55 protein-coding genes and 2 pseudogenes (2 of these 57 cut by a window edge) are annotated in these 56772 nt (G+C 74.4%); 27 read left to right on the forward strand and 30 right to left on the reverse strand.

Features of this window, described 5'->3' with window-relative positions:
* On the forward strand, positions 1–127 hold the 3' end of the coding sequence (locus IE225_RS09485; RefSeq protein ID WP_190056948.1) for an ABC transporter ATP-binding protein. Its footprint begins 920 nt before the window's first position; only the last 127 of its 1047 coding nucleotides appear in the window; its start codon lies off the left edge, out of view; it ends in the stop codon at positions 125–127.
* Between the two features lie 5 nt (positions 128–132).
* Complete coding sequence (locus IE225_RS09490) at positions 133–852, forward strand: ABC transporter permease (RefSeq protein WP_229879395.1); 720 nt, start codon at positions 133–135, stop codon at positions 850–852.
* A gap of 68 nt (positions 853–920) precedes the next feature.
* On the opposite strand, the gene IE225_RS09495 is transcribed toward IE225_RS09490, so the two are convergent.
* Positions 921–2279: a nucleotide disphospho-sugar-binding domain-containing protein gene (locus tag IE225_RS09495; RefSeq protein ID WP_190056950.1), complete on the reverse strand. Its 1359-nt coding sequence runs from the start codon at positions 2277–2279 to the stop codon at positions 921–923.
* A 276-nt stretch (positions 2280–2555) separates the two neighbouring features.
* On the opposite strand from IE225_RS09495, the gene IE225_RS09500 reads away from it, so the two are divergent.
* Both IE225_RS09500 and IE225_RS09505 read left to right on the forward strand, forming a co-directional pair.
* On the forward strand, positions 2556–3608 hold the full coding sequence (locus IE225_RS09500; RefSeq protein ID WP_229879357.1) for a class I SAM-dependent methyltransferase: 1053 nt from the start codon (positions 2556–2558) through the stop codon (positions 3606–3608).
* A 153-nt stretch (positions 3609–3761) separates the two neighbouring features.
* Positions 3762–4385, forward strand: a complete 624-nt coding sequence (locus tag IE225_RS09505) for a rhomboid family intramembrane serine protease (RefSeq protein ID WP_190056951.1) — start codon at positions 3762–3764, stop codon at positions 4383–4385.
* Between the two features lie 138 nt (positions 4386–4523).
* Here the strand turns inward: IE225_RS09505 and IE225_RS09510 are convergent, their stop codons facing one another.
* The 13 genes from IE225_RS09510 to IE225_RS09570 all read right to left on the reverse strand — a co-directional run bounded on the left by IE225_RS09510 (position 4524) and on the right by IE225_RS09570 (position 19366).
* A complete protein-coding gene (locus tag IE225_RS09510; RefSeq protein WP_190056952.1) occupies positions 4524–5699 on the reverse strand; it encodes a MupA/Atu3671 family FMN-dependent luciferase-like monooxygenase in 1176 nt (391 codons plus the stop codon).
* Entirely contained in the window at positions 5696–7003 is a 1308-nt protein-coding gene (locus IE225_RS09515) for a nucleotide disphospho-sugar-binding domain-containing protein (protein ID WP_190056953.1), read from the reverse strand. Before IE225_RS09515 ends, IE225_RS09510 begins: the two co-directional genes overlap by 4 nt.
* Positions 7004–7014: 11 nt before the next feature.
* Positions 7015–7770 (reverse strand): NAD-dependent epimerase/dehydratase family protein, encoded by a 756-nt coding sequence (locus IE225_RS09520; RefSeq protein ID WP_190056954.1) that lies wholly within the window; start codon positions 7768–7770, stop codon positions 7015–7017.
* A 13-nt stretch (positions 7771–7783) separates the two neighbouring features.
* Positions 7784–8947, reverse strand: coding sequence for a nucleotide disphospho-sugar-binding domain-containing protein (locus IE225_RS09525; RefSeq protein ID WP_190056955.1), 1164 nt, complete (start codon positions 8945–8947; stop codon positions 7784–7786).
* Positions 8948–8987: 40 nt separating this feature from the next.
* Positions 8988–9983, reverse strand: a complete 996-nt coding sequence (rfbB, locus tag IE225_RS09530) for a dTDP-glucose 4,6-dehydratase (protein WP_190056956.1) — start codon at positions 9981–9983, stop codon at positions 8988–8990.
* Positions 9984–10245: 262 nt separating this feature from the next.
* Complete coding sequence (locus IE225_RS09535; RefSeq protein WP_190056957.1) at positions 10246–11469, reverse strand: acyltransferase domain-containing protein; 1224 nt, start codon at positions 11467–11469, stop codon at positions 10246–10248.
* Positions 11470–11693: 224 nt separating this feature from the next.
* Positions 11694–11972: an acyl carrier protein gene (locus IE225_RS09540; RefSeq protein WP_190056958.1), complete on the reverse strand. Its 279-nt coding sequence runs from the start codon at positions 11970–11972 to the stop codon at positions 11694–11696.
* 111 nt (positions 11973–12083) lie between these two features.
* A complete protein-coding gene (locus tag IE225_RS09545) occupies positions 12084–13301 on the reverse strand; it encodes a ketosynthase chain-length factor (protein WP_190056959.1) in 1218 nt (405 codons plus the stop codon).
* Positions 13298–14584: a beta-ketoacyl-[acyl-carrier-protein] synthase family protein gene (locus tag IE225_RS09550; protein WP_229879396.1), complete on the reverse strand. Its 1287-nt coding sequence runs from the start codon at positions 14582–14584 to the stop codon at positions 13298–13300. Before IE225_RS09550 ends, IE225_RS09545 begins: the two co-directional genes overlap by 4 nt.
* Before the next feature lie 41 nt (positions 14585–14625).
* On the reverse strand, positions 14626–15963 hold the full coding sequence (locus IE225_RS09555) for a Gfo/Idh/MocA family protein (RefSeq protein WP_308432467.1): 1338 nt from the start codon (positions 15961–15963) through the stop codon (positions 14626–14628).
* A complete protein-coding gene (locus IE225_RS09560; RefSeq protein ID WP_190056960.1) occupies positions 15960–17027 on the reverse strand; it encodes a glucose-1-phosphate thymidylyltransferase in 1068 nt (355 codons plus the stop codon). The genes IE225_RS09555 and IE225_RS09560 overlap by 4 nt, the downstream gene beginning before the upstream one ends.
* 408 nt (positions 17028–17435) lie before the next feature.
* Complete coding sequence (locus IE225_RS09565; RefSeq protein WP_190056961.1) at positions 17436–18284, reverse strand: AfsR/SARP family transcriptional regulator; 849 nt, start codon at positions 18282–18284, stop codon at positions 17436–17438.
* A 71-nt stretch (positions 18285–18355) separates the two neighbouring features.
* On the reverse strand, positions 18356–19366 hold the full coding sequence (locus tag IE225_RS09570) for an AfsR/SARP family transcriptional regulator (RefSeq protein ID WP_308432468.1): 1011 nt from the start codon (positions 19364–19366) through the stop codon (positions 18356–18358).
* Positions 19367–19849: 483 nt separating this feature from the next.
* On the opposite strand from IE225_RS09570, the gene IE225_RS09575 reads away from it, so the two are divergent.
* From IE225_RS09575 to IE225_RS09590, 4 genes are all read left to right on the forward strand, one after another.
* Positions 19850–20161 carry a hypothetical protein gene (locus IE225_RS09575; protein WP_190056963.1) on the forward strand — a complete coding sequence of 104 codons (312 nt, stop codon included), beginning with the start codon at positions 19850–19852 and terminating at the stop codon, positions 20159–20161.
* A complete protein-coding gene (locus IE225_RS09580; RefSeq protein ID WP_190056964.1) occupies positions 20158–22440 on the forward strand; it encodes a TOMM precursor leader peptide-binding protein in 2283 nt (760 codons plus the stop codon). Before IE225_RS09575 ends, IE225_RS09580 begins: the two co-directional genes overlap by 4 nt.
* 154 nt (positions 22441–22594) lie before the next feature.
* Positions 22595–24274 (forward strand): SagB/ThcOx family dehydrogenase, encoded by a 1680-nt coding sequence (locus IE225_RS09585; RefSeq protein WP_190056965.1) that lies wholly within the window; start codon positions 22595–22597, stop codon positions 24272–24274.
* Between the two features lie 324 nt (positions 24275–24598).
* Positions 24599–25645: a sensor histidine kinase gene (locus tag IE225_RS09590; protein WP_190056966.1), complete on the forward strand. Its 1047-nt coding sequence runs from the start codon at positions 24599–24601 to the stop codon at positions 25643–25645.
* 360 nt (positions 25646–26005) lie between these two features.
* Here IE225_RS09590 and IE225_RS09595 read toward each other — a convergent pair whose 3' ends face one another.
* The 10 genes from IE225_RS09595 to crcB (IE225_RS09640) all read right to left on the reverse strand — a co-directional run bounded on the left by IE225_RS09595 (position 26006) and on the right by crcB (IE225_RS09640) (position 35628).
* On the reverse strand, positions 26006–26614 hold the full coding sequence (locus IE225_RS09595; protein WP_190056967.1) for a response regulator transcription factor: 609 nt from the start codon (positions 26612–26614) through the stop codon (positions 26006–26008).
* Positions 26615–26718: 104 nt separating this feature from the next.
* Positions 26719–27606, reverse strand: a complete 888-nt coding sequence (locus tag IE225_RS09600) for a 4'-phosphopantetheinyl transferase family protein (RefSeq protein ID WP_229879358.1) — start codon at positions 27604–27606, stop codon at positions 26719–26721.
* Positions 27603–28031 carry an acyl carrier protein gene (locus IE225_RS09605; RefSeq protein ID WP_190056968.1) on the reverse strand — a complete coding sequence of 143 codons (429 nt, stop codon included), beginning with the start codon at positions 28029–28031 and terminating at the stop codon, positions 27603–27605. The genes IE225_RS09600 and IE225_RS09605 overlap by 4 nt, the downstream gene beginning before the upstream one ends.
* Positions 28032–28122: 91 nt before the next feature.
* On the reverse strand, positions 28123–29991 hold the full coding sequence (locus tag IE225_RS09610) for an acyl-CoA dehydrogenase family protein (RefSeq protein WP_190056969.1): 1869 nt from the start codon (positions 29989–29991) through the stop codon (positions 28123–28125).
* Positions 29985–32264, reverse strand: coding sequence for a hypothetical protein (locus IE225_RS09615; RefSeq protein ID WP_190056970.1), 2280 nt, complete (start codon positions 32262–32264; stop codon positions 29985–29987). Before IE225_RS09615 ends, IE225_RS09610 begins: the two co-directional genes overlap by 7 nt.
* Positions 32265–32420: 156 nt before the next feature.
* Positions 32421–32711 carry a DUF6059 family protein gene (locus IE225_RS09620; protein WP_190056971.1) on the reverse strand — a complete coding sequence of 97 codons (291 nt, stop codon included), beginning with the start codon at positions 32709–32711 and terminating at the stop codon, positions 32421–32423.
* A gap of 345 nt (positions 32712–33056) precedes the next feature.
* Entirely contained in the window at positions 33057–34226 is a 1170-nt protein-coding gene (locus IE225_RS09625; RefSeq protein ID WP_190056972.1) for a cysteine desulfurase family protein, read from the reverse strand.
* Positions 34227–34412: 186 nt separating this feature from the next.
* The gene (crcB, locus tag IE225_RS09630) at positions 34413–34787 is read right to left on the reverse strand and encodes a fluoride efflux transporter CrcB (RefSeq protein WP_190056973.1); all 375 of its coding nucleotides are present in this window, start codon (positions 34785–34787) and stop codon (positions 34413–34415) included.
* On the reverse strand, positions 34784–35146 hold the full coding sequence (locus IE225_RS09635) for a DUF190 domain-containing protein (RefSeq protein WP_190056974.1): 363 nt from the start codon (positions 35144–35146) through the stop codon (positions 34784–34786). Before IE225_RS09635 ends, crcB (IE225_RS09630) begins: the two co-directional genes overlap by 4 nt.
* Positions 35143–35628: a fluoride efflux transporter CrcB gene (gene crcB, locus IE225_RS09640; protein ID WP_190056975.1), complete on the reverse strand. Its 486-nt coding sequence runs from the start codon at positions 35626–35628 to the stop codon at positions 35143–35145. The genes IE225_RS09635 and crcB (IE225_RS09640) overlap by 4 nt, the downstream gene beginning before the upstream one ends.
* A 367-nt stretch (positions 35629–35995) precedes the next feature.
* On the opposite strand from crcB (IE225_RS09640), the gene IE225_RS09645 reads away from it, so the two are divergent.
* From IE225_RS09645 to IE225_RS09655, 3 genes are all read left to right on the forward strand, one after another.
* Positions 35996–36148, forward strand: a complete 153-nt coding sequence (locus IE225_RS09645) for a hypothetical protein (RefSeq protein ID WP_190056976.1) — start codon at positions 35996–35998, stop codon at positions 36146–36148.
* A 457-nt stretch (positions 36149–36605) separates the two neighbouring features.
* On the forward strand, positions 36606–37067 hold the full coding sequence (locus IE225_RS09650) for an SPW repeat protein (RefSeq protein ID WP_190057114.1): 462 nt from the start codon (positions 36606–36608) through the stop codon (positions 37065–37067).
* Between the two features lie 138 nt (positions 37068–37205).
* A complete protein-coding gene (locus IE225_RS09655; RefSeq protein ID WP_190056977.1) occupies positions 37206–37598 on the forward strand; it encodes a GvpU-like protein in 393 nt (130 codons plus the stop codon).
* A gap of 145 nt (positions 37599–37743) precedes the next feature.
* Here IE225_RS09655 and IE225_RS09660 read toward each other — a convergent pair whose 3' ends face one another.
* Positions 37744–40167: a SpoIIE family protein phosphatase gene (locus IE225_RS09660; protein WP_308432470.1), complete on the reverse strand. Its 2424-nt coding sequence runs from the start codon at positions 40165–40167 to the stop codon at positions 37744–37746.
* A 283-nt stretch (positions 40168–40450) separates the two neighbouring features.
* On the opposite strand from IE225_RS09660, the gene IE225_RS09665 reads away from it, so the two are divergent.
* The 4 genes and pseudogenes from IE225_RS09665 (at position 40451) to IE225_RS09675 (ending at position 42350) form a co-directional block, all read left to right on the forward strand.
* Positions 40451–41155 (forward strand): type 1 glutamine amidotransferase domain-containing protein, encoded by a 705-nt coding sequence (locus IE225_RS09665; protein WP_190056978.1) that lies wholly within the window; start codon positions 40451–40453, stop codon positions 41153–41155.
* Positions 41156–41521: 366 nt separating this feature from the next.
* Positions 41522–41647, forward strand: a pseudogene (locus IE225_RS32995) (helix-turn-helix domain-containing protein); the annotation flags it as partial.
* Positions 41648–41859: 212 nt separating this feature from the next.
* A complete protein-coding gene (locus tag IE225_RS33000; RefSeq protein WP_229879360.1) occupies positions 41860–42045 on the forward strand; it encodes a LysR substrate-binding domain-containing protein in 186 nt (61 codons plus the stop codon).
* The gene (locus IE225_RS09675) at positions 42042–42350 is read left to right on the forward strand and encodes a hypothetical protein (protein ID WP_190057135.1); all 309 of its coding nucleotides are present in this window, start codon (positions 42042–42044) and stop codon (positions 42348–42350) included. The genes IE225_RS33000 and IE225_RS09675 overlap by 4 nt, the downstream gene beginning before the upstream one ends.
* 94 nt (positions 42351–42444) lie before the next feature.
* Here the strand turns inward: IE225_RS09675 and IE225_RS09680 are convergent, their stop codons facing one another.
* The 3 genes from IE225_RS09680 to IE225_RS09690 all read right to left on the reverse strand — a co-directional run bounded on the left by IE225_RS09680 (position 42445) and on the right by IE225_RS09690 (position 45212).
* Positions 42445–43743 (reverse strand): helix-turn-helix domain-containing protein, encoded by a 1299-nt coding sequence (locus IE225_RS09680; RefSeq protein ID WP_190056979.1) that lies wholly within the window; start codon positions 43741–43743, stop codon positions 42445–42447.
* A 246-nt stretch (positions 43744–43989) separates the two neighbouring features.
* Entirely contained in the window at positions 43990–44232 is a 243-nt protein-coding gene (locus IE225_RS09685) for a DUF397 domain-containing protein (RefSeq protein ID WP_190056980.1), read from the reverse strand.
* Positions 44229–45212 (reverse strand): helix-turn-helix domain-containing protein, encoded by a 984-nt coding sequence (locus tag IE225_RS09690; RefSeq protein WP_308432471.1) that lies wholly within the window; start codon positions 45210–45212, stop codon positions 44229–44231. Before IE225_RS09690 ends, IE225_RS09685 begins: the two co-directional genes overlap by 4 nt.
* A 180-nt stretch (positions 45213–45392) precedes the next feature.
* On the opposite strand from IE225_RS09690, the gene IE225_RS09695 reads away from it, so the two are divergent.
* The 12 genes and pseudogenes from IE225_RS09695 to IE225_RS33010 form a co-directional block, all read left to right on the forward strand.
* The gene (locus tag IE225_RS09695) at positions 45393–46319 is read left to right on the forward strand and encodes an ATP-binding protein (RefSeq protein ID WP_190056981.1); all 927 of its coding nucleotides are present in this window, start codon (positions 45393–45395) and stop codon (positions 46317–46319) included.
* On the forward strand, positions 46316–46855 hold the full coding sequence (locus tag IE225_RS09700; protein WP_229879362.1) for a hypothetical protein: 540 nt from the start codon (positions 46316–46318) through the stop codon (positions 46853–46855). Before IE225_RS09695 ends, IE225_RS09700 begins: the two co-directional genes overlap by 4 nt.
* 336 nt (positions 46856–47191) lie before the next feature.
* Positions 47192–47581, forward strand: coding sequence for a hypothetical protein (locus IE225_RS09705; protein WP_190056982.1), 390 nt, complete (start codon positions 47192–47194; stop codon positions 47579–47581).
* A gap of 176 nt (positions 47582–47757) precedes the next feature.
* Entirely contained in the window at positions 47758–49008 is a 1251-nt protein-coding gene (locus tag IE225_RS09710; RefSeq protein WP_190056983.1) for an aminotransferase class III-fold pyridoxal phosphate-dependent enzyme, read from the forward strand.
* A 179-nt stretch (positions 49009–49187) separates the two neighbouring features.
* Positions 49188–50426, forward strand: coding sequence for an SIR2 family protein (locus IE225_RS09715; protein WP_190056984.1), 1239 nt, complete (start codon positions 49188–49190; stop codon positions 50424–50426).
* A 92-nt stretch (positions 50427–50518) separates the two neighbouring features.
* Positions 50519–51841, forward strand: coding sequence for a UDP-glucose dehydrogenase family protein (locus tag IE225_RS09720; RefSeq protein ID WP_190056985.1), 1323 nt, complete (start codon positions 50519–50521; stop codon positions 51839–51841).
* A gap of 57 nt (positions 51842–51898) precedes the next feature.
* Positions 51899–52360 (forward strand): GNAT family N-acetyltransferase, encoded by a 462-nt coding sequence (locus IE225_RS09725; protein WP_190056986.1) that lies wholly within the window; start codon positions 51899–51901, stop codon positions 52358–52360.
* A gap of 240 nt (positions 52361–52600) precedes the next feature.
* A complete protein-coding gene (locus IE225_RS09730; protein WP_190056987.1) occupies positions 52601–53446 on the forward strand; it encodes an SDR family oxidoreductase in 846 nt (281 codons plus the stop codon).
* Between the two features lie 4 nt (positions 53447–53450).
* Positions 53451–53630, forward strand: a complete 180-nt coding sequence (locus IE225_RS09735) for a hypothetical protein (RefSeq protein ID WP_190057136.1) — start codon at positions 53451–53453, stop codon at positions 53628–53630.
* Positions 53631–53741: 111 nt separating this feature from the next.
* The gene (locus IE225_RS09740; protein ID WP_190056988.1) at positions 53742–54518 is read left to right on the forward strand and encodes an aminotransferase class IV family protein; all 777 of its coding nucleotides are present in this window, start codon (positions 53742–53744) and stop codon (positions 54516–54518) included.
* An 11-nt stretch (positions 54519–54529) separates the two neighbouring features.
* On the forward strand, positions 54530–54880 hold the full coding sequence (locus IE225_RS33005) for a helix-turn-helix domain-containing protein (protein ID WP_229879364.1): 351 nt from the start codon (positions 54530–54532) through the stop codon (positions 54878–54880).
* Positions 54881–54907: 27 nt separating this feature from the next.
* Positions 54908–55444 (forward strand): annotated as a pseudogene (locus tag IE225_RS33010) (formylglycine-generating enzyme family protein); the annotation flags it as partial.
* A gap of 5 nt (positions 55445–55449) precedes the next feature.
* Here the strand turns inward: IE225_RS33010 and IE225_RS09750 are convergent.
* Both IE225_RS09750 and IE225_RS09755 read right to left on the reverse strand, forming a co-directional pair.
* Positions 55450–55602 (reverse strand): hypothetical protein, encoded by a 153-nt coding sequence (locus tag IE225_RS09750; protein WP_190056989.1) that lies wholly within the window; start codon positions 55600–55602, stop codon positions 55450–55452.
* Positions 55603–55970: 368 nt separating this feature from the next.
* Positions 55971–56772 carry the final stretch of an FAD-dependent oxidoreductase gene (locus tag IE225_RS09755; RefSeq protein WP_190056990.1) on the reverse strand. The gene runs 932 nt beyond the window's last position, so 802 of the gene's 1734 nt are visible here — the last part of the coding sequence; its start codon lies off the right edge, out of view; its stop codon occupies positions 55971–55973.

Raw genomic sequence — 56772 nt, forward strand, 5'->3', positions numbered from 1 at the left:
CGGGGAGCAGAGCGAGCCGCGGAACGAGCCGCAGAGCGAGCCGCGGGACGAGTCACGGAACGAGCCGCGGGACAAGTCAAGGAACGAGCCGCGGGACGAGTCACGGGAGAAGGAGCCGGCGCGTTGACCGTCATGCTGGAACTGGAGATCAAACGCGCCCTGCGCGACTGGCGTTTCGTCCTGTTCACCGTCGGAATGCCGATCATCATCTACCTGTCGTCCGCCCGGGGGCAGGGCCACACCCTCGGCGGCACCTCGGCGGCCAAGTACCTGCTGGTGTCCATGGCGGTGTTCAGCGCGATCGGCGCGGCCCTGAACACCGGCGGTCCGCGCATCGCCGCGGAGCGCGAGGTGGGCTGGACCCGCCAGTTGCGGCTCACCTCGATGTCCAGCGGCCTGTACATCACGGTGAAGGTCCTCACGGCGGCGGTAATCAGCCTCGCCGCCATCCTGACGATCTTCCTGTTCGGCGCGGTGTTCAACCACGTCCGCATGCCCGCCGCGCTGTGGCTCGCCTCGGGCTGCGCCGTCTGGCTGGGCAGCCTCGTCTTCTGCGCGCTGAGCGTCATGCTGGGCTACCTGTTCTCCACCACCTCGATCACCATCGGGCTGATGGTGGTGAACATGGGCTTCTCCATGCTGGGCGGCCTGTTCTGGCCGGTGGAGATCTTCCCGTCGTGGCTGCGGGCGGTGGCCGAGCTGACCCCGACCTACCACCTGGCCGAGCTCGGGCACAGCACCCAACTGGGGCACTGGCCGCACCTGTCGGACCTGGCGGTGCTCGGCGGCTGCCTGGCCCTGTTCGGCGCGCTCGCCGCGTGGCTGTACCGGCGCGACGAGATCCGGGTCTGACCGTCCCGTCCCCGCACACGTCGAGGGCCCGCCAAACAGCGTCCTGTTGGCGGGCCCTCGGCGTGCCGTCAGCGGGCGGCCAGCTCCTCCAGGTCCGCCACCAGCCGCAGCGGGGACGGCAGCGCCAGCATCTCCCGGCGCAGCTCCTCGGCGGCCGTACGGTGGGCGGGCCGCTCCAGCAGCTCCGTGAGGGCCTGCCGCGTCCGCGGCACATCGGCCCGGTGGGCGGGTACGGTCAGACCGGCGCCGGAGGCGGCCAGGCGCCGGCCGTTGAGGAACTGGTCCATCGCGCAGGGCAGCGCCAGTTGCGGCACGCCCGCGGCCAGCGCCGTCATCAGCACGCCGGCCCCGCCGTGGTGCACGACCGCGGCACAGCCGGGCAGCACCTGGTGCAGCGGGCGGTTCTCCAGGACCCGTACGTTCGGCGGCAGCGGGCCGAGCGCGGCGGCGTCCGCGGCGTTGGCGGTGACCACCACCTCCACGTCCAGCCCGGCGGCGGCCTCCACCACCGTCGGCAGGACACCGGCCTGCGGCCCCACCATCCGGGCGACCGAGTTCCCCCACACGACACAGACCCGCGGCCGCGCCGAGCCGGCCGGCTCCCCGGGCGCGGCGGCACCGGGACCGCCGCGGTCGGGGCCGTTGTGACCGGGGCCGCCGTCACCGGAGCCGTCGTGACCGAGACCGCCGTAACTGGAGCCGTTGTGACCGAGGTTGCCGTCACCGGAGCCGTTGTGACCGGGGCCGCCGTAAGCGGGGCCGTTGTAGGGGACGTACCGCATCGGCAGCCGCCGCGCCGACGTGCGCGGGCGCAGCGCCCTCGGGCAGGGGTCGACGACGTGCTCCACCAGGTCCGGGCCGAGTTCGCCGACCCCGTACCGGGCGAACGACCCGGTGGGGTCCTCCGGGCGCAGCCGCAGCCCCGGCTCGTCCTCGTGGGTGCCCGCCGGCCCCCACAGGTGCAGCACCGCCGGCACCCCCAGGACCCGCGCGGCCAGCAGGCCCTCCATGCTCAGCAGTTCGTGCACCACCAGGTCGGGCCGCCAGCGGCGGGCCAGGTCGACGGCCGCGTCGTGGCTCACCCGGGTGGGGCCCGCCAGCCGTGCGCCGCTCTCGCGGGCGAAGTCGGCGAAGGAGAACTCCGACAGCGACCGCAGGGGCGCGCCGGTCACCGGGTGCGGCGGCAGCCCGGCGTACGGCCAGCGGCCCGCCTGCGCGTTCCACACGTTCTGCAGGCGGGCCAGGAAGACCATGTCCAGCTCGCCGAGCACCGGCACGGGGGTCAGCCCCGCCCGCGCGAGGTCCTCGCCCTGCGAGGGGGCGCACGCCACCCGCACCTCGTGCCCCGACGCCTGGAGCGCCCAGCCGAGCGGCACCAGGGGATACCAGTGGCCCTTCCAGGCCGAGACGGTGAACAGCACACGCATGGACGCCCTCCTGCGCACAACCGGATGCATACGGCGGACCCGCACGACCGGACACGCACGGCCGTGTGCACACGACCGGACGCACACGGCCGTACGCACACGACCGGATCGACGGGCCAGCGTCGCGCGCCGGCCTCGAGGAGGGGTGGAGACCCGGCCGGTCCGCCGCTCCGGTTCGAGCCGTAGTGCAGCGGTGCTGAAGCGGGCCCGGAGACGCTGGCGGCCGGACACTGCCGGCGGCCGTCCCCCGAAGGGCGGCCCGTGGAAGGAGTGAGCGTGACCGAGACCGAGGCCGACCGCGCACCCGGGCCCCTGACACCGCAGAAGCTGTTCGAGATGATGGCCGGTTTCAAGGCGACCGCCGTCCTGCGCGCCGCCGTCGAGCTGGGTGTCTTCGACGCGCTGGCGAAGGGACCGGCGGACGCGGCGGAGGTGGCGGCCCGGCTGGGCGCCGATCCGCGCGGCACCCGGCTGCTGCTGGGCGCCCTGGCCGCGCTGCGCCTGCTCCAGGAACGCGGCGGCCACTACGAACTGGCGCCCGGCGCCGACGAGTTGCTGGTCAGCAGCAGCCCGCGGTACTGCGGCGGCATCACCGCGGTGGCCTCCAGCCAGGGCGAGTGGGAGGCGCTGGGGCAGCTGGCGCGGACCGTGCGCGAGGGGACCCCCGTGCCGGGCGTCGACGCGCTCGCGCCCGACTTCCCCTACTGGGCGGACTTCGCCACCCACACCACGTTCGGCACGCTGCGCGCGGCCGAGCTGCTGGCGGACGTGCTCGACCCCTGGGCCCGCCCGCGTACGGCGCTGCACGTGCTGGACGTCGGCTGCGGCCACGGCCTGGCCGGTTACGTCCTCGCCCGGCGCCTGCCGCAGGCCCGCGTCCACTCGCAGGACTGGCCGACCGTGCTGGAGGTGGCCGCCCGGCACGCCGAACGGCTGGGCGTGCGCGACCGGGTGGAGATGCTGCCGGGCGACGCCTTCGACGTCCCGCTCACCCGGACCTACGACCTGATCGTGCTCGGCAACGTGCTGTTCCACTTCCCGCCCGAGCGGGCCGCCGCGCTGGTACGCCGGCTGGCCGGGGCGCTCACCCCGGACGGCCGGCTCGTCGTGGTGGGCTTCACCACCGGCGACCAGCCTCCGGCGGACGAGCCGCACGCCCACCTGCTGGGGCTGCTGATGCTCTCCTGGACACGGGGCGGCGAGATGCACTCGACGGCCGCGCACCGCGCGATGCTGGCCGCGGCGGGACTGACGGACACCGAGCTGCACACCCGCCCGGGCCTGCCGCTGCGCGTCCTGGTCGCCGCCCGCCCCGGCTCCGCCGGCTGAGCGGCCGTGCGGCGCTGCGTGCCCGCGACGGCTCGCGGTAGCCTCCGGCGGGACGCTCGAGCCGGACTCGAGCGCGGTGTGGGAGGCAAGGGACGAGCCGCCCGGACGACCCTCGGCGGGTGGCAACGACCGTGGTGCAGACAGGAGTTGTGCATGGCGACCGGCGCACGGCCCGACGAGCGGATCCCGTCCCCGGCCCCCGGGCCCGGCGCCCGCCGGTGGCGCGTGCCGCCGGCGACGGCGTCCGTGCTGCTGGTCACCGGGGCGGTGACCGCGGCCCAGTTCCCCTTCCCCGAGGTACTTCAGGCGCTGCGCCGCGACCCCGACGCGCTGGCGGCGGGCGAGTGGTGGCGGTCCCTGTCCCCGCTGCTCGTGCAGTCCCCCGGCTGGCAGGCCCTGGTGACCGTGCCCGCCGTCGCGGCCCTCGGCGTCCCCGTCGAGCGGATCCTCGGCGCGCGGGGCATGCTGGCGCTGTACCTGGTGCCCGCGGCCGTCGGCGAACTCGCCGGCTACCTGTGGCAGCCGCACGGCGCCGGCAACTCCATCGCCGTGCTGGGGCTGGCCGGCGGCCTGGTGTCCTGGCTCTTCCTGGAGGCCCAGGACCGGGGCTGGCCCCGGCCGCTGCTCAACCGGGTGCGGATCTGGGGGGCGGCGGTGCTGGCCGGGGCGGTCGTGGACACGGCCCTCCGCGACATCCACGGCCTGCCCACCCTGACCGGTGCCGCGCTCGGCGCGGGGCTGCTGCTGCGCCGTCGCCGTCGTAGAAAGGCCGCCTGACGGCGCGGAAAGGTCTGACGGCCGACGGGCCGACGGGCCAGCGGGTCGGCGGGTCGGCAACGACAGAGCGACAACCGACAGAGTGAGGGCGTCCCCGGAAGTCCGGGGACGCCCTCACTCGTCGGGTACGGCGGTCCGTCACACCCCCGCACCCGCACCCACGGACACGCCCGCGCCCGCGTCCACGTCCGCGCCACACCGCTCCCGCACCGCGTTCAGCCGGTCCAGGCCGTCGAGCACCGTGTCCGTGTCGCCCACGAAGTCCACCAGGCAGGCGATCTCGTCCGCGCCCGCGGCCCGCACCCGGGCGGCGACCCCGGCGCACCGCTCGACCGAGCCGATGAGCGAGGTGCCGTCGAGGTAGCGGTTGACGCCGAGTTCGGCGAGCCGTTCGCGTGCCTCCTGCCGGGTCATGAAGTCACGGCCTTGCCGGCCGCCGCTCATGGAGCCGCCCGCCCCGACCGCCCGGGCCTCCAGGTCGATCGCGGTGAGCAGGTACCGCTTCAGCCACGGCACCGCCACGGCCCGCGCCGCGTCGTCGGTGTCGGCGACGTAGGTGTGCATCATGACGGTGACGCGGCCCGCGTCGAAGCCCGCCTCGGCGCGGGCGCGGCGGTAGGCGGCGATCTTGCCGGTGAGCGCGTCGAGGTCCTGGTTCTCCAGGTGGGTCAGGACGTTGGTACCCAGCCGGCCCGCCTCCCGGAAGGTCTCCTCGCTGCGGGACGCCGTGATCCACAGGGGGAGTTCGCGCTGGACGGGGCGCGGGAAGAGGTCCAGCTCGACCTCGTCGCCGCCCGGGCCGCGCCCCGTCCAGCGGCCCGAGGACCAGGCGCGGCGGATGGCGGCGATGTCCGCGACGACGCGCTCGCGGCGGGTGGCGTAGGCGTCGGGGGCGAGCACGAAGTCGTTGACGTTCCAGCCGGAGCCGACGCAGATCGCGGCCCGCCCGCCGGAGATGCCGTCCACGACCGCGAAGTCCTCCACGACGCGCGCCGGATGGTGCAGCGGCGTGACCACGCTGCCGGCCCGTAGCTGCACGCGCCGGGTCACCGCGGCCAGCGCCGCCGAGGTCACGGCCGGGTTGGGGAAGGCGCCGCCGAAGCGGTGGAAGTGGCGTTCGGGCGTGGAGACGAAGTCGAAGCCGAGCGCGTCGGCGCGTGCGGCGCTCGCCAGCAGCAGCCGGTAGGCCTCGGTGGCGCCGTCGCCGACGGCCGCGAAGAAGAACAGCCCGAAGCCGAGCCCGCCGCGGGGCGGGGCCGGGGCCGGTCCGGGTGCGGCCGGGTGCGCGGGGGCGGGGGAGGACACGTCCGTCATCGGGCTGCTCCTTGCGGGAGGGGGGAGGTGCGGGTGGGGGCGGTGTCCCGCGCGGCGGCGACCAGTCGCTCCACCGTCGGGACGATCTGCTGCGGCGTCGGGCGGGAGAGCATCGCCCGGCGGATGCCGTCGGCGGCCCGGCGGTAGGACGGGTCGTGCAGGAGCCGGCGCACGACGGCGCGCAGCGTCTCCGGGTCGGCCTGGTCGCCGGTGAGGTGCACGCTCGCGCCGGTCCGGGAGAGGTGGGCGGAGTAGAAGCTCTGGTCCGGCATCTGAGTGATCGTCAGTTGCGGCAGGCCGTACAGCGCGGCGGTCAGCATCGATCCCACGCCGCCGTGGTGGATCACCAGGTCGCAGGAGGGCAGCAGCATGTGCAGGGCGCCGTCCTCGACGACCCGGACGCCCTCGGGCACCCGGTCCAGCAGCGGCCGCTGGGCGGGCACGACGGCGGTCACCAGGTCGACGTCCGGTGCGGCGAGGGCGTCCAGGACGCGCGGGGCGAAGAAGGACCGCCCGCCGGCCACCTCCGTCATGGTGATGCCGAGGGTGACGCACACCCGCGGCCGGGCGTCGCGGCGCAGGAACCAGCCGGGCACGTGCTGGGAGTTGCTGTAGGGCACGTACCGCACCGGCACGCGCCGGGTGGTGCCGTCGACCTGGAGGTCGTCGGGGCAGGCGTCGATGTTCCACCACTCCGGGAGGGTGTCCAGGTCGATCCCGAAGCGCGCGAACAGCTCCGCGAACTGCGGCGGCAGGTTGTGCCGGCCGATGCCGCGGCCCACGATGTCGGGCCCCCACAGGTAGCGCAGCGAGACGGCGCCGCAGGCCGCGGCCGCCAGCGGACCGGCGAGCGTCGTCGGCTCCCACACCACGGCGTCCGGCCGCCACGCGCGGGCGAAGTCCACCAGGTCGTCGGCCATGCCGTCGGCGACCGTGCAGAACAGCGCCTTGGGGTCCCCGGGCCGGGTGGCGACGTCGGCCGGGCGGGTGGCGGCGTCGGCCGGGCGGGCAGCGGCCCGGTCACCGTGGGAGGCGGCAGCGTCGACCGGGCGGACGGCGGCCCGGTCACGGTGGGAGGCAGCGGCGTCGGCCGGGCGGGTGGCGGTCTGGTCGCGGTAGCGGGCGGCGAAGTCGGTCTCGCCGCCCACCGGGACCACCGGCAGCCCGGAGCGGGCCACGGTCTCGACGAGTTCCGGCTGGGCCGCCACGCACACCTCGTGGCCCGCGGCCCGCAGCGCCCAGGCGAAGGGCGCCATGACGAAGTAGTGCGACGGCAGGACCGCCGTGACGAACAGCACACGCACCTGGAAGCTCCTCAGGCCGAGAGGGACGGGTCGGGCAGGGGCACGTACTTGTCGAGCACGCGCCGGTGGTAGTGCGCGTCGAAGCGCGTGTACGCGGGCCCCACCAGCCGGCGCAGCCGCGCGATGCTGACCCGGTGGTTGCCGCGGTGCCCGTCGACGTAGCGGCGCACCGCGGTGGTGCCCAGGCGCCGCTCGATCCGCTCGACGACGGTCTCGATCGGCACGGGCACGCCGGAGGCGATGTTGACGACGTCCCGGGAGGCGCCCAGGGCGAGCAGGCGGCCGACGAGGGCGACGACGTCGTCGATGTCGATCAGGTCCCGGGCGGCGCCCCGGTGGATGGCCACCTCGCCGTTCCGCACCTGCCTGATCAGCGAGGGCAGGAGCTGGTGCGCGGGCTGGCCGGGGCCCACGACGTGGCCCATGCGCAGGATGAGGTGGTCCGCGCCGGACGCGCGGATCTCCTCCTCCAGGCCGCGCTTGTGCCGGCCGTAGGGGGTGCACGGCACGACGGGCTCGTCCTCCCGGCCGCGGCAGCCTTCGGCGCCGTACATGCCGGTGGAGGCGGTGGAGAAGAACACGAGCCGGCTGCCCTCGGCGCGGCAGGCGCGCAGTTCGCGGCGCACCAGGTCCGCCTCCCGGGCGAACTCGGCCTCGGAGGTGCCGGCCGCCCAGGAGACCCCGGCGGCCAGCAGGACGACGCCGTCGTAGGCGTCCCGCAGCGGTGACAGGTGCCGGGCGAGGAAGCCGTGGCCCACGATGCGCATCCGTCCACGCTCCTCAGACGCCCGCGCCGGCCGGCGCGGCGGCGAGCCGCTCCAGCAGGGGGACCACCTCGACGGGCGACGGCTGCCGGGCGATCTCCTCGGCCAGCGCGCGGGCCCGGTCGCGGAACGCGGCCCGCTCCAGCACGGTGTGCGCGGCGTCGCGCACGGTCTCCTCCGACGCGTCGGAGGGCAGGGCGAGTCCGGCTCCGCCCGCCGCGACCAGGCCGGCGTTCTCGAACTGGTCGGCGGTCTGCGGCAGGCACACCTGCGGAACGCCGTGCGCCAGCGCGGCGCACACCGAGCCGGCCCCGCCGTGGCTCACCAGCAGGTCGCAGCCGGTCAGGGCCCGGTCCAGCGGGAAGCGGCCCGCCGCCACCACGCCCCGCGGCAGCCGCTCCCAGCCGGCGGCGACCTCGTCGTCGACGGCGATCACGACCTCGGTGTCCGGCCCGGCCAGCGCGGTCGCGAGCGCGAGCAGCCGGCCGCGGAAGTCGAGCCGGCCGTGCCGGGGCAGCATGCTCCCCAGCGTCAGGCAGATCCGCGGCCCGCCGCGGGGCAGCCCCAGCCAGGCGGGCCGGACGTCCGCGCCGTTGTGGGGGACGTAGCGCACGACCGGGCCGCGGGCCGGGCCGCCGCCGCGCAGCGAGGGCGGGCGGACGTCGAGGACGAGCGCCGGTCCGGGCAGCGCGTCCCGGCCCAGGCGCGCCATTTCCGGGGCCAGTTCCTCGGTGGCGGGGCCCCGGGAGTCGGCGAAGTCGGACAGGCCGACGCCGGCCTCCACCCACGGGACGCCGTGGGCCGCGGCCGCGAGCCGGCCCGCGTACTCGAGGGGTTCGCTCAGCACCAGGTCCGGGCGCCAGTCCCCGACGATCCGCAGGGTTCCCTCCAGCGTGCGGGCGGCGAGCCGGCCCCAGGCGCGGGCGCTGCCGCGCCGGCGCTCGGCCGGGTCCCGCGGCGGGTGCAGCGGCCGGCCGTCGCGGTCGCGCAGCATGAAGTCCTCGAAGCCGACGTGGGGCGCGGACGCGACGGCGGGCAGCCCGGCCCCGGCGACCGTGCCGGTGAAACCCTCCGGGCAGGCGACCAGCACCTGGTGGCCCGCGGCGCGCAGCGCCCAGGCCAGTGGCACCGTCGGGAAGAAGTGCCCGTGCAGGGGCGCGGTGGTCAACAGGACCCGCATGTCGACTCCTCGGTCGTCGTCTCGGGTGCGGTCGGGGTGGTCAGGACGCCGGGCGGTGCGTCCCGGACCCGGAGGTCTTCAGGGGCTGCCACCAGTCGCGGTTGTTCCGGTACCAGTCGACGAGGTCGGCGAGCCCCTGCTCGAACGGCACCCGCGGCGCGTAGCCGAGCTCCTCGCGGATCCTGCTGTCGTCGAGGGAGTACCGCAGGTCGTGCCCCTTGCGGTCGGGGACCCGGCGCACCAGGCTCCAGTCCCGGCCGCACAGGTCCAGGAGCCGCTCGGTGATCTCCCGGTTGGTGGCGTGGTGGCCGCCGCCGATGTTGTAGATCCCGCCCGGCTCGCCCTTGGTCAGCACCAGGTGGACGGCCCGGCAGTGGTCGTCGACGTGCAGCCACTCGCGCACGTTGCCGCCGTCGCCGTACAGCGGGACCGGCAGGCCCTGCAGGAGGTTGGTGGTGAAGAGCGGGATCAGTTTCTCCACGTGCTGGCGCGGGCCGTAGTTGTTGGAGCAGCGGGTGATCGACAGATCCAGGCCGTGGGTGCGCCAGTACGAGCGGGCGATCAGGTCGCTGCCCGCCTTGGACGCCGCGTAGGGGGAGTTGGGCAGCAGCGGGGACTCCTCCGTCCAGGAGCCCTCGTCGATGGAGCCGTAGACCTCGTCGGTGGAGACGTGCACGATCCGTTCGACACCGGAGCGCAGGCAGCCCTCCAGCACGCTCTGCGTCCCGCCGACGTTGGTGCGGACGAACTCGGCGGCGCCGGCCAGGGAGCGGTCCACGTGGGACTCGGCGGCGAAGTGCACCACCGCGTCGTGGCCGGGCAGCACCTCCCGCAGCAGCGGCAGGTCGCAGACGTCGCCCTTGACGAACTCCAGGCGGGGGTGGTCCAGGGGCAGATTGTCGAGGTTTCCGGCGTAGGTGAGGCTGTCGACCACGGTGACACGGGCGTTGTCGAAGCCTTGGTACGCGCCGGCCAGCAGGGAGCGCACGTAGTGCGAGCCGATGAAGCCCGCGCCTCCCGTGACCAGGATCCTCATGGTCTCTCCTTCCTCGGCCTTGCTCGACGGGGTTCCTCGGGGGCTCGCGGATCGGTGGCTCTCGGTCCTGTGGCCCTCGGCTCGGTGGCTCTGGGATCTGCGGCCCTCGGCTCGGTGGCTCGCGGATCGGTGGCTTCCGGCCCGGTGGTCCTCGGCTCGGTGGCTTCCGGCCCGGTGGCTCGCGGTCCTGTGGTCCTCGGCCCTGTGGCTTCCGGCCCGGTGGCCCTCGGCAGTCTTCGGCGCCGCGGGGCCGAGCCGAGCCTCACGCCCCCGCCTCGAGGCGGGATCGATCCCGCGTGGACCCGGCGGCCGGCGGGGCGAGCCGCTCCAGGGCGGCGCGCAGCGCGGCACGGTCGTCCTCGGGTCCCCGCGGGCGCGCGGCCAGCAGCGCGGTGACCCGGCTGCCGCCGCGGGTGACGCCCGGGTGGCGGCGGGCCAGCGCCGACAGGCTCTGTCCCGGCCCGGCCTCCACCAGGTGGTAGGGGCCGTCCGCCAGCAGCCGGTCGAGCGCGGCCGCGAACAGCACCGGCTCGGCGGGCTGCAGGGCCCAGAACACGGGGTCGGTCGCCTCGGCGTCGGTGAGCGGCCGGGCCGTGTAGCCGGAGACGATCGGGATGCGCGGCGGGCGCAGCGTCACCGCCCGGAAGGACGGGATCTGCGCGGCGCAGGCCGCCCTGACCGAGGGGCTGTGGAAGCCGGTGGTGGCCCTGGCCCGCGCGCAGGTCAGGCCGTCGGCCCGCAACGCGTCGGCGACCGCGCCGAGTTCGGGCTCCGGCCCGGCGAGCAGGAGCTGCGTAGGAGAGTTGACGGCGCCGACGACGACCTGGTCGGTGAGCCGGTGCGCCACCTGCCGCGGGCTCGCGGCGACGGCGAGCATGCCGCCGGGCGGCGCCTGGGCCAGCAGCCGGACCCGTTCGGCGAGCAGCCGCACGGCGTCGCCGAGGTCCAGCACCCCGGCCAGGACGGCCGCGACCGTCTCGCCCGCGCTGTGCCCCAGCAGCGCGGCCGGCCGCAGCCCCCGGGCGTACAGCGTCCGGCCCAGCGCGTAGTCGACGGCGAACAGCAGCGGCTGGGCGCGCGAGACGTGGTCGAGCGGCACGGCGGGCGTGTCGGCGGCCCAGTCGGCGCGGATGCGCGCCCCCTCGGCGCCGAGCAGCGCGAAGACCTCGTCGACCGCCTCGGTGAACGCGGGCTCCGTGCCGTACAGGCCGTGGGCCATGGCCGGGCGCTGGGCGCCCTGGCCGGGCAGCAGCAGGGCGATCCGCTCGGGGCCGCCCGCGCCGTCGTCGGGCCGGCGGTCGTCGGGCCGGCGGTCGTCGGGCCGGCGGTCGTGTGGTCGTCGGTCGTGTGGTCGTCGGTCGTGTGGTCGTCGGTCGTCCGGCCGGTGGCCGTGCGGTAGTTGGCCGTCCGGTCGTTGGCCGTCCGGTCGTTGGCCGTCCGGCCGGCGGTCGTCCGGCGGGCGCGGGCGGGTGTCGACTGCGCTCATGGTCCCTCTCCTGAAAGGCCTGAAAGGTTCGACGGTCGATCGGGGCCCGTCCCCGCGGCCGCGCGCGGCCGGACCCGCCGGGGTGCGGCGGCCCGGGAGGCGGAAGCGGACGGCGACGGAGCGGGGAACAGACGGCGACGGACCGGGAAGCAGACGGCCGCCCCGCCGGGCGGGCGGGGCGGCCGCGGTGCGGCCGTCGGGGGACACGGCCGTGCGGGGATGGTTCAGGCGGCGAGCTTCTCGGCGTCCCGCGCCGCGGAGTTGATGACGTCGAGCAGCGCGCGGGGGGTCTCGGCCTCGGCGACGGCGTCCTCGTCGAGTTCGATGCCGTGGTCGCGCTGGATGCAGCCGATGACCTGGAGCAGGGCCAGGGAGTCGTAGCCGAGCTCCATGAAGGCGGTGTCGAGGACGTCGCCGTCCAGGTCGACTCCCTCCTCCTCGCCGGCGCACTCGCGCAGCAGACGGGTCAGTTCGGGAAGGTCGATCAGGGTGTGACCGGACATGGGTGGTGGTTCCTCTCGGGTGTCTCGGGTGACCGGGACGGGCGGCCGGGCGCCGCCGTCCCTGAGGGGCGGGCGTGGTGCGGCGGGACGGCCCCGGCCGCGCGGGGCGGGTCAGACGCGGCGCACGACCATGGCCGCGTTGAACCCGCCGTACCCGCGGGCCAGGACGAGCGCCGTGCGCAGCCGGGCCTCGCGGGCACAGCCGGTGACCAGGTCGAGCGCGAGGCCGTCCGCGGGGGCGGTGACATTGGCGGTCGGCGGGACGACCCCGTCCCGCAGGGACAGCAGCGCCGCCGCCACGTCCAGGGAGGCGCCGCCGCCGAAGAGCCGGCCGGTCATGGTCTTGGGCGCCGTGACCGGCACGCCGTACGGGCCGAACACCGCGGTCAGCGTGTCGGCCTCGGCGCGGTCCAGTTCCGGTACGCCGGCGGCGTCGGCGAAGACCACGTCCACCTCGGCGGCGGTCATCCGGGCGTCGGCCAGCGCCTCCTCGACGGCGCGGCGCAGGCCCGGCGGGCGGCCGGAGCCGGGACGCGGGTCGAAGGTCGCGGCGTACCCGGCGATCTCCCCGTAGATCCGTTCGGCGCCCCGGGCCCGCGCGGCCCCGGCGTCCTCCACGAGCAGGATCGCGCCGCCCTCGCCCGGCACGTACCCGCTCGCCTCGTCGGTGAAGGGCAGATAGGCGCGGTCGGGGTCGTCCGCCGTGCTCAGCCGGCCGGTGGCGATCTGCGCCACCCAGCCCCACGGGCACAGCGCCCCGTCCACCCCGCCCGACACCACCAGCGGGATGCCGCGGCGGACGTGCCGGCGGGCGTGGCCGAGCGTGTCCAGTCCGCCGGCCTGCTCGGTCACCAGGACGCCGCTCGGCCCGCGCATCTTGTGCCGGATGGAGATCTGGCCGGTGTTGACCGCGTAGAACCAGGCGAAGGACTGGTACGCGCTGACGTACTCCTTGCCCCGGCTCCACAGGTTCTGCAGCTCGCGCTGCCCGTACTCCACCCCGCCGCCGGAGGCCGCCGTGACCACGCCCATGCCGTACTCGTCGAGCGCCGCCGGGTCGACGGCGGCGTCCTCGACGGCCCAGCCGGCGGCCGTCAGGGCCAGCCGGGTCATGTGGTCGGTCTGCGGCAGCAGGCGGCTGGGGATGTGCTCCTCGGGCACGAACCCCGGCACCTCGCCCGCGATCCTGCTCGGGTACCGGCCGGCGTCGAACCGCGTCACCGGGCCGAGGCCGCTCTTCCCGGCCAGCGTCGCCGCCCAGTACTCCTCGGTGCCCAGGCCGTTGGGCGCGACGATCCCGAGGCCGGTCACCACCGCTCGCGCCGTCACCGGCCGCTCCTCTCGGGCCGGGCCAGCACCAGCGCGGTCTGGAAGCCGCCGAAGCCGCTGCCCACGCTGAGGACGACGTCCGTGCGCTGCTCGCGCGCGTGCAGCGGGATGTAGTCGAGGTCGCACTCCGGGTCCGGCTCGGTGAGGTTCGCCGTCGGGGGCAGCACGCCGTGCTCGATGGCCAGGGCGCAGGCGGCGGCCTCCAGACCGCCGATCGCGCCCAGCGAGTGGCCGATCATCGACTTGATGGAGCTGACCGGGGTCCGGTACGCGTGGTGGCCGAGGCTGCGTTTGAAGGCCGCCGTCTCGTGCCGGTCGTTCATCTTGGTGCTGGAGCCGTGGGCGTTGACGTAGTCCACCTCCGACGGGTCGATCCGGGCCTGCGCCAGCGCCACGTCGATGGCCTCGGCCATCTCGCGGCCGTCCGGCTTGAGCCCGGTCATGTGGTGGGCGTTGCAGCGCGAGGCGAAACCGGCGATCTCGGCGTAGACGTGGGCGCCGCGGCGCCGCGCGTGCTCCAGGTCCTCCAGGACCAGCGTGGCCGCGCCCTCGCCGAGGACCAGGCCGTTGCGCGTCCGGTCGAAGGGACGGCAGGCGTGCTCGGGGTCGTCGTTGCGCGGGGTGGTGGCGTGGATGGCGTCGAAGCACGCGGAGGTGATCGGGGAGATGGGCGCCTCGGTGGCACCGGCGACCACCAGGTCGGCGGAGCCCTCGCGGATGAGCTCGGCGGCGTGCCCGAGCGCGTCGAGTCCGGAGGTGCAGCCGGTGGACACCATCGCGGCCGGGCCCTCGGCGCCGGCCGTCCAGGCCAGTTCGGCCACCATGGAGCTGGGCACGAAGTGCCGGTAGAGCTCCGGGACGGCGTACTCGTGGTCGACGGTCCACTTCCGGCCGCCGTCGCTGACCACCACGTACTCGCGCTCCAGACTGGTGGTGCAGCCGACCGCGTTGCCGAGGGCGACGCCGATCCGGGCGGGTGCGTAGGTGTCCGCCTCGATCCCGCTGTCGGCGAGCGCCTCGCGGGCGCTGACCACCGCGAACTGGGCGGCGCGGTCCATGCGCCGGATCTCCTGCGGGGACAGGCCCGCCGCCTCCGGGTCGAAGTCGCACTCGGCGGCGACCCGGGACCGGAAGGGCGAGGCGTCGAAGTGGGTGATGGTGCGGGTCGCGGAACGCCCCGCGGTGAGCATCTCCCAATAAGCCTTGACCCCGATTCCGCCCGGGGCGACGACGCCCAGCCCCGTGATGGCCACACGACGGGTCGTGGGAGTCGTGGGGGTCATGGGGGTCATGGGGGTGGTGGGGATGGTGGGGGTTGTGGGGGTCATGGCCGGACCGCCCTGCTCGTCTCCGGCCGGGCCGGAGCTGTCCTGCTCGCTGGGGAAGTCACTGCTTCCGCCCCCCTCCCTGTGACACTCGTCGTGGCACTCGTCATGGCACTCGTTGCGGCACTCGTTGCGGCACTCGTCGTGCCCCTTGTTGTGGCACTCGTTCCGCCCTCACCTGCCAGGCCATGGTCGGCGGGCCCCCTCGACGCGGACTCGAGAACCGGTACGCCCCGCTCCCCGGGCCGCCCCGGCGCCCCTCCCCCGGCGCTCACGGACGGGCCGCCCGCCCCCGTGCGGCGGATCGCGTCGAGCAGCAGCGCCTGCCGGAGCGTCTCCCGGTGGTCCGGTCCGGCGGGCCCCTCGCCCTCGCGTACCGCCCGCGCGAAGTCCCGTACGGCGCCCGCGACTTGGTCGTCGGCGTCCAGGACGATCCGCTCGACGCCCTCGGCCCGCTCCAGCACCAGGACGGGGCGGTGGTCGGCCGGCGGGGTGAAGGCGCGGTCCACGCACAGCCGGCCCACGGTGCCGGAGATCTCGTACGAGGAGCGGTAGCCGAGGCCGATGCCGAAGGTGAGCTGGGCCGTGACCCCGTCCGGTCCGCGCAGCAGCACCGCCCCGGACGTCTCCACCTCGCGGCCCGGCGGACGCTCCAGCACCGCGCCGGCGACCCGCAGGCCGGGGCCGAGCAGGTGCAGGGCCGCGCGCACCGGGTACAGGCCGACGTCCAGCAGCGCGCCGCCGCCGAGACCGGCACGGAAGCGGATGTCGTCCGGCGGCAGTTCGGGGATGGTGAAGGCGGCGTGGAAGGCCCGGGGGCGGCCGACGGCGCCCTCGGCGAGCAGCCGGCGCACGGCGGTGTGCTGGGCGTGGTGGACGAACATCACGTTCTCCCGCAGCACCAGTCCCCGCGCCCGGGCCAGCGCCAGCAGCGCCCGGGTGCGCGCGGCGTCACCGGTCAGCGGCTTCTCGGCCAGCACGTGCTTGCCGGCCAGCAGCGCCCGCTCGACCCACTCGGCGTGCAGCGCCGCGGGCAGCGGCACGTACACGGCGTCGACGTCGTCGCGCTCCAGCACCCCGGCGTACCCTTCGACGGGCTCACCGCCGAACCGTTCGGTCAGCGCGGCGGCCCGCTGCCGCTCCCGGCTGGCGACGACGGCGACCTCCACCCCGGGCACGGCGGCGAACGCGGGCAGCATCCGCCGCCGGGCGATCCCCGCGGCCCCGAGCACCCCGATCCGCACCACGGGCGCCGGGCGGGCGGACACCGGGCGGGCGGACGCCGGCCGTACGGGTACCGGCCGGGCGGGCGCGGTGACCGGATCCGCCGGTGTCACGCGGCCACCTCGACGGTCGTGTGGTCGCCGACCACCAGGCGGTGCCGGCCGGGGCCGGTGACGTCGCACCGGACCACCGCGGCCCGGCCGATCAGGGAGCCGTGGATGCCGTGCACGTGCCGTACGGTGGCTCCGTCCAGGGCGATGGAGTAGTCGAGCCGGGCGTCGCTGAGGACGCAGTCGCGGCCGATGGCGGTGTGCGGGCCGATCCAGCTGTCCTCGACCACCGTGCCGGCGCCGACGACGGCCGGGCCGTGGATACGGGAGCGCACCACGCGGGCGCCGGTCTCCACGACCACCTGCCCCACCAGTTCGCTGGCCGCGTCGACCTCGCCCGCGACGCGCGGGGCGAGCGTGTCGAGCAGTTCGCGGTTGCACTCCAGCACGTCCTCCACACGGCCCGTGTCGCGCCAGTAGCCGTCGTACTCCGACGCCCTGACCTCCTCCCCCCGCGCCACGAGCAGGGCGACGGCGTCGGTGATCTCCAGCTCGCCGCGGGCGCTGGGCCGGATCGCGGCCACCGCGTCGTGGATCGCGGGCGTGAAGAAGTACACCCCGATCAGGGCCAGGTCGCTGACCGGCCGCAGGGGCTTCTCCACCAGGTGGGTCACCCTGCCGTGGGCGTCGACCTCTGCCACGCCGAAGGCGCGCGGGTCGGGCACCTTGTGGACGACGACCTGGGCCGCGGGGCGGCGCTCGCGGAATTCCCCGGCGATCTGCGCGATGCCCTGCGGCAGCATGTTGTCGCCCAGGTACATGACGAAGTCGTCGTCGCCGAGGAAGTCCCGGGCGAGGGCGACGCAGTGCGCCAGCCCCCGGGGCTCGGCCTGGGGGATGTAGGTGATCCGCATGCCGTAGCGGCTGCCGTCGCCGAGCAGGGCCCGGATCTCCGGGCCCCAGTCGCCGACGATGATGCCGGTCTCCTCGACCCCCACCGCCCGCAGGTTGTCCAGGATGTGCTCGAGCACCGGTTTGTTGGCGATCGGGATCAGCTGCTTGGGCATCGAGTAGCTGAAGGGGCGCAGGCGGGTTCCCTTGCCGCCCGACAACACCAGGGCCTTCATGGACCTCTCCTCACCGCGACGGCCGCTGTCGACGAAAGACGGCTGCGGGCACCGGGTGCGGCGGTAGCGCCCCGGCCCCGATTCGGACCCTGGAACCGTGGCGCGCGACGGTCGAAACCCCCTCAAGCACCGGGGGAACTCCAGGCCCGGGCCCGGGCCCGACGGGGCGGGAACCGGCGGAGCGGGAGCCGGCGGGGCGGGAGCCGGCGGGGCGGGAGCCGGCGAGGCACTCCGGCGGGCCCCGCGGTGCCGTGCGGCCCGCGGCGGCGGTGTCGTACGGCCGTGACGGCGGTGCCGTCCGGTCGCGACGCTGGTGCCGTCCGGTCGTGACGGCGGGTCACCCGGTCCGCGGCCGCAGTGTCACCCGATCCCGCGACGGCGGTGTCGTGCGGCCCGCGACCGGTGGTGTCACCCGGCCCGCAGTAGCTGCGGGCCCGCCGCCCAGGAGCCGGCGGCGGGCTCCCAGTCGATGCCGGGGCCGCCCCTGAGGATGGCGTGCTGGAGCCGGGCCACCGCCGGGGACGGCTCCAGGCCCAGCTCCCGCTTCATCGACAGCCGCAGCCGGCTGTAGACCTCCAGGGCCCGGCCGCGCCGGCCGGCCCGGCACAGCGCGGCCATGTACTGCCCGTGGAACGTCTCGTCCAGCGGGTGCTCCGTGCACAGCCCGGCCAGTTCGGCCAGGACCTCGTGGTGCCGGCCGAGCCTGAGGTCCGCCTCGATCCGGCGGCCGAGCAGGGTGAGCCGCGACTCCTCCAGGTGCAGCGCCTCCGCCGTCAGCCGCGGCCCGGTCTGCACGTCGATCAGCACCCGCCCCCGCCACAGCTCCAGCGCCGCGCGGAACGCGTCGGACGCCGCGCCGAAGTCGTCCGCGCCCATCGCCCGGTGGCCGGCCGCCGCCCGCGCCTCGTAGTCGCGCACGTCGACCCGGCCGCCGTAGGTGTGCAGCAGGTAGCCGCCCGGCTTGGTGACCAGGACGCCCTTGGCGTCGACGTCCGCCGGCCCGGTGCGTTCGGGACCGGCGGCGAGCGCGGCGGCGATCAGCCCGCGCAGGTGCAGGATGTAGGTCTGGAGCGTGGTGGCGGCGCTGCGCGGCTGCCGCTCCTCCCACAACTCCTCCATCAGGGAGTCCACGGACACGAAGCGGTCCGGGCTGAGGGCCAGCAGGGCCAGCACCTTGCGCGGCTTGGCCGCGGTGGGGGCCACCGGAACCCCCCGGCAGGTGACCTGGAACGGTCCCAGCACGCTGATGTCGAGCATCTCGTCTCTCCTTCAGAGGGTTCGGGCTGGGATCCGGTGTCCACCGGAGCGAGCCCTTGGGCCCAGCACCATCACGACCAGGACTGGAGCGGGGCTCGACTCGCCGTGGAGCCGGGACCGACCAGCGCTCCGGCCCGCTCGCGCGGCAGGCCGCCGCCCGGAACGGCGACCGAGGCGGCGCCGGGGGCGGCGACCGAGGCGGCGCCGGGGACGGCGCCCGGGACGGCGGCCGGGTCGAGGCCCGGGGCGGCGGCCGGGTCGAGGCCCGGGACGGCGGCCGGGTCGAGGCCCGGGGCGGCGGCCGGGTCGAGGTCCGGGTGCGAGGCCAGGATGGCCTGGTGCAGCCGCTGCACCGGCGGGGAGGGCTCCAGGCCCAGTTCGTCGATGAGCGTGGCGCGCAGCCGGCGGAAGACCTCCAGCGCCTGCCCGGCCCGGCCCGCGCGGTACAGGGCCACCATGTAGTGGGCGTGCAGGGCCTCGTGCAGCGGCTGTTCGGCCGTCAGCGCGGTCAGTTCGCCGAGCAGCCGGTGGTGCCGGCCGAGGCGCAGATCGGCGCCGATGCGCAGCTCGACCGCGCCGAGCCGGCTCTCCTCCAGGCTCATGCGCTCGATCCGCAGCCGCGGCCCGGCGGGGACGTCGACCAGCGTCGGGCCGTCCCACAGTTTCAGGGCCTGGCCGAGCAGCGCGGAACCGGTCGCGTCCTCGCCCGCGGCCAGCGCCTGCTGCCCGCGGGCGATCAGGTCGCGGGCCCGCAGTACGTCCACCGACTCCGCGGGCAGCGACAGGCGGTAGCCGCCGTGCTCGGTGGCCAGCAGTTCCTTGGCCGAGACGCCCGCGCCGTCCCCGACCGCGGCGGCGATCCTGCGGCGCAGCTGAAGGACGTACGTCTGCAGGGTGGTGGCGGCGCTGCGCGGCGGTTCCTCCTCCCACAGCTCTGCGAGCAGGGAGTCGATCGTCACGATGCGGCCGACGTGGACGGCGAGCAGGGCGAGCAGCTGACGCGGCTTGGCCGCCGACGGCACCACGGACACGTCACCGATCCGGGCCCGCAGCGGGCCGAGCAGTCTGATGTCGGCAATCACGGTCTCTCCCTCATTCCCCCGTGGGCTGGTAGCCCGCATCAACAAGGTGTTGACACCTTTGCGCACCGGGGGAGACGGCGGCAGTGCGAATATCACCGCCGCACCGTGGGTCGTTCACGGCCGGCGCCGTGCGCGGATCACCGCGTGTTCCGTGCGCGGCTCACCGCGTGCGCCATGCGCGAATCACCGACAGCACCGTGCACCGCTCACCGCCGGCCCCGTGCGCGGTTCACCGCCGCTCCCGTGCACCACTCACCGTCCGGCCGCGTACGCCGTCCCGGCCCGGCCCCTGCCCGGCTCACCGCGCGAGGCGTGCGCCCGTCCCGTGCCGGACGTGAATCCCTCATATGCGGAAGGTGAGGCCGGCACTGGTTCCGCCCGGGCGCCGCCGCGTTTACTCCTGGCGGGGTTTTTCGAGTCCGTCCCCGTCGAACGGTCGAACGGCCCGCCACAAGCGGGTTCGTGTCCTCAGGAGGAGAAGGCATGTCACTTGACCACGACTGGCGCTTCGCCGAACTCGTCGCCCGCACCTGGATCGAGGCCGACCTCAGGGAGCGCTACCTCGCCGACCCCCACCGCGTGCTCGCCGAGGCCGGCATCGACCTCGCGCCCGGCGCCCCGGTCCCCGCCCTGCCCGACGGCGCCGACCTGGACGTCGTCGTGGCCCGCTTCGACACCCTGCCCGCGGTGGCCCCGGCCGCCGGCTTCTGCCTCAGCCTCATCGACCCCCTGCCCGCCGCCGACCGGCCGGCCCCCCACTGCTCCCGCGCCCTGCCGGAGGCGCTGACCGCATGACCACCGCGGAAGGGAACGACGGCTCGGCACTCATCGGCTTCAAACGCCATCTGCGGCCGCAGATCGTCCCGGGGGACGCCGTCTACCTGGTCTCGGAGCACGGGGTGACGGCCCTGCCGGGAGCGGAGATGGCGGCCCTGGCTCCCCTGCTCGACGGCACCCGCGACCTGCCCGCCCTGCTGCGCGAGACCGCGCCCCGCGTGCCGCCCGCCCAAGTGGGCAGTCTGATCGGTCAGTTGACCCGCTCGGGGCTGCTCGACCACCGCCTCCCCGGCGACGCCCCGGCCGCCGATCCCGCGGCCGAGGCGTACTGGGAGAGCGCCGGCGGCGACGTGCGGCGCCGGGCGACGGCCACGCCCTTGCGCGTGCGGATCGTCGCCCTCGGCGAGACGGACACCGCCGCCGTGCGCTCCTCCTGCCACAGCGCGGGCCTCACCGTCGTGGACGACCGCGCCGACGCCGGGCTGGACCTGGTGGTGTGCGAGGACTACCTGGATCCCCGGCTGAGCGACCTGGACCGGCGGCGGCGCGCCGACGCCCGGCCCTGGCTGCTGGCCAAGCCGTACGGCACCACCGTCTGGATCGGCCCGGTCTTCCGGCCCGGCGACGGCGCCTGCTGGCACTGCCTGGCGCACCGGGTGCGGGCCCACCGGGCCGCCCAGTTCCCGGTGTGCCGGGCGTTGGGCGACGCGTCGGTGCTGCCGCCGCGCGCGGCGCTTCCCGCCACCGTCCGGCTGGGCCTCGACCTGGCCGCGCTGGAGTGCGCCAAGTGGCTGGCCGGCCACCGGCACGCGGCGCAGGACGGCGTGGTCACCTTCGACACGCTGACCCTGGCGAGCCGTACCCACCCTCTGACCCGGCGCCCGCAGTGCCCGCAGTGCGGGGACGGTTCGCTGACCGGCCGGCGCGCGGCGGAGCCGGTGGTCCTGGTCTCCCGCCCGAAGGCGGTGCGTTCGGGCGGCGGGCACCGCGCGCTGCCGGCCCGCGAGGTGTGGCGGCGCTACGCCCACCTGGTGAGCCCGGTGACCGGCGCGATCAAGGAGATCCGCCGCGACGGGCGCGGCCCCGAACTGCTCCACGTCTACCGGGCCGGCCACAACCTCGCGCTGGGTCCGCGCCGCGTGGCCGACCTGCGTTCCTCGCTGCGCCAGGAGAGCGCGGGCAAGGGCCGCACCCGGCTCCAGGCCCGGGTCGGCGCCCTGTGCGAGGGGCTGGAACGCGTCAGCGGCACCTGGCAGGGCGACGAGCGGCGGGTGCGCGGCACGCTGCGCTCGCTCGGCGACCGCGCCCTGGCTCCCGGCCGCGTCCAGCTCTGGCACGAGCGGCAGTTCCGCGAGCGCGCGACGTGGAACGCCGGCGGCCACCCCTTCCACGTGGTGCCCGAACCGTTCGACCAGGACGCCGAGATGAGCTGGACACCCGTGTGGTCGCTCACCGGGCAGCGGCACGTCCTGCTGCCCAGCGCCCTCCTCTACTACGACGTCCCCGAACCCGGCGCCCGCCGCATGGTGCGCGCCGACTCCAACGGCTGCGCGGCCGGCGGCACTGTGGAGGACGCGGTCCTGCAAGGGCTGCTGGAGCTGGTCGAGCGCGACGCCGTGGCCCTGTGGTGGTACAACCGCACCCGTCAACCCGCGGTGGACACGGCCGCGTTCGCGGACCCCTGGACCGAGCGGGTGCGGGACGTGCACGGCGAACTCGGCCGCGAGGTCTGGGTGCTGGACCTCACCGCGGACCTCGGCGTGCCGGTGATGGCGGCGCTGTCGCGGCGCACCGACCGGCCGGCCGAGGACATCGTGTTCGGCTTCGGCGCCCATCTCGACCCGGCCGTCGCCCTGTGCCGTGCGCTGTCGGAGATGAACCAGCTCCTGCCCGCGGTGCTCGACACGCGCCCCGACGGCACCGGGTACGCCTGTTCCGACCCGGTGGCGCTGCACTGGTGGCGCACCGCGACCCGGGCGTCCCTGCCCTACCTCGACCCCGACCCGGCCCAGGCGCCGCGCACCCCCGCCCACTACGCCCACCGCCCCACCGACGACCTGCTCGACGACGTCGGCGAACTGCGCCGGCGGCTGGAGGAACGCGGCATGGAGGTGCTGGTCCTCGACCAGACCAGGCCCGACCTGGGGCTGCCCGTGGTGCGGGTGATCGTCCCCGGGCTGCGCCACTTCTGGCCGCGCCTGGCACCGGGACGGCTGTACGACGTCCCGGTCGCCCTCGGCAGGCTCGCCGAGCCCAGGGCGTACGAGGACCTCAACCCCGTACCGCTGTTCGTCTGATCCCGTGTCCGTCCCGCCGACCCCCGCCTCCGTCCCCTCAACTCCCGTGTCCGTCCCGCCGACCCTCTCCTCCGTCCCACCGCCCCTCTCCTCCGTCCCGCCGACCCCCGTCTCCGTCCCGCCCCGCCCGACCGAGCACCAGGACCGACCCGCCGTGGCCTCTGACACCCCCGCCGTTCCCCTCCTCGCACCGGACGTCGCCGAAGGCGAACTGTGGTCCCTGCGCGACGACGTCCACCTCCAGGAGGAGGACACGTGCGTCCTGCTGGGCTCGCGCTGGGGCACGGTGCGCATCCCCCGGCCGGCGCCCGTGCTGCGGCAGGCGCTGCGCCGCATGGAGCTCGGGCCGGCCCGCCTGGAGAACGTGCCGGGCACCGACGACCTGGCCTGCCGGGTCGGGCTGCTGGTGGCCCTGCAGCGGCTGGGCGGACTCGTGGTGCGCTCGGTCGGCGCCCCGGACGGCCACAGTCCGCTGCTGTCGGTGGTGCCGACCACCGCCGACGCCTCGCTGCGGCCCGTCCCGGTGCCGGCCGACGTACCGCTGCGGCTGTCCCGCTTCGCGACGCTGCGCACGGACGGCGACGGCTGGGTGCTGGAGTCGCCGCTGTCGTCGTTCCGCGTGGTCCTCACCCGGCCCGAGGCGGGCTGGCTGATCGCCTCCCTCGGCGCTCCGACGACGCCGCGGGCGGCCGTGGCACGGCTGCCGGTGTCCGAACCGGCGGCGTTCACCGTGCTGTCGTACCTGGTGGCGACCGGCATGGTGCTGTCGGCGTCGGGCGGGGCGGAGCCGGGCGGTGCGGGGCCGGGCAGGGCGGGCTCGCCAGGGGTGGGTCCGGGCGATGCGGGTCCGGGCGGTGCGAGCTCGCTCGGGGCGGGTTCGCCCGGGGCGGGGGAACTCCGGTTCGCCGAGGACGACGACCCGGTGCTGCGGCCCTGGTCGCACCACGACCTGACGTTCCACTGGCGCAGCCGCCCGGGCCGCAACGACGGTGTCTTCGGCGCCACTTACCCCATGAGCGGCCTGCAGGACGCGCCACCGGCGGTCAAGCCGCTCCCCGCGGGCCCGCGGATCGCCCTGCCCGAGCCGGTCGCGGTCGCGGGCGCGGGCGGGACGCGTGAGCCGACCCTGACCGAGGTCCTGGAACGGCGGGCGTCGGTCCGGGAGCACGGCAGTCGCCCGCCGACCCTGGGCCAGCTCGGCGAACTGCTGCACCGGGGCCTGCGGGTGCGCGCCGCGCCGGACCCGCACGCGGGGACACCCCACACGGGAACGCCCGACACGGGAACGCCCCGCGCGGGGACGCCCGACACGGGAACGCCCGACACGGGAACGCCCGACGGGCGTACCCCGGCCCGCGCGAACCGCCCCTACCCGAGCGGCGGAGCCTGCTACGAGCTGGAGTTCTACCTGAGCGTGCACCGCTGCGAGGGCCTGGAGCCCGGCGTCTACTACTACGCCCCGGCGGAACACTGCCTGGTGCGCCTGCCCACCTCGGACGCGCTGCGCCGCGGCGTGCTCACGGAGGCCCAGACCGGCGCCGGGATGGCCGCCCTCCCGGACGTCCTGCTGACGATGACCGCGCGGTTCGCCCGGGTGTCGTGGAAGTACAGCGGGCTGGCGTACGCGCTCACGCTCAAGCACGTCGGCGTGGTGCAGCAGACGCTCTACCTGCTCACGACGGCGCTGGGACTGGCCGGCTGCGCGATCGGCACGGGCGACACGGACCAGTCCGCCCGGGCGTTCGGGCTCGACTGGCGCGAGGAGTCCGCGGTGGGGGAGTTCACCATCGGCTCCCTGCCGGACGGGGCCGACCACGCCGGCCGGCCCACCTGAACTGTCTTGCCTGGGGGCCACTTTCGGCCAAACACCGGTCGCCGCGGAGCGCCGCCTTGTTTACGGAACGATCACACTCCCTTCCCAGGAGTTCGCTCTATCATCACCCCTTGCAGGGCAATGTGACGGGGGCGATGCCTGATGCAGATGCGGACCGGCCACCCTCGGACATCCGTACGCAAAGCCGGCGGAAGGTCCGATACGAAGGCGGCGGACCACACGGAGGCGGAGGACGGACCGGGACTCGCGGCGCTCGGTACCCACGCCCCGCCTCCGCGCTTCGCGCTGGCCGTCGTCTTCACGGTCATGGCGGGGTTTTTCGCCATGCAGATCGTCGACATCCTCGACCAGGGGATCACTCCGGTCCGCCTCGCGCTGTGCGTGACGGTGCTGCCGCTGACCATCGTGCTCCAGATCGTCCAGACGCTGCCGCGCTACCAGCGCTTCCGCGACCGGTACGGGCGCTGGATCCTGCTGGGGCAGGTCGTGCTCGTGGTGGTGCCCTGCCTGCTGCTCGGCTGGGCCTGGGGCGGCATGGGCGGCTTCGTCGGCGCGTCGGCGCTGCTCGTCCTGCCCCTGCACCAGGCGGTGCCCGCCTTCGGGCTGATCGTGCTGCTCATCGGGGTGTCCACCGGCGTCAATTCGGGGTTCGCCACCGTCGCGGTGCCGTACATGACCGTCTCGACGCTGCTCACCGGCATCATCGTCTACAGCCTGATCCGGCTGGCCACCCTCGCCATCGCCGTGCACGAGGCACGGGAGGACTTCGCCCGCATCGCCATCACCAAGGAACGGCTGCGCTTCGCCCGCGACCTGCACGACCTGCTGGGCTACAGCCTGTCGGCGATCACGCTCAAGGGCGAGCTGGCCCACCAGTTGGTGGGGCCGGAGCCCGAACGGGCCCGCGAGGAACTGCAGAGCATCGTGGCGACGGCCCGTCAGGCGCTGGCCGACGTACGGGAAGTGGCCCGCAGCTACCGGTCGCTGTCCCTGCTCAACGAGCTCTCCTCGGCCCGGTCCGTGCTGTCCGCCGCGGGGGTCGAGGCCCATGTGAAGGTCGACTACGACCGGTTGGCCTGCGAGGCCGACACCGCGCTCGCCACGGTCGTGCGCGAGGGCGTCACCAACGTGGTGCGGCACAGCAGGGCGACCCGGTGCCGGATCGAGGTCACGCAGGGGAACGGGGTGGTCCGGCTGCGGATGGACAACGACGGCGTGCGGCCGCGGCCCGAGGGGTGCTCCGGCGCACCGGGCGGCTGCGGGCTGGACAGCCTCGCGGCGCGCATGGCCGCCGTCGGCGGCCGCTTCACGGCCGGCCCGACCCCGGACGGCGGCTTCCGGCTGGTGGCGGAGACGGCCCCGACGGGCTGACGCCGCCTCACCGGGCCGACCGGTCCGCCGCGCCGCCCGTACGCCGGGCCGCCCGTACGCCGGGCCGCCCGTACGCCGGGCCGCCCGTACGCCGGGCCGCCCGTACGCCGGGCCGCCCGTACGCCGGGCGGGCCGTCCGCCGGGCGGGCCGTCCGCCGGGCGGGCGCTTCCCGCACCCGCCGAGGTCCGCTGGGCAGGCACCTCCGCCTCCGCCGAGGTCCGCCGGGCGGGCACCTCCGTCCCCGCCGAGGTCCGCCGGGCGGGCGTCTCCCGTCTTCCGCGCGGCGGTCCCGGCCCCGGAGGCGGTCCGGCGTGCTCGGACCGGGCTCGGACCGGGCTCGGACCGGGCTCGGACCGGGCTCAGACCCAGCCGGCCTCGCGGGCGATGCGGACGGCGTCGAGGCGGTTGCGGGCGCCGAGCTTGACGACGGACGACGTCAGGTAGTTGCGGACGGTGCCGACGGACAGGAAGAGCTGCCGGGCGATCTCGGCGGCCTCGGCGCCGTCCGCCGCGAGCCGCAGCACCTCGGTCTCGCGGTCGGTGAGCGGGTTGTCGCCACTGTCCCAGGCGGCCATGGCGAGTTCCGGGTCCACCACGCGCTCGCCCCGCTGCACGCGGCGTATCGCCTGGGCGAGTTGCTGCGGCGGCGCGTCCTTCAGGACGAAGGCGCGCACCCCGGCCGACACCGCGCGGCGGAAGGTGCCCGGCCGCCCGAGGCTGGTGAGGATCATCGCCTTGCACTCCGGCAGCACCTTCCGCAGGTGGGCCGCCGCGGTCAGCCCGTCCGTCCCCGGCAGGTCGATGTCGATGACCGCCACGTCCGGCGTGCAGGCGAGGGCCTGGGGCACGATCTGGTCGCCGTCGGACACCTCGGCGACGACCTCGATGTCGTCCTCGAGGTTCAGGAGCGCCACCAGCGCCCCTCTGACCATGTGCATGTCCTCGGCCAGCAAGACCCTGATGCCCATCGCTCCCCCTGGTCCGTCCCGCTTGTCGACCGCAGCAGGCGAGAAGTGTCGCGAAGTTTTCGGACACCGCCCGCGCGCGATCCTATGACGCTGGGATGGCCATGTCAGGAACCGATCATCCCTGGCTGGGACCGGCGGACATCGCAGGAGGTCAGCGCCTCCACCAGCCCCCAATCCAGCCGGGCCGCGGCAGCCGCCGCGCCCGCGCCGCGCCCGCCGGTGTCGTGCAGCGCCCAGCTGACAACGTACCGGTTTTCGACCCGCGCGCTGCCGAAGCTCCACTCGTCCCCGGTGCCCGCCCGCCCGTGCGGCGTCAGCACCCGGGGCGGCACGCCGTCCAGCGGGAAGCCGAAGTCGTTGAACCGGAACCGCATGCCCTGCCCGATGGCCTTGCTGTAGGCCTCCTTGAGGGTCCACAGCCGCACCAGTTGCCGCGGCCGGTCCGCCTCGCCGACCCCGGCCAGCGCCTCGATCTCGTACGGCGTCCACAGGCGCCGCTCCGCCCCGGACAGCAGCGTCCGCCGGTCCGCCGGCTCGGCGTCCACGCCGATCCCGCCGCGCCGGGTGACCCCGAGGAGCAGCAGGTCCCCGGTGTGGCTCAGGCTGATGTCGAGGTGGTCGCAGCCGCGCAGATAGGGCCGCCCGCCCGGCCGGTACGCCAGTTCCACGTCCTCCGGCGGGGCCTGGAGGGCGTACCCGGCGACGTGCTTGATCAGCCGGCGCGAGGCGGCGAACCGGTTCCGCACCGCCGCCACGGCCATCGCCTCGTAGCGGCCCCAGTCCCCGCCGAGCAGCCGCCGCAGCCCGGCGGAGTACGGCTCGCGCGGAACCCAGTCGTCGAGCAGCCCGTACACCAGGACGGTGCCCCGCTCGCGCAGCGCGCGCCGGACGCGCCGCCACGGTCCGGCCGGGCCGTGCGGCCGGAGGGGCGGACCGTGCAGCCGAAGGGGCGGGCCGACCGCCGCGCCCGGGCCCCGTCGCCGCCCGCTCACCGCGCCGGCGCCTCGTGGGCCGCCCGGGAGCGCTCCATCTCCTGGGCCAAGTGGCGGGCGAGGGACCCCACGGTCGGATGGTCCCACGCCGCGGTCGGCTCCAGCAGCACCCCGCAGGCGCTCTCGGCGTCGACGGCGAGCGCGAGCGCGCCGACCGCGTCGAGACCGCACTGCTCGAAGGACGTGTCCGGGCCGATGCCGTGCGGTTGGAAGGACGCGTCCGGGCCGACTCCGTGCGATGCGAAGGACGTGTCCGGGCCGATGCCATGCGGTTTGAAGGACGTATCCGGGTCGGCGCCCGCGTCCTCGGCGATCAGGCCCAGGCGCGCCGCGAGTCTCCCGGCCAGCCACTCGCGCACCCGCCGCTCCTGCCACCCCGTGCCCTCGATGCCACCCACGTCATCCACGTCGTCCACGTCGTCCACCGCGCCCTCCTGCCGCTCGTGTCCGGCCGCCCGTCGGGGCCCGTCGGGGCCCGGCCGCCCGTCCCCGGGTCACGGGCGGTCCGCCCCCGGGTCACAGGCGGTCCGCGTACAGGCGGTCCCCGTACAAGTCGTAGCTGCGGGCGCTGTGGTACCGGTCGAGGATCTCTCGCACGACCCGCTCCGCGGTCGGCGCCTCGCGCCCGGGCAGCGGCAGGCCCAGCCGGTGGCCGAGCCCCAGCAGCGCCTCGACCAGCCACGCGGGTTCGGCGAGGAAGGAGCCGGCCGCGTCGCGGTGGTGGTACCAGACGCCGAGGCAGGCGGCGCCCGCCGCGACCAGTGCGTAGCGGTCGGCGAGGGCCTGCACCCGCGGGTTCGCCGGCGCGGCGGTGTCGTCGGCGGGCACCTCGCACAACTCCGCCCGCAGCCGCCGCAGTTCACCGGTCAGCCCGCCGACCAGCTCGCGCAGCAGGCGGAGTTCGGTCCGCGGACCGCCCCGCCGGCCACCGTCCGCGCCGAGCGACCGCCCGATCCCGACCAGCGTCGCGGCCAGCGGGTCCCCGGCCGCCCGCAGCACCGGCCGGCCGACGTCCAGCGGCGGCAACGCGCCGCCGGCGGCGAACAGTTCCCACGGCGGGGTGCCGTCCCGCAGCCACGAGCGGCGCGCCAACTCCGGCAACTGCGGCACGAGCGCCGACTGGCAGGCCGCACCGCCGACATGGCCCACCCCCGTCAGCGGCAGATCGCGCAGGAACACGCGGAAGACCCCGTACGGGCCCTCGTCGCAGTGGAAGCGGGCGCCGAGGACGGCGGACAGGTCGTGGACGCTCTCGCGCAGCAGCCGGGGCACGACGTACCCGGTCACGGCGGCGGCGACGCCGGACGACTCCGGCAGCAGGTGCAGCGCGCGGCCCGCGACCCGGGACAGGCAGTCGCACACCAGCAGGTTCACGAAGACCCGGGCCAGCACGGCGCGTTGCCGCGGGGAGAGCGCTCCCGCAGCGCCGCCCGGCGCCTGCCGTCCGGCGTGCCACACGGCCGTACGCAGTGCCGTGTCGCCCCCGCCCAGCACCATGCCCGGCACGGTGGCGCAGGCGAACCGGTGGGAGCGCAGGGCGAGTTCGGCGCCGTCGCCGACCTGCCCCAGCAGCGTCCCGGCGGGCAGCCGGCAGGTGCGGAACTCCACCTCCCCGACCTCGCAGGCGCGCAGGCCGAGGAGGCGGCGGGCCGGCCGGCGCACCAGGCGGCCGCCCGGCAGGGACGCGGCCTCGACGAGCAGCACGCTGTGGCTGCGCGCCCCCTCCCCCGGACGGGTCCGGGCGAAGACGACCAGACCGTCGGCGCGTGCGGCGCCGACCACCGCGGGTCTACGGCCGTCCAGCAGGATGCCGCCCCGCGGTATGCCGTCCCGCGGTATGCCGTCCCGCAGGGTGCCATCCCGCGGGATGCCGTCCCGCCCGGGCACCGCCGTGCACTCGCCGCGCGTGAAGCAGTCGCCGTACGCCAGTTCGTACGGTGCCACGGCGAGCGTGCCGCCGCCGAGGAGGAGATCGGAGGCCCACCGGCGCTGCCGCACGGTCCCGGCCGCCCAGACGGGCAGGGTCGCGAGCAGCGGGCCCACGCCGTGGCCGACGCCGAGCGACGCCGAACGCCGGAACAGCGCCCGCAGGACGCGCACCAGCCGGTCCGTCCGCTCCAGCCGCCCGCCCAGCGACACGGGGACGACCTCGGCCCCGAGCCCCCATCCGGTTGCCAGGACATCGGCTCCGGGCAGCGGCCGGCCCCGCGCGTCGGCGTCGAGCAGCGCCCGGCGGCCGAACGGGTTGGCGTCGTCCGCGGGATCCCCGAGGAGCCGTTCCACCTCGGCGACCCGCTCCCGCACGGCGCCCTCGGCGGCGTCGGCCCCGCCGTCCCCCGCCGCGGCGCGGGGCGCGGGCACCGGCTGCCCGGTCGGGATCAGCATGACGACGGCTCCTGGGCGGTGGGACGGGGCAGCACCGAGAAGAGGTCGCTCCCCTCCTCGTACTGCGTGATCAGCAGCTCGGCCAGCCGGTCGAACAGCACGTCGTCGGCCGCCCGGGGCCGACGCACGCCGAGGTGGGCCAGCACACGGGCGAGACATGCCTCCAGCCACAGCCCGTCACGCCAGAGCGCTTCGGCGGCGCGACCGGGAGCGTGGTCGGAGGCGTGGCCGGGAGCGTGGCCGGAGACGTGGCCGAGGGCATGGTCGGGGGCGCGGCCGGAGAGGTAGCCGAGGGCATGGTCGGGGGCGCGGCCGGGGGCGTGGCCGGGGGCGCGGCCGGAAACGTGGCCGAGGGCATGGTCGGGGGCGCAGCCGGAGACGTGGCCGGGGGCATGGTCGGGGGCCGGGTCGCGGTCCGCCGGGAGGGCGCCACCGGCCCCGTTGCCCAGCCACACGCCGAGGCAGGCCGCCCCCGCGAAGCACAGCGCGTACGCCCGCGCGTCGGCCAGGCTGCCGGGCGGGGTCCGGCCGGCCGTCGCGGGAGCGACGGCCATCCGGCGGTGCAGCGCCTCGGCCTCCGTCAGCAGCCGGCCGGCCAGCGCGGCGACACCGCTCAACGCGCTCATCTCACGGGCGAGTTCCCTCAGCCGCGCCACGGACTCCGGCAACGTGCCGAGGACGGCGCTGCCGTACCGGGACAGCAGGGCGAGCCGGTCCGGGTCCAGCGGCGGCACCGGCCGGCCGAGCGCGAACAGACGGGCCAGCCGGGGCCGGTGCCCGGACGGGAAGAGGTAGTCCCGCGCCAACGGCCGGAACTGCGCCACCAGCAGGGCCGGGCACAGGGCCGTATCGGCGAGGGCGTCCGACGCGAAGGCATCCGACGCGGAGGCGTACGACGCCGGGCGAGCGTCCGGTGGGCGGACGTCCGCCGAGGAGGCTTCCGCCGAGGGGGCATCCACCGGGTGGGCGCTCGTCGGGTGGGCGCTCGTCGGATGGGCGTCCGCCGGTGCCTCGGCGGGGCCGGCGCGGTCGGCCCGCGGCCGGCCCGGACGGTCACCGGCACGTCCGCCGGCGGGCCCCGGCCCGCGCTCGGGCCGGTCCCGCCGCAGCCGGTCCAGCACCCCGGCGGCCAGCGCGGGCACCAGCAGGCCCACGACGGCGGAGGTCACGCTCATCTCGCTGGTCAGCAGGTGAACGGCCCGCACCCCGACGACGGCGAGGACCTCGCCCAGCAGCACATCGGCGTACGACTCCGTCAGCTCCCGCATCCGCCAGGACGGCACGGAGCCGCCCGCGGACCGGTCGCCCGGCGGCCCGTCCGCGGGGGCTGCCGTACGGCGCAACGCGGCGCGCAGGGCACGCTCGGCGTCCCCGAGCGGGACCGCCGAGAGGACGGTCCACGCCACCTGGTCGGCCTTCAGGAGCATCTCGATGCCGGCGCCTTCCCGCCCCACGACGGCGTCCGAACGCACCCGGGCGCCACGGAAGGCGACGACACCGGGCACGGCACCGTCCGCCTTCCGCACGGACTCCCGCACAACTCCCCGGCCGACCCCCTGCCCGAACTCTTGGCCGGCCCCCTGCCCAGCCCCCTGACCCGTTCCCTGCCGAGGCCCCTGACCGGCCCTCTGCCCGAAGTCCCGCACGACCGTCTGCCCGGCGTCCTCCCCGACCGTCTGCCCGGCGTCTTCCCCGGCCGCTTGCCCGGCGTCCTCCCCGGCCGCCGCCGCGGCAGCGGCCGCTGCCGGCCGGTCGGCAGCCGCGGACAGGTCCCGCAGGTCCCGCGTCTCGAACAGGAGCAGTGAATAGGCACGCGGGCCGGGCACCGGCGAGGTCCGGGCGAGCACGGACACGAACCGCGGGTCCGCCACGGCCCCGGCCAGCCGCTCCTTCCCGTCGACCCGGTAACCGTTCCGGGTCGGGTAGGCGCTCAACCCGCCGGCCGGACCGACGACTTCGGCCCGGGTCAGCCCGAAGGACGCACGGGCGCCCGCGGCCACGGGCCCGGCGACCCGGCGCGCGGTGGCGGCGTCCCCGGACACCCACACCGGCGCCAGCGCCAGAAAGGTGCCGGCCTGGGCGGCGGCCGCCGCGGGATCACGGCGGGCGCACGAGCGCAGGAGCCGGTGGAGCCGCCCGTAGTCGTGCAGCGCGCCTCCGAACTCGGCCGGCACGCAGGCCGCGGACAACTCCGCCGGGCCCGGCGGATCCGCGTCACCCGGCGGATCCGCGTCGCCCGGGGGCACCCGCTCCGTCCCGATCCGCTCCGCCACCCCGGCCCTCCGCGTCCCTCCGTCGTCCCACCGTCCAGGAGGCCGAGTCTCCGTCTCCGGTCTGGAACACCTCTCGAACCTCCGTGGATCACCGATCACCGATCACCGACCACTGACCACTGATCCCTGATCACCGATCACCGCGGAGCAGCGCACCTAGTGCGCGGGCCACCGGGGGCGCACCGCGCCGAGCTCCCGGGCGATCCTCAACTCCAGTTCCGTCAACGGCAGATCGTCACGCACCCGCTCGGGATGCAGGGGCGGCGGCTCCAGGAGCCGGGCAACGCCGTCCGGCGCCCCGGGCACCCACCGCACCGGCTCGTCCCAGGCCCCGTACGCCATCGGCCAGGGCACGCACGCCCCGAACCAGACCCCCAACGCCTGAAGCCCCGGCATGGTCAGCACCTTCACCACCACCCGGCCGACCCCGACCCACACGTTCCTCACACCGCCGCCTCCCCTCTCCCGGCGACCACACCCGACTCCCCCACCCTCCCGCCCCCACCTCAAGCCCTCCTCCAGAAACCCACGAGCCCCGCCCGCCCGCCTCGCCCCGCCTCGCCTCCCGTCCCCGGCTCCCCGCGGCCGACCAGCCGGCCCGTCACCGGCGATGGGCCCCGGAACAGGCCCGGGGCCGAGGGCCGGCCTGAGTACCGCAGCCGTAGCAGTGCCGTGGGAACACGGGCGCCACAGGAGGGCGCCGGTGCCGTGGTTCCGCCGGTCCCGTTGCCGGACGCGGTCACGGAGTGCCGGAGAGCGGCGGGAAGCCGGAAAGCGGCGGGAAGGCCGCGGTCACGCGGTGCCGGCAGCGGCGGCGGTCAGGAGGCGGGCCGCCGTGTCGACGTCCGCCGGGGTGGTCCAGCGGCCCAGGGAGAGCCGGAGGGCCGATCGTGCCCGGGCGTCGTCCAGGCCCATGGCCCGCAGCACCGGCGAGGGCGCGGGGTCGCCGCTGTGGCAGGCCGAGCCGGTGGCGGCGGCCACCTCGGGCACGGCGGCCAGGAGTTCGGGCCCGAGGGTGCCGTCGATGCTGACGTTGAGGGTGTTGGGCAGGCGGTGCTCGGCGGGGCCGTTGAGGTGGACGCGGCCCGGCAGCGCCTCGGTCAGCCGCGTGTGGAGGCGGTCGCGCAGTTCCCGGACGCGGTCGTGGCCGCCGGCGGCCAGTTCCCGGGCGGCGAGTTCGGCGGCCGTGCCCAGGGCGACGGCGAGGGCGACGTTCTCGGTGCCGGCCCGCAGCCCTCGCTCCTGCCCTCCCCCGTGCACGAGGGGTTCGAGGGCGACGCCCTCGCGCACGTACAGGGCGGCGACGCCCTTGGGCGCGTACATCTTGTGCCCGACGACGGTCAGCAGGTCCACGCCCAGCTCGTCCACGTCCAGCGGGATCTTGCCGGCGGCCTGCGCGGCGTCGCAGTGGAACAGCGCCCCGCGGGCGCGGGCGGTGCGCGCGAGGTCGGCGACCGGCTGCAGGGCGCCGGTCTCGTTGTTGGCGGCCATGACCGACACCAGGACGGTGCGTTCGGTGAGCGCGGCGGCCAGGGCCGCGGGGTCGACGAGACCGTCGCCGTCGACCGGCAGGCAGGTCACCTCGACGCCGTGCCACCGCTGCAGCGCCCGGCAGGTCTCCAGGACCGCCGGGTGCTCGGTGACCTGCGTGACCACGTGCGGGCGGTCCGCTCCGGCGGCCAGGACGGCGCCGCGCACGGCGAGGTTGTCGGCCTCCGAGCCGGAGCCGGCGAACACGATCTCCCCGGCCCGCGCACCGATGAGCCCGGCCACCTGCCGGCGCGCGCGGGCCAGGGCGGCCCGGGGCCCGGTGGAGTAGGCGTGGGCGCTGGAGGGATTGCCGAACCGGTCCGTCAGGTACGGCAGCATCGCCTCCACCACCCGGGGATCGACCGGGGTGGTGGCGTTGTGGTCGAGGTAGACCGGCCCGCCGTCGAGACCGGGGTGCGTGGAGGAGGTCACGCGGCATTCTCCGTCTTCACGGGCAGCTCGGCCGGCCGCCGCGGCCGGGCGGCGCCCGCACCCCCGCAGGACGGCCGCCCCCTCACGCCCGCGGGACGGTCGGCCCCCTCACCCCCACAGGACGGCCGGCCCCCTCACGCCCGCGGGACGGCCGCCCCCCTCACGCCCCCAGGACGGCCGGCCCCCTCACGCCCACAGGGCCTCGGCGAGGGCGGCGCCGGCGAAGGCCGCGCCCAGCCCCGCCACCACACTGGCCACGACATTGGCGGCGGCGAAGAACTTCGCGCCGTTCTCGGCCAGGCGGAGGGTCTCGTAGGAGAACGTCGAGTACGTCGTCAGCGCCCCGCACAGCCCCGTGCCCAGCAGCAGTTGCACGTGGGGGGAGGCGGCCCCGGCCGCGGCGGCGCCCGACAGCAGGCCCAGGATCAGGCTGCCGGCCACGTTCACGGTGAACGTGCCCCACGGGAACACCGTGTCGTGCCGCTTCTGCACCGCCCGGTCGGTCAGGTACCGCAGCGGAGCGCCGACCATGGCCCCGACGGCGACGAGCAGCCAGTTCACGCCTTCCCCCTCCCCTTGCCCCGCTCCCTGCCCGCGTACCGGACGACCTCGCAGTCGTCGAGGACCACCAGCCCTTCCGCCACCAGCTCGTCCAGCTCCGGCAGGAAGCCCCGCACCCGCTCCTCGGTGTCCACGAGGACGACCGCCACCGGCAGGTCCTCGCTCAGCGACAGGATCCGCGAGGTGTGGATCAGCGAGGAGGCGCCGAAGCCCTCCACGCCGCGGAACACCGACGCGCCGGCCAGCCCGGCCCGGTGCGCACGGTGCACGATCTCGCTGTACAGCGGCCTGTGGTGCCAGGTGTCGTGCTCCCCGATGAAGATCGTCGCCCGCAGGGCCCTGCCCGTCAGCCGTGTCACCGCCGCCTCCACGCCACCAGGCGGCGCGTCACCGTCGCCGCGAGCCACACCGCCGCCAGCGCCGCGCACGGCGTCGCGGCGAGATACCCGAGCCCGGTCCGGGAACGACCGCCGTCCACCAGCCTGTGGACGTCCACGGCGTACGTGGAGAACGTCGTGAAGCCGCCCAGGACCCCGGTCCCGAAGAACGGCCGCACCAGCCGGTGCGCCGCCCACACGTCGGTGACCAGCACCATGAACACGCCGATGACCGCGCAGCCGACGGCGTTGACCCACAGCGTCGTCCACGGGAAGCCGCCCGCCGCGACCGGCCACACCTGCGACGCCGCGTACCGGGCCGACGCCCCGGCCGCCCCGCCGAGCGCCACCACCGCCACGACCGGCCCCTGCGCCCGCCAGGACCGCCACCGCCGAGCGGGCCCGCGCGGATCGACGCCGGGCTCCGCGGGCTCGTCCACCACCTCGGGATTCGGGGCCGACATGGACGCACGTCCTCCTACTCGCCACGCCCTCTGCTCGCCGGGGCCCGCACGGCGGCGGGCACGCACCATCGCAAGGAGGGACTGTCGGCGGCACCGGTGCCGCGGTTCGGGTACGGCGAGCCCCACCGCCGCGCCGCGCTCACCGACCGCGGCCGACACCAGAGTAACGCCGCCCCGCCCTGCCCCGCCGGGCGCGCGGGACGTGATCGACGGGGCGGCCCGCCGTCCCCGGCCGCGAGCCCTGCTCCGGTCGCCGGACGCCCGGTTCCGCCTGCCCCTCCCGGTTCCGGGTACTCGGCACTCCGCCGGAAGGACCGGCCGCCCGCTCGGGACAGGTGGACAGGTGGACAGGTGAGGAGATCGCGTCATGCGTGTGCGGGACCGTGTGGTGGGGGTGACCGGCGCGTCCAGCGGCACCGGGGCGGCACACGGCGGCTGGGACGGACACCGGCGCACCACCCTGCGCAGGGTCGCGACGGCCGCCGCCCTGGCGGGCGTCACCGTGGGAGCCCGGCCCTGAAGCGACTCCGCGCCCGCCGTCGGCGGGTACGGCGACGGCTCCGCACCCGCCGGGGGACGTCCGCCGGAGGACGTCCCCCGGCGGACGCGGTGCCGGAAGCTGCCCGGCGGAAGGTGGTCGTCCTCCGGCTCCGCCGGGGGTGCGGCGAACCGGGGCGCGATCCGGGCCGACCGGAGCCCCTGGCGCCGACCGGAGCCCCCGGCGCCGGCCGGGACGCGGCGACGTCATGTCCGGAGTCCTGGCGGGAAACGCCCCGACCGGTGCTCGCCGGTGCTCGCCGGTGCTCGCCGGTGCTTGCTGGTGCTCGCTGGTGCTCGCTGGTGTTCGCCGGTCCTCGCATCCCGGGCGTACGACCGGTGGAAACCCGGTTTCGATGCGCTGAATGGGTACCCGGCGTCCTGAGGGACCATCACTCGTTCTCGAGGTGAGGGAAATGGCAACTTCTCCCAGGCCGTCCATGGAGACGCACCCGGACATCATCGACATGCGCCTGCGCCACGAGATGGCCGAGCGTGCCACGAGCACCCCGCAGGGGCAGGCCCTCGGGACGCTGGCCTTCCTCACCGGCATCTACCTGGCCGCGTCCCCGTGGATCACCGGCTTCAACGCCATGTCCACGCTGGCCGTCAACAACCTCCTCACCGGCCTCGCCTACGCCATGCTGATGAGCGGGGGATTCGGCCGGGCCTACGACCGCACCCACAGCATGGCGTGGGGATCCTGCGCCCTGGGAGTGTGGACGATCATCGCGCCGTGGGTGGTGGCCGGTGACGTCAGCACGACCAAGACCATCGTCAACAACGTCATCACCGGCGCGATCGCCCTCCTCCTCGCCCTCGCCGCCAGCGCGGCCGCCCGGGCGGCGGAGTCGTCGGGCGCCCGGGGAGACAGGTCGGCGTCGTACATGCCGAACCGCTGACCTGCGATCCGACCTCACAATCCGACCCCCGCCGGCGCCCCGAGGGCGCCGGCCTCGCGCTGCGGGTGCGGCCCGGCCGGTGGCGGGGCGCGCCGGGCTCCTGCTGGAACGGCGGCCTCTGCAGTAGGCTGCTGACCCATGTCGCACCCTGATGACCTGCTCCTCGGCATCGCCGCGATGGTGGAGGCGGAGGGAAGCAGCCGGATGTCCCTCACGGTGGTGGTCCCCGGGGCCGTCATCACGGGACGGCTGGCCCCGGAGGCCCTGTGGAAGGAGCGGGTGGCGGAGGTGTTGGCGGACTCCACGCACCTCGCGCCCTTCGCCGACGTGTTCCGTCCCCAGAAGGAGTCCGCGCGGCCCGCGGACGGCGGCGGGGACCGGCGCGGCGATCCGCCCACCCACCTGCACTTCCATCTCGCGCGCATCCTGCAGGGCAGCTTCGGCATCCCCGACACCGGCGGGATGTACCGGGTCGCGCTGAAGGACGTCAGCGCCTGGACCGTCGGGGACATCGGCTACTCGGACCAGTGAGCACCGGCCGGCCGGGGCGGCGGCCCGGCGCACCCGGCGACCGGCGCACCCGGCGGCCCACTGGCCCACTGGCTCAATGACTCGGTGGCTCACCGGCTCAGCGCCCCCCTGGCTCAGCCACTCCCTGGCTCAGCGCCCCCTGGCCTCAGTGACCGAGTGACTCCGTGCCCCGCGCGGACGGCAGTTGCTGCTCCGCCCAGATCGTCTTGCCCGTGTCCGTGTACCGCGTGCCCCAGCGCTGGGCGACCTGGGCCACCAGGAACAGGCCGCGGCCGCCCTCGTCGGTGCTGCGGGCGCGGCGCAGGTGCGGGGAGGTGTTGCTGGCGTCGGACACCTCGCAGATCAGCGCGCGTTCGTGGATCAGGCGGAGGTGGATGGGGCCGTAGGCGTGGTTGATGGCGTTGGTGACCAGTTCGCTGACGATGAGTTCGGTGGTGAAGGCGGCGTCGTCCAGGCCCCAGGCGGCCAGTTGCCGGGCCGTGTCGCGGCGGGCCTGCTGCACCGCGGCGGGGTCGGCGGGGATCTCCCAGGAGGCGACGCGGTCCGGGCTGAGGGCGTGGGCGCGGGCGACGAGGAACGCGACGTCGTCCTGCGGGCGGTCCGGCAGCAGCGTGCGCACCATGGTGTTGCAGATCTCGTCCAGCGGGCGGTCCGGGTGGGCGAGCGCGAAGCAGAGGCGTTCGAAGCCGACGTCGACGTCCCGGTCGGAGGCCTCGACCAGGCCGTCGGTGTAGAAGGCGAGGACGCTGCCGTCCTCCACCTCGATCTCGGTGGACTCGAAGGGCAGGCCGCCCAGGCCGAGCGGCGGGCCGGCCGGGATGTCGGGGAACTCGACGGGCTCGCGCAGGTGCGCGATGGCGGGGCTGGGATGGCCGGCCCGGGCGACGCAGAACTTGCGCGAGATCGGGTCGTAGATGCCGTACACGCAGGTCGCGCCGACCACGAGCGGGCCCTCGGTGGAGGCCTCGGCCTCGTCCGCGAGGCGCAGGACGAGGTCGTCGAGCCGGGCGAGCAGTTCGTCGGGCGGCAGGTCGAGGTCGGCCAGGGTCTGGACGGCCGCGCGCAGCCGGCCCATGCTCGCCGCGGCGTGGATGCCGTGGCCGAAGACGTCGCCGACGACGAGGGCGACCCGGGCGCCCGACAGGGGGATCACGTCGAACCAGTCGCCGCCGACGCCGGCCTCGGCGTCGGCCGGGAGGTAGCGGTAGGCGACGTCGACGGCGATGTGGTCCGGCAGGTTGGGGGGCAGCAGGCTGGTCTGCAGGGCGAGCGCCGCGTGGTGCTCGCGGGCGAAGCGCCGGGCGTTGTCCACGCACATGGCCGCGCGCGCCACCAGCTCCTCGACGAGGAGCAGCTCGTCCTCGTCGAAGGGGTTGGGGTTGGCCCAGCGCAGCAGGGTGACGACGCCCATGGTCACGCCGCGGGCCCGCAGGGGCGCGGTGAGGTGGGAGTGGATGCCGATCTCCAGGAATTTGCCGTAGCGGGCCGGGTCCTCGGCCAGCCACGCGGTGGACGTGTCGAGGACGGGGTCGTGGACCGGGCGGCCGGTGGCCAGGCAGCGCCGCTGCGGGGAGCGGGCCGGGTAGTCGGCGGGGTGCCCGAGCGGCACGATCACCTCCGGCAGGTCCTGGTGGGCGGACCGGTGGGCCACCCGCACCAGCGTGCCGCGGTCCCCCGGCCCGGCCGTGAGCTCGTACACCGACAGGACCCGGTCCAAAAGGTCGATCGCGACGAAGTCGGCGACCTGCGGCACCAGCACCTCGGCGAGTTCCTGCACCGTGCGCTTCAGGTCCAGGGTGGTGCCGATGCGCTGGCCGGCCTCGTTGACCAGGGCGAGCCGTTCACGGGCCCGGTCCTGGCCGGTGAAGTCGACGGCGGTGTGGCACACGCCCAGCGTCTTGCCCTCGGGGTTGCGCAGCGGGAAGGAGGAGCGGAGCCGCAGGTGGGCCTCGTGGTGCGGGCCGGTCTCGTCCGGCGCGGACGGCACCTGCTCGAAGGCGAGCGGGACCCGCCCGGACATCAGCACCTGCCGGGCCTGCCAGTCCACCACCGACGGCACCGGCGCCTGCGCCGGCGGCGTCACCGGACCGGTGGCGGCGTCCTCCTGCACGCCCACGGGCAGGCCCTCCATGTCGGCCAGCACGCGGTTGACCCACTGCCACCGCAGTTCGGTGTCCAGGACGGCGATCCCGACCGGCGACTCCTCCAGCAGGCCCCGCAGGACCGCCCGGTCCAGCTCCCACGCGCGCGCGGCGTCGACCCCGCAGGCCGCGGCCAGCCATCCGACGTCCCGGTCGGTGTCCAACGGGCAGACACGCACGGCGAGTTCGACCCGGTGACCGGCCCGGTGGCAGGCGACGACCACGCCCTCCCAGCCGTTCCCGACGCGCTGCGCCAGGCCGCCGGACTGCACCGCCGCCAGGTCGTCCGCGCTCGTCAGGAGCGACGTCACGGGCCGGCCCACCACGTCGGCGGGCGCGTGGCCGAGGAGGTGCTGCGCCTGCCGGCTCCAGTACTGGATCAGGCCGTTCCCGTCCACGAGCACCACGGCGGCAGCGGTGATCCCCAAGGGGTCACCCCCGCACTCGTACCCGTATGCGCCGTCCCGCAGGCCCATGCTGCCGGTCCCATCCACAGGAGGTTCCTGGCCACTACGTTGCCACACCCATGCGCGTGTGTCTCGACAGGAGGCGTCACCACTTCGGCCATAACGTTTCTTATGGCAGGACACCGGCGGATCGAAAGACGGACGGGAATCCCCGTGTTGTGCCGGACGCCGCGGCCGCCGTCCGCGGTGCCCGCCGGCGCACCGCGCCCGCGGGCCCGACCCACACGAGAGAGCAGAGCATCCGATGTCGAGGATGGTGATGGTCCTGTCCGGGGCCGACCGTCTCCGGCTGGCCGACGGGTCCACCCACCCCACCGGCTTCTGGGCGGAGGAGGTCGTCGCCACCCTGAAGGTGCTGCGCGCGGCCGGCGCGCACGTGGACCTCGCCACGCCCGGGGGCGTCCGGCCGACGGTCGACGCGCTCAGCCTGGACGAGCGGGGCGGGGTGTCCGAGGCCGACGCCCGGGAGTTCCGCGCCCACCTGGAGGAGATCGCGGACGAGCCGGCCGCCCCGCTCCCGCTGAGCGGCGTGCGGGCGTCGGCCTACGACGCGATCCACCTCCCCGGCGGCCACGCGCCCCTGGCCGACCTCGCGCAGGACGCCGACCTGGGGCGGCTGCTCACCGAGGCCGACGCGCAGGGCCGGATCGTGGCCGCGCTGTGCCACGGCGTGGCCGGGCTGCTGAGCGCGCACGGGCCGGACGGCGGCTTCGCGTTCGCCGGGCGCGCCCTGACCTCCTTCACCGACGAGGAGGAGCGGCAGGGCGGGCTCGGCGACCGCACGCCGTACTTCCTGGAGAGCCGGCTGCGGGAGCGCGGGGCCGTGCTGCGGCCCGGCGCCGCGTGGAGCAGCACCGTGGTGCGCGACGGGAACCTGATCACCGGCCAGAACCCCCAGTCCAGCACCGCGACCGCGGAGGCGGTGCTGAAGGCGCCGGCCGAACGGTGAGCCCCCGCCGCCCGGGTCCCGCACCCTCCGTCCGCGGGACCCGGGCGGCGTACGGAGGGACGTACGGGCAGACGGACGTACGGGCGGACGGGCGGACCGGGCGGACAGGCGGACCGGGCGGACGTAGGAACGTACGGGCCGCGGGTACGCTCTCCTCCTCCGCAGCACCCCAAGGCCCCGAACGACCCCGAACGACCCCAGACCTCGAACGCCCCCAGACCTCGAACGCTCCCAGACCTCGAACGCTCCCAGACCTCGAACGCCTCCAGATCCCGAACGCCCCCAGACCCCGAACAACCCCGGACCCCGACCGCTCCCGAAGACCCGAAGCCCCGAAGCCCCGAAGACGTCGAGAAGTGCGGTGCCGTGCCCAGTCTTGATCTGCTGTCGACCTTCCTGGAGATCTACCGGACCGGTTCGCTGTCCGCGACCGCGCACCGGCTGGGGATGACGCAGCCCGCGGTGAGCGGGCAGCTCGCGCGGCTGGAGGAGCACATCGGCGAGCCGCTGTTCGTGCGCACGCGCCGGGGGGTGACGCCCACCCAGCGGGCGGCGGCGCTGGCCTCGCGGGTCGGGCTGCACGTGGACGAGTTGCGCGGCTCGCTGGAGTCCGCCGACGCGCAGCCGACGCTGCGGGGCACCGTGCGGATCGGCGGGGCGGCCGACGTGATGAGCCTGCGGGTGCTGCCGGCGCCGGGATCTCCGTGCTGCCGCGCTACATCGCCGCCCCGGCGCTGGACGCCGGGGACGTGGTGCAGCTGCACCGGCCCGAAGTGGCCCCGCTCAACACGCTGTACCTCGCCACGCGGCGCGGGGCCCCCGCCCATCCGGCGGTCACCGTCCTGCGCGACCGCCTCCAGGACGCGGCACGGACGTGGGACGGCCTGTGAGGGTCCCCGCCCGCGTCGTCGCCGAAGAGGTGCGCCTCACCCGCAAGACGCTGCTGGCGCTGCCCGGGCCGGCCTCGCCGACAGCGCCGCCCGTGAAGCTGCCGGACCAGCCGGCCTACCAGCAGATCATGGCGGTGTTCGCCGCTGCCGACGCCCCGCTGCGGGCGCGGGCGGTCTGCGAGGCGATGGACCTGGAGATCGCACCCAGCAACGTCAACAACGTCCGGCTCAAGCTCAAGCGGCCGGCCGAACGAGGAATCCTGATCGAGCCCGAGCAGGGCTTGTTCACCAAGCCGCAGTCGTAGCCGGCTGGTCAGTCCACGACCAGCCCGACAGCCCTACCCAAAAGCCCGAAACGGGCACCACGTCACGCACCGCCCTCTGAGATCGGCAACCGGGTCAGGAACCGACCGCGAGAGCCAGTTCCCGGACACCTGCCGCGTGCGGGTGGCGTGAGCGAAGCGAGTCGACCATCTCTCGGATCGCTGGACGGTCGCGGACCTCCCCGGGGCTCACGCGCATCGCGGCGAGGAGTTCCTGGGCGGTCTGCTCCGGTTTCCCCCACTGCCACCACGCGCGGGCGAGGTCCGTGTGCATCCGGCTCTTCCGCTCGGCTGTGGGGAACAGGTCGGCACGCAGCCCGCGTCCGGCCTCCAGCGCGGCGCCGGCGTCGCCCAGGGCCCAATGCACGCCGACCGCGTAGAGGTCGACGGCGGCCGGTGAGATACGGAACAGGCGACTGTCGGGTGGCATGGCCGGCAGTCGGCGGGCCGCTCGCCGGGCTTCCTCGATCATGGCCAGCGCCTGGCCGCGGTCACCGGATCGGGCCGCGGTGTACGACGTGGTGCAGAGCATCTGCGCGTACGCCGCGGCCTGTGCGTCGGTGCGTAGCCCGGTCGCCTCCACGTCAGCGGCGGCGTCCAGGACGAGGCGTTGGGCGGCGGCGGCTTGGTCCTGATGGCGGAGGACGATGGCCAGTTCGCGCGCGGCCGCGGCGCCGGCCAACGGCGACCCGGACAGGGAGGCGTAGGTGGTGGCGCGGTCAGCGGTGATCCGGGCGCGGTCGTACCGGCCGATCTTCACCAGAATCTGAGTGGCCAGGGTGTAGCAGGCGGAGAGGCGGGCGTGATCGAGGTCGGTACGGGATCGTGCCGCGTCGTGGGCGTCGCCGAGGAGACCGGGAAGGTCACGGAGCAAGGCCGTGTGCTGCCCGGCGTCGAACATGCGGCGGGCGCGGGCGAGCCGGGCATCAGGCCGTGCGGCGTTTCCCGAGGGAGCAGGGGTGCCGGCGAGCGCGTCATCGACGGCCAGGAGCAGAGAAGCGGGCACGGCCGTCCCCGCAGCGGCGAGCAGAGTACGGCGGCGCATCGGGTCCTCCTCGGCGTCACGCGAAGCGTCCGGCGCCACTCTAGTGGCGGTGCGCGGAGCTGAGGAGGTGAACCCGCAGGCCGCAGCCAGAAGAGGTGACGGAACGCCAACCGCATCGGCAGCGGCCCGAAGCAGGTCCATGTCCGTGACTCGCCTGCTGCCTTCCAGCCGTGACACGGTGGATGGCGAACACCCGATCCGGCGGCCGAGGTCGGCCTGCCGCCAACCCCGGTGACGCCGCCCCAGACGGACCAGGCCGCCTGGGGCGCGCTGCTCGACCAGGTCCCGTGCCTCGCGCGAGGACCAGATACCTAACTCGGCGGTGAGCATCAGGCCCTCCCACGCGGGTCAAGGTGCGGGGCCCTCAACCGTACGGAGGCGGATCGGCCCCGTCGAGACCGTATGCAGGATGTGCACACGCGGCGGCAGACGCGGTCGAAGTCCGAACAACCGAGTTGTGCTCGCCTACACTCGGCTACGCGCCGTCATCCTCATTGAGGAAGACGGGGGTACGAACAGAGGTGGCCCCCTCAACGTGTCTGAGGGGGCCACCGTGCTGTTCGACGCGAGTGAGGATCAGGCGCGAGCGTCAGCCTCGAACTCTTCCGCTCCTGCGGCCGTCACGAAGGCGGCCCAGGAAGACCGCGGGAAGACGAGCGCGGGACCCTCCGGGTCCTTGGAGTCGCGGACTCCGATCCGGGTCGGGAAGGCAGCCGCCTCGATGCAGTTGTTGCCGGCGCCGTCGGAGTACGACGACTTGCGCCATTTCGCGCCGGCTCGGGTCAGCTCGGGTGCCGTGTAGGTGCGCTTTTCGGTCATTTGGTGATCTCTCGTTTCAGCTTCTCAAGAAACGCTGGTGTGTCCTCCGGCGGGAGCGCCGAAGCTGTTATGGCGTTGAACTTCCGCGTGAAGCGTCCCACTTCGCGGGGCTTGTCACTCACGGAGGTGGCGCTCCAAGCGTTGTCCACCTGCACGGACGCAGGAAGATCTCCGTTGAGGTGCAGCACGCTGAAGTCGTGGGAGGGCAGGTAGCCGCGGATCTTCGGCGGGAGCAGAGGGAGAACCTGGACGGTCACGTTGGGGAGGGCGGCCAGCTTGATGATCTCTTCGTACTGCTCGACCATCACGTCCACGTCACCGATGAGATAGCGGAGCGCGGGCTCCCACAGCACAGCGCGCAGGACGAGCGGGTCTTCGGACCGCGTCAGCGCGTCCTGACGGCGCATCCTCAGTTTGACGTTCCGGTCGATGAACTCGGATGTGGTCTCCTCGATCGGCTGGGCCAACTGGTACAAGGTGCGGGCGTAGGCCTCGGTTTGCAGCAGGCCGAGGATGAGGCTCGGGTGGAAGGCCCAGGTCTCGCGGGCCGCGGCCTCGATCCCGACGAAGCGCGGCATGCCGGAGGGCATGGTGGAGCGGTACGGCGTCCACCAGTCCTGGCTGGCCGCCTCGCGCTGAATGGCGAGGAGCTGCTCGATGTCCCGTTCGTCCGTGACGCCGTACAGGTCGAGGAGCGTGCGGAGGTCAGAGGCGGACCGCAGGTCCGACAGTCCGGTTTCGACTCGCTGAAGCTTCGCGAAGTAGAGGCCCTTCACGCCCTTCTTGGCGGCTTGCTCGACGACTTCCTCCATCGTCATCTCGGCTCGCTCGCGTAGTTGGCGCAACTCATAACCCAGTTCGATGCGCCGCACCGTCGGTCTGGGCTTCTGTGCCATGCGTCCGCCTTCCCGTCTCATGCGCCTGCCGAAACCGGCGATGCGCGCAGTCTGACACGCCATGCGCGCGCCGTTGTAGTCCATGTGCGCGCCCTGGCATGTGCCATTTTCTATTCCGGAGAATATTCACTGGCCTATCCGTTGCGAGATAACTTTCCCACACGGCACCGTAGTTGAGCCACGACGTCGCGCGATCGGAGGGGCGTTCGCCCCCGATGCCGCGCCGGTCATCTTGACATGTTCCGACCTGCGGAAAGGCTGGCCATGACTTCGACTGCGGTTGCCAGGCGGACGTACACCAGCCCGCGCGCCGTGAGGGCCGGGCACGAGATGTCCTTCCTCCGCGACCCTGCCTCGACGCCGGGGACGCTTACGCGGGCCGACGCCGAATGGCCGCGTCGTCTCCGCCGCATCGTCCGGGCCACGCTGCACCACTGGGAACGGCGTGGCCTTCTCGAAGCCGGAGAGCTGATCGAGACCGAGGAGCTTCTGACGACCGAACTGGTCACCAACGCCCTTCGGCACGGCCGCGGCCCCGAGATTCGCTACCGGCTGTACCTCACCGTCACGCACCTCGTCACCGAGGTCCGGGACGGCTCCACGGAAGCTCCCGTCCTGCGCCACGCCCCGCCCACCGCCGAGAGCGGACGCGGCCTCTTCCTCGTCGACGTCATGGCCGAGTCGTGGGGCGTGAGCGAGGACGGCACAACCACCTGGTGCACCCTCCCCCTGACCAAAGGACCCGAAGAGATGCAATCCGTCGCGGTGACCGCTCCGGTCCTGCGCGAGATCCCGATGGATCTCCCCACCGATCCCAGCGCCGCGGGCTTGGCCCGCATCCAGGCCCGCACCCTGCTCACCGTACTGAGCTGGCCTGGCAACCAGCACTTCGCGATCGACGTCTTGCACGTCCTCGTCGACAACGCGGTGCAGCACGCCCTCACCGCCGGGAGGACCGGGCAGACCTTCGGCGCGCGCCTCAGCATCACCGAGGCTCACGAACTGCTCGTCGACGTCACCGACCCTGTCCCGGAGTTCCCCAACTTCGACAAGGCCGTCGCCGGCGAACTGGGCCGTGGCCTCTGGGAGATCGCGCGCCAGGGTGCCGCCCTCTCCTGGTTCGTCGTCGGCTCCGAGTTCGACGCCAAAACGGTACGCGCCATCCTGCGTCCCGGGGTGGTGGAACCGTGACCGCGCCGGTCGAGGCGCTGCCGACCGGTGCCGAGGTGATGCAGCGCCTGATCGACTCCGCCGGCGCCGCTCGTCAGCCGGCCGCCGACATGGCCGACCTTGCCCAGGTGATTCGTACCCTCCTGGCGGTCGAGGCCCGCCGTGACACCCGCGTGCGTCTCGGCGGCAACCTCTTCGACGTCGTCATCACCAGTTCCGGCCTCCAGGCGCGCAGCGCCGTCGTTCTCATGGACGAGATCCAGGGCGGATGCGGGCCCGTGATCGAGGACCCCGAGCGCGGGTGGTTCTACTGGCTCGTCCCACCAGGGTCCTCCCAGCAGTGGGAGCCGCACCCGCACGCCGTGTGCCTGGGCGCTCCGCACACGATCACTCTGCCGTCGCTGAACAGGACCGTCCCTCCGGGCCCGTACTGGTTTCGGCCCTCGGCGAGCGACCGACTCGTTCCGACGCGGCCGCTCAGCGAAGCCCTGGCCCAGCTCCGTCCCGAGCCGACACCACACGCCGCGCTCGCGGCACAGCTCGGCATCACCCCCTGAGACACCGTGCTCGCAGGCTCCCTCCCCCCTCGTAGGTCAGCGAGCACGGTCCGCCTCCCCACTGCCGGGCCCCGATCAGGCCCGGCAGCGGGTGACCCCTCGGAAAGCGAGGACTTCGTGAACAGACCGATAGCGCCGTACGACATCCGTTTCAGGGGAGAGATCACCTCGCCCACGGATCTCGTGGTCACCGCGACGGGCATCGCCTATGCGAATCCTGTGGCGGACGCGCTTCACCGGGACCTCGACAACGTCCTGTGGGAACGGTGCGGAGGGGAAACCACCGGTGGCCCCGCCTACGCGGAGAAGCTTCACCCTCAACGGCAGAGGACCACGATGGAGCAGCTCCTCTGCGCGGGATGCAAAGCGCCGGCCGCGCGGGACGAGCGGGGAATGGCGTGGGTCCTTCCCTTGCTCGACAACGCGCCGGACACGGTTTGGGAAGGTGTGCGAACCGCGATCCCGCCGCTGTGCGGGGCTTGTGCGGATCGGGTCCCGCGCCTGTGCCCGCGACTGCGCGAAGGCCACGTCGAGCTGCGCGTCCGCGAAGCGGAGCAGATCGGCGTGCGCGGAACGCTTCATCCCAGCCCCGGGGAGCAGGGGCCGCCCGACCCTGACGTCCTGGTCATGTACGACTCCCCGGATCTGCCCTTCGTGGTCGCCCGCCAGGTCGTCCGAGAGCTGCGGCTCACCACCGTGGTGGCCTTCACCGCAGCACGGACCTGAGCCACCCGCAGGAAACCTCGTGTGCACGACGCGCATACCGCGTGCACGAGGTGACCGTCGATCACCGCGCGCAGCTGTCCGGTGGTCCTCTCGTACCAACCCGCCCCGACCGAGGAGGCACCCCAGTGGATCGGTACTCGTCCCGTCGCCAGCGGCTGCTGACGTCATCCAGGCCCATGCCGGACTTCGAAGTCGTCGCCGTGAACGGCCCCTGGCTTCAGCGCGCTGACGGACGCCGCGTCTTCGACGGATCGAGCGGACTCCTCTGTGCGAACGTCGGGCAGAGCAGCCCCAACGTCTTCGCCCGCATCGAGCGGCAGTTCCGCCGGTACACGTTCGGGGGCGCCGCCGTCGTCCAGCCGCACATCCAGATGGAGCTGATGGACCGCCTGTGCCACGCGGTCGGGCGCCCGGAGGACGCCGTCGCGCTGACCACGTGCGGGACGCTCGGCGTGGAGGTCGCCGTGGGCCTGGCCCGCAACATCACCCGGGTCCGAAGCGGAAAACGACGCGGGGACATCCTGACCTCCACCCTGAGCTACCACGGGAACAGCGCGCTCACCCTCGCCCTCGCCGGCAACCACGCCCGTCGGCCCCGCCCAGAGGACGCGCTCGGTCTTGGTCCGGCCTTCCCGGCGCCCTACCCGCCGACGCACGACCACGGAGGGCGCCCGTGCGACGCCTCGTGTGCCGACGAGGTGGCGAAGGCGATCGACAACAGGGGCGCGGAGAACGTGGCCGCGGTCCTGATCGAGCCCGTCAATGGCACCACCGGCGGCGCCTACGTGCCCCCCGACGGGTATCTGCGACGCGTCTCGGAGATCTGCCGTGAAAGGGAGGTACTCGTCATCCATGACGAGGTGCTGACCGGGTTGTGGCGTACCGGCACGCCCCTGGCCAGCGACCACTGGGACGGCGCCGAGCCGGACCTGTGCATCCTGTCCAAGGGGTTGGGCGCCGGGTACACCGGAGTGGGCGCCGTGCTGGTGTCGCACGAGATCGCGCCGCTGCTCAGGCATCAGGACGCGGACTCCCTGCCCGCGATGGGCACCATGGCCACCCACCCGCTCCAGGCCGCGGCCTGCCTGGGCGTCCTGGACGACCTGGAGTCCATGGATCTCGACGCCTTCACCGCCCGTGGGCAACGGCTCGGAGACGCCCTTCGAGCCCTGGTCGGCCTTGAGCCGGTGCGGGACGTCCGGGGCCTCGGACATCTGTACGGGATCGAAGTCCAGCCCGGCTTGCTGTGGCCTCTGATGCGGGAGGCCGAGAAGCGCGACGTCTTCTTCTACCCGTTCACCGGAGCCGGCCACCCGCGCAGTGAGGGCCTGGTCGTCGCACCTCCGCTGACTTCGACGGACGAAGAGATGGACTTCCTCGTCGCGGCGCTCTCCGACGCGGTGACCGACCTGGCCCGAAACGGATAGGCCGATCCACCGGCAACACCGGCAGTCCTCCGGGTGCCCGTGTTGCCAGACACAAGAGGGCATTCCGCAACTTCTCCAACCAGCGTGCCTACAGGGCGCGTTGAACCGCGAACCACCTGCGTTTCCGGACCGGCGCGTGCGCACGATGCACACGGGCCGCTGCCTCAAGGAGGACCATCGTGTTCCTGCCCCATCCCGTGATCGACTCCCTGACCCCCGAGCAGGTCCGCATGTGGGACGCCTACTTCTCCCCGGAGGCCGGCGGCCAGCGCCGCCCAGCCATCGAGGAGGGCATCTGGAGGCGCACCCAGGACCCGGCCAACCGAGAGCTGTCCGGGTGGACCGAGGACGAGTCGGGGCGCCGCCGCGTCGTGCACTACCGGCTCCACTACGGCCTCGACCGGACCCAGCCGATGGAGCGCCTGGTGCTGGAGGAGCTGTACCTGTACGTCTCGTGGCTGGCCCCGGCCACCGAGATCGCGGCCCACCGGCGCGACCTGGACCAGTGGCTCACCGACGGCCGCTGGAAGCCCACCGACGACGGCTCCTGGCGCCGCGGCGACCTGCACGCCACGATCACCGAGCACACCATCCACCCGCAGGACGAGCGCGCCGACCGCGACACCCCGGAGGGGTTCACCTCGGTCGACGTCACGATCCGCTCCGAGGACTACACCCTCACTCGGGCCGCACGGAACCTCCCCTGGGACGTGCTGGCGGGCGGGATGCGCGTCAAGGAGGAACGCGGCAACCCGACCTACGCCAACGACCTGACCGGCCTGCTGGACCACTTGCCGTTCGTCGTCGAAGCCGGCTGCGGTACCAGCATCGAGGCCGGCATCCCGCCGCTGCACTGGCTGCACGAGGTCTACCGGGTCACCACCCGCACCGGCAACGACCTGACCCAGGGCTACGCCTTCACCCTCTCCCCGGCCGCCGACATCCTCATCAAGGAGATCCTGACGGACACGGTCCGCAAGGTCGACGACATGGTGAGCATGTTCCGCTCCGTGGTCCTCGCCGAGCCGACCAGCGCGCACCGGGCGCTGAAGGCCCTGCACGACGCCGGCCACATGGTGGGTCCGGTGGCCACCCACAACTTCGACCGCCTCTTCGCCCGAGCCGGGCTGCAGGAGGCGTTCATGCGCCGCTACGACCAGCGCACCCCGCACATGCCGTTCCCCGACGACGCCAAGGCCCTGCTCGTCATCGGTCTGCACGCCGACCGGCGCCAGGTCCAGGCCCGAGCCCGCGAGCGCGGCCTGCCGATCTTCTACCTCGACCCCGAGGGGGTCACCGAGAACGGCGTCTACAAGCCCTACCTCATCGAGGGCGCCCGGGAGGGCGATGTCGTGGTCCGCTCCGAGGCCACCCCTGCCCTGCTTCACCTGGCCGAACTCCTCAGCGTAAACGTCTGATTGACGGCGGGACACCCCCGCCCCGCTTCCGCACCGATAGCGTCTGGGGGCACATCGGGCACGGTGTGCCCCCGACCGGACAAGGACCTGCCATGCGCGTTTCCGTGATCGGCTGTGGTCACCTCGGCATCCCGCACGCGGCGGCGATGGCCGAACTCGGCCACGAGGTCATCGGCGTGGACGTCGACCAGGCCAAGGTCGACCAGCTCAACGCCGGCGAATGCCCCATCTACGAGGCCGGTCTCCCCGAACTGCTCGCCCGCCACACCGCGAGCGGGCGTCTGCGCTTCACCACCAGCATCCCCGAGGCCGCCGCCTTCGCCGAGTTGCACTTCATCGGCGTCGGAACCCCCATCGACGCCGACGGCCGCTCCTACGACACCGGACAGGTGTACGGCGCCATCCGCCGGCTCGCCCCGCATCTCGACCGGCCGTGCACGATCGTCGGGAAGAGCACGGTCACCGTCGGCACCACCAGCCAGGTCACCGCCCTCGCCCAGCGTCTCGCCCCCGCCGGTGAACGCGTCGACGTCGTGTGGAACCCGGAGTTCCTCCGTGAGGGACACGCCGTCGACGACACCCTGCGCCCGGATCGCATCATCGCCGGTCTCACCACAGCGGAGGCGGAGAAAGCGATCCGCGCCGTTTACGCCCCCATCCTGGACGCCGGCGTGCCGATCTTCGTTACCGACCCGCAAACCGCCGAGCTCGCCAAGGGCGCGGCGAACACCTTCCTCGGCCTGAAGATCAGCTACATCAACGCGGTCGCCGACATGTGCGAGGCCGCCGGCGGCGACGTCTCCCAGATCGTGGAAATCCTGGGGATCGACCCGCGCATCGGCAGCGGTGGCATGCGGCCCGGTATCGGCTACGGCGGCGGCTGCCTCCCCAAGGACGTCCGCGCCTTCACCGCCTCCGCCCGGCAGCTCGGTGCCGAGCAGGCCGCAGTTCTCCTGCGGGCCGCCGAGAAGATCAACGAAAGTCGCACGGACGTCGCCTTGGCCCTCATCGCCCGCGCCCTGGGCGACAGCCCCCTCAAGGGAGCCCGCGTCACCGTGTGGGGCGCGGCGTTCAAGCCCGGCACCAACGACGTCCGCGAGAGCCCGGCCCTCGCCCTGGCGCAAGCCCTCCAGCAGGCCGGCGTCACCGTCACCATCCACGACCCTCAGGCCGTGACCACGGCGATGGTCCGCAACCCCGAGTTCGACTACACCGACGACCTTTCCGCTTCTCTCGACAGCGCCGATCTCGTCGTTCTGGCCACCGAGTGGCCCGAGTACCAGCAGGCCGACCCGCAGGCCCTCGTGAACCGCCCCGCTACCCCCTTGCTCGTCGACTGCCGCACCACTCTCGACCCCAAGTCGTGGCGCGCGGCCGGCTGGACCGTCCACCAGCTTGGGCGACCCGGGAAGTAGCGCCGGACTCCGGGCGGCCCGGACCCCGCAGCACGTCAACTTGGAAGGTTTCGCGCTATGAACGGTGACGATGTTGTCCTCCGCCGTGCGGGCCACGCCGACGCGCTCCCCGCGGCCGATGTATGGCTGCGCTCCTTCGCGGCCGCGCTGCCGTCGGTGCGTTGCGCGCACGACGACGCCGAGGTACGCGACTGGTTCTCACGCGTGCTTGTGCCTCGGTACGAGACCTGGGTGGCGGTCAGCGAGAACAGCGTGGTGGGACTCCTGGTGCTCGACGGCCCGGAGCTGAAGCAGCTCTACCTCGAACCGGACTGGCGCGGGCGAGGGCTGGGGGATCGGTTCATGGCGCTGGCCAAGCAGCGACAGCCAGATGGACTGGCGCTGTGGACGTTCCAGGTCAACGAACCGGCGCGGCGGTTCTACCAACGGCACGGCTTCATCGAGGTCGAGCGAACGGACGGCCTGCGCAACGATGAGCGAGAGCCGGACGTCCGCTACGTCTGGAAGCCCGAGAAGTGACCGGGCAGGAGGGTGATCAGGGTCGGCGGAGCGGCCGGCGGACCGCGCGGCCCGTGCGCTCCGCCACGGCGGTCATGACCAGATCCGGGGCACCGGCAGCGAAGGCGGTCACAGGGGCTGGGGCGACCGCCTCCGCCGTCGAGCGGTGGCGCGTCGCGGGCCGGGCCGCCCGCCAAGTCGGACGAGCCGGAAGACTCGGCCTCCGCCGGTGCGCTCCGGGCGCGGTCTACCGTGTCGCCCATGACAGTTCTGATCATCGGCGGCAGCGGCTTCCTGGGAGCCGAACTGATCCGGCAGGCGAGGTCGGCCGGGCACGCCACGGCCGCGACGTACGCGACAAGACCCGGCGACGCCTCCCAGGTCGCGTGGTACGCCCTTGATCTGCAGGATGCGCGACGCCTGGACGATGTGATGGCCGAGGTGCGCCCGCACCTCGTCGTCAACGCGTCGAGCGGCAAGGACGATTGGGCGGTCACGGCGGAGGGGCCCGCCCGGATCGCGACGGCCGCGGCGAAGTACGGGAGCCGCCTGGTGCACGTCTCCAGTGACGCTGTGTTCTCCGGTGCTCGGACGCACTACGACGAGTCCAGCCTGCCTGACCCCGTCACCCCGTACGGAGCGGCGAAGGCGGCGGCGGAGACCGCGGTCCTCGCCGTACACCCCGAAGCAGTGGTCGCCCGCACCTCGCTGATCATCGGCCATGGGCGTTCCGTGCACGAGCACTTCGTGCACGAACTCGCCACCGGCCGCCGGAACGGAGTCCTGTTCACCGACGACATCCGCTGCCCGGTGCATGTCACCGACCTGGCCGCCGCTCTTCTGGAGCTGGCGTCGGGCGATGCGGCCGGCATCCACCATCTCGCAGGGCCCGATGCGCTGAGCCGTCACGAACTCGGCGTCCTCATCGCAAGGCGTGACGGTCTCGACGCCTCCCGGCTGCGTACCGGCCTGCGCGCCGACAGCCCACTTCCCGGAGCCCTCGACGTGCGTCTCGACAGTCGGGCGACCCAGCGGAAACTGCGCACCACGCTGCGAGGGGCCCGGCAGTTCTGTCTCGTTCCGGTCGCCCAGCCCGTCAGCCCGTGAGTTGGTGCGCATACTGCCAGCGAGGGACAACAAGCACCTGCAGTGCGATGCAGCGGGCGAAGCGATGGACCTGGAGATCGCACCCAGCAATGTCAACAACGTCCGGCTCAAGCTCAAGCGGCCGGCCGAACGAGGAATCCTGATCGAGCCCGAGCAGGGCTTGTTCACCAAGCTGCAGTCGTAGCCGGCTGGTCAGTCCACGACCAGCCCGACAGCCCCACCCAAAAGCCCGAAACGGGCACCACGTCACGTACCGCCCTCTCAAGGAACTCGACTCGCTGCCATCCTGAGGAACATGGCGGAACTGAACGGACGACCCGTTGACCCCGATGCCCTGCTGACTCTGGCGCTGACGAACTACGGTCACTTCACCTCGATGCGCGTCGACGACCAGCGTGTACGCGGCCTGAGTCTCCACCTTGAGCGCCTGGTCAGAGACTGCAAGACCGTGCTGGGCGCCGAGTTGGACCCGGAGAAGGTGCGCGGCTACGTCCGTCACGTCGCCGGCGAGCTGACCGGGTCGTTCGTCGTCCGCATCACCGTGTTCGACCCGGCCGTGGAAATGGGGCGCCCCGACAAGGCGACCAACCCGAACGTGCTGGTGACCGTCCGGCCGGCGGCCGCCCTGCCACTGCCTCCACTGCGCGTGAAGTCGGTCCGCTACGAGCGGGACGTGCCCATGGTCAAGCACGCCGGCCTCTTCGGAGCCCTTCACGCGCGGCGCACCGCGCTCCTCGACGGCTTCGACGACGCCCTCTTCGTCGGGGCTGACGACCGCATCTCGGAGGGCGGCACGTGGAATGTCGCCTTCATCGGCGAAGACGGCGTCGTGTGGCCGAAGGCCGAGGTACTGCCCGGCGTCACCATGGCACTGCTCCAGCAGATCGGGCAGCACCACACCGCGCCCGTCACCCTCGCCGACGCGCAGGGCATGCAGGCCGCCTTCGCGACCAACACGACGATCGGCGTCCGCGCGATCTCCGCGATCGACGACGTGCCGATGACCACGGAGCACCCGGTGCTGACCCAACTGCGGGACGCCTACCTCGCCATCCCGGGCGAACGACTGTAGGAAAGCAAACCGTGACGGGGGTTGCGCGGTGGACGGGACGAGAGGTCAAGGCCTTTCGTCTCGCCACGCGGATGAACGGCCGGGACTTCGCCGCAGAGGTCGGCGTCAGTCACCGGATGCTGGTCAAGTGGGAGAAGCGCGGAGAGACGATCACCCCACGCGCCATGTACCAGAGCGCGCTGGACACGATGCTCGCCGTCGCCGGACCCGCGGTGCAGGAGCGTTTCGCGACTCTGATCACCGAGCAAGCGGCAGCCGCTCACGACCCGCGCGCCGAGCAGCTTCTACGCCGGGAAGCGCAGTACGTCAAGAGCCCCGTCGGCGGGAAGCTGATGGTGCCCGTGGAGGAGGGCATCTACTGAGCCGGCCCGGACAACAAACCCGTCTGGCTTGAGACTTTCCTGATCGACGTGTACCCGACGACGAACGCGGACTACGCCGGATTCGTGCGGGCGACGGGTCACCGGGCTCCCCAGCACTGGCCGGACGGCCGATGCCCCGACAGCATCCTCGACCACCCTGTGGTGTGGGTGACCTGGCACGACGCGGCCGCCTACGCCGATTGGGCCGGGAAGACGCTGCCGACGAGCCGGCAGTGGGAGAAGGCAGCACGCGGACCCAAGGGCCGCACCTCCCCATGGGGCGATGCGCCGACGGCTGCCAAGTGCAACGTCCTGGATTCCGACATAGGGCACACCACCCCCGTCACGCGCTACCAGTCAGGGGTGAGCCCCTACGGGGTGTACGACATGTGCGGGAACACCTGGGAGTGGTGCGCCACGGAATCCGCGCCCGGCCGCTATGAACTCAAGGGCAGCGCCTTCACCAGCCCGTTCACGCGGGCCGCGCCATCGCTCCGGAACGACGCCAACGCGACCATGTCGGACAACGACACCGGGTTCCGCTGCGTCAGCGTGGGCTTGTAAAGCGGCTACTTGGTCGGGTGCGCGTCGAGCCGGTCGGCCAAGGCGTGCGTGGAGCCGAGGACGTCGAGCCGGTCGGCCAAGGCGTGCGTGGAGCCGAGGACGTCGAGCCGGTCGGCCAAGGCGTGCGTGGAGCCGAGGACGTCGAGCCGGTCGGCCAAGGCGTGCGTGGAGCCGAGGACGTCGAGCCGGTTGCTGCCGAAGGCCGTGGTGCCTGCCCGGGTCCTGCCCGACCGCTGCGCCTCTCTCCGTCCCGGAGATCAGCGCGTACGCGCCGCTTTGGAACTCCGGGTTCACCCTCGTGCCGGTGTTCATCGGCGTTTTTGGTGTTTGTCGGCGTTCGTCGCCTTCCGCGGCGTGCGGGCGGGCGCGACGACCGCCCGCACGCGCTCCCAGCACGTCCCGGGCTCTTGCGGCTCGCGGCCGGTCGTGGATCGTGCGGCGTGTGGGGTCCGGCTCCGGCGATCGGCGGCCGCGCCGGTTGTTCTCCCGGAGAAGCACACCCGCCGTCAGGACCCCGCGCCTGCTCTCACCCCTTGCCCAGCACCGCCCCCACCACCTGACGCAGCACGCCCTCCGGCTCCGGCACCGCGCCCGCCGAGCGCCACGCCACGAAGCCGTCGGGGCGGACGAGGACCGCGCCGGAGGGGGTCGTGCCGTGGCGGGCCGCCCAGTCGGCGCCGGAGGCGCCGCCGACGTTGGCGGCGTTCCCGATGTCCCCGGCGTTCCCGGTGTTCCCGGTGTCCCCGGTGTCCCCGGAGTCCTCGGGATCTTCGGGAAACAGGTCGGCCTCGGGGCCGTGGCCGATGCGGTACGCGGTCAGGGGGACCGGGGTGTCCTCGGCGAGGCGGGTGGCGGCGGCGTGCCAGCCGCCGGGGTCGCCGGCGCCGGTGAGCAGGACGAGGGTGCGTTCGTACAGGTCGAGGGTGGAGAGGCGTGCGTCGCGGCGGCGCACCCAGAGGTGGGGGGCGCGGCTGCCGGGCTCGCCGGTGAGGGAGAGCCGCTCGGGGACGACCGGGCCGGCGGGGTCGGCGCCGACGACCGCGCCGCGGGGGTAGCGGTAGCCGAGGGCGACGTTGAGGATGCCGCCGGGGCGGCCGCCGCCCCCTGCGCCCGCCTCGGGGCCCGGGGCGTAGCCGGGGTGGCTGTGCTCCGCGGAGCGGGCGGCGGCGCGGGCGCTGGTGGCCTCGGCGACCGGGCGGCGCTCGGTGTCGTAGGTGTCCAGCAGTTTCTCGTCCGCCCAGCCGCCGAGGACCGCGGCGAGTTTCCAGGCGAGGTTGTGGGCGTCCTGGATGCCGGTGTTGGAGCCGAACGCGCCGGTGGGCGACATC

Source organism: Streptomyces echinoruber, assembly GCF_014651135.1.
Lineage (GTDB): Bacteria > Actinomycetota > Actinomycetes > Streptomycetales > Streptomycetaceae > Streptomyces > Streptomyces echinoruber.

Coding starts and splice junctions, on each gene's coding strand:
- IE225_RS09495 (WP_190056950.1), bottom strand. CDS start 2,279: ATGCGTGTGCTGTTCACCGTCTCGGCCTGGAAGGGCCACTGGTATCCC.
- IE225_RS09535 (WP_190056957.1), bottom strand. CDS start 11,469: ATGAGCGCAGTCGACACCCGCCCGCGCCCGCCGGACGACCGCCGGCCG.
- IE225_RS09590 (WP_190056966.1), top strand. CDS start 24,599: ATGCAGATCGTCGACATCCTCGACCAGGGGATCACTCCGGTCCGCCTC.
- IE225_RS09525 (WP_190056955.1), bottom strand. CDS start 8,947: ATGCGGGTCCTGTTGACCACCGCGCCCCTGCACGGGCACTTCTTCCCG.
- IE225_RS09705 (WP_190056982.1), top strand. CDS start 47,192: ATGGAGCAGCTCCTCTGCGCGGGATGCAAAGCGCCGGCCGCGCGGGAC.
- IE225_RS09725 (WP_190056986.1), top strand. CDS start 51,899: ATGAACGGTGACGATGTTGTCCTCCGCCGTGCGGGCCACGCCGACGCG.
- IE225_RS09650 (WP_190057114.1), top strand. CDS start 36,606: ATGGAGACGCACCCGGACATCATCGACATGCGCCTGCGCCACGAGATG.
- IE225_RS09505 (WP_190056951.1), top strand. CDS start 3,762: ATGGCGACCGGCGCACGGCCCGACGAGCGGATCCCGTCCCCGGCCCCC.
- IE225_RS09690 (WP_308432471.1), bottom strand. CDS start 45,212: ATGGACTACAACGGCGCGCGCATGGCGTGTCAGACTGCGCGCATCGCC.
- IE225_RS09540 (WP_190056958.1), bottom strand. CDS start 11,972: ATGTCCGGTCACACCCTGATCGACCTTCCCGAACTGACCCGTCTGCTG.
- IE225_RS09610 (WP_190056969.1), bottom strand. CDS start 29,991: ATGCTGATCCCGACCGGGCAGCCGGTGCCCGCGCCCCGCGCCGCGGCG.
- IE225_RS09645 (WP_190056976.1), top strand. CDS start 35,996: ATGCGTGTGCGGGACCGTGTGGTGGGGGTGACCGGCGCGTCCAGCGGC.
- IE225_RS09595 (WP_190056967.1), bottom strand. CDS start 26,614: ATGGGCATCAGGGTCTTGCTGGCCGAGGACATGCACATGGTCAGAGGG.
- IE225_RS09575 (WP_190056963.1), top strand. CDS start 19,850: ATGTCACTTGACCACGACTGGCGCTTCGCCGAACTCGTCGCCCGCACC.
- IE225_RS09695 (WP_190056981.1), top strand. CDS start 45,393: ATGACTTCGACTGCGGTTGCCAGGCGGACGTACACCAGCCCGCGCGCC.
- rfbB (WP_190056956.1), bottom strand. CDS start 9,983: ATGAGGATCCTGGTCACGGGAGGCGCGGGCTTCATCGGCTCGCACTAC.
- IE225_RS09740 (WP_190056988.1), top strand. CDS start 53,742: ATGGCGGAACTGAACGGACGACCCGTTGACCCCGATGCCCTGCTGACT.
- IE225_RS09720 (WP_190056985.1), top strand. CDS start 50,519: ATGCGCGTTTCCGTGATCGGCTGTGGTCACCTCGGCATCCCGCACGCG.
- IE225_RS09510 (WP_190056952.1), bottom strand. CDS start 5,699: ATGACGGACGTGTCCTCCCCCGCCCCCGCGCACCCGGCCGCACCCGGA.
- IE225_RS09580 (WP_190056964.1), top strand. CDS start 20,158: ATGACCACCGCGGAAGGGAACGACGGCTCGGCACTCATCGGCTTCAAA.
- IE225_RS09655 (WP_190056977.1), top strand. CDS start 37,206: ATGTCGCACCCTGATGACCTGCTCCTCGGCATCGCCGCGATGGTGGAG.
- IE225_RS09550 (WP_229879396.1), bottom strand. CDS start 14,584: ATGACCCCCACGACTCCCACGACCCGTCGTGTGGCCATCACGGGGCTG.
- IE225_RS09560 (WP_190056960.1), bottom strand. CDS start 17,027: ATGAAGGCCCTGGTGTTGTCGGGCGGCAAGGGAACCCGCCTGCGCCCC.
- IE225_RS09730 (WP_190056987.1), top strand. CDS start 52,601: ATGACAGTTCTGATCATCGGCGGCAGCGGCTTCCTGGGAGCCGAACTG.
- IE225_RS09490 (WP_229879395.1), top strand. CDS start 133: ATGCTGGAACTGGAGATCAAACGCGCCCTGCGCGACTGGCGTTTCGTC.
- IE225_RS09665 (WP_190056978.1), top strand. CDS start 40,451: ATGTCGAGGATGGTGATGGTCCTGTCCGGGGCCGACCGTCTCCGGCTG.
- IE225_RS09685 (WP_190056980.1), bottom strand. CDS start 44,232: ATGACCGAAAAGCGCACCTACACGGCACCCGAGCTGACCCGAGCCGGC.
- IE225_RS09520 (WP_190056954.1), bottom strand. CDS start 7,770: ATGCGCATCGTGGGCCACGGCTTCCTCGCCCGGCACCTGTCACCGCTG.
- IE225_RS09710 (WP_190056983.1), top strand. CDS start 47,758: ATGCCGGACTTCGAAGTCGTCGCCGTGAACGGCCCCTGGCTTCAGCGC.
- IE225_RS09680 (WP_190056979.1), bottom strand. CDS start 43,743: ATGCTCACCGCCGAGTTAGGTATCTGGTCCTCGCGCGAGGCACGGGAC.
- IE225_RS09565 (WP_190056961.1), bottom strand. CDS start 18,284: ATGCTCGACATCAGCGTGCTGGGACCGTTCCAGGTCACCTGCCGGGGG.
- crcB (WP_190056975.1), bottom strand. CDS start 35,628: ATGTCGGCCCCGAATCCCGAGGTGGTGGACGAGCCCGCGGAGCCCGGC.